Annotated in this window: 52 protein-coding genes and 1 pseudogene; 25 read left to right on the top strand and 28 right to left on the bottom strand. The window is 72.9% G+C overall.

From position 1 onward, the window contains the following. Positions 1-109 precede the first annotated feature (109 nt). The 6 genes from EBO15_RS27455 to EBO15_RS27480 all read right to left on the bottom strand — a co-directional run bounded on the left by EBO15_RS27455 (position 110) and on the right by EBO15_RS27480 (position 5,128). Positions 110-1,003, bottom strand: coding sequence for a serine/threonine-protein kinase (locus EBO15_RS27455; protein ID WP_122197348.1), 894 nt, complete (start codon positions 1,001-1,003; stop codon positions 110-112). Beyond that, positions 1,000-1,752, bottom strand: a complete 753-nt coding sequence (locus tag EBO15_RS27460; protein WP_122197349.1) for a hypothetical protein — start codon at positions 1,750-1,752, stop codon at positions 1,000-1,002. Before EBO15_RS27460 ends, EBO15_RS27455 begins: the two co-directional genes overlap by 4 nt. After that, positions 1,749-2,171, bottom strand: coding sequence for a hypothetical protein (locus EBO15_RS27465; protein WP_122197350.1), 423 nt, complete (start codon positions 2,169-2,171; stop codon positions 1,749-1,751). Before EBO15_RS27465 ends, EBO15_RS27460 begins: the two co-directional genes overlap by 4 nt. Before the next feature lie 419 nt (positions 2,172-2,590). Next, entirely contained in the window at positions 2,591-3,220 is a 630-nt protein-coding gene (locus EBO15_RS27470) for a hypothetical protein (protein WP_122197351.1), read from the bottom strand. A 184-nt stretch (positions 3,221-3,404) separates the two neighbouring features. Further along, entirely contained in the window at positions 3,405-4,349 is a 945-nt protein-coding gene (gene pip, locus EBO15_RS27475) for a prolyl aminopeptidase (protein ID WP_122197352.1), read from the bottom strand. A gap of 8 nt (positions 4,350-4,357) precedes the next feature. Then, the gene (locus tag EBO15_RS27480; RefSeq protein ID WP_199744846.1) at positions 4,358-5,128 is read right to left on the bottom strand and encodes a class I SAM-dependent methyltransferase; all 771 of its coding nucleotides are present in this window, start codon (positions 5,126-5,128) and stop codon (positions 4,358-4,360) included. A 320-nt stretch (positions 5,129-5,448) separates the two neighbouring features. Here EBO15_RS27480 and EBO15_RS27485 point away from each other — a divergent pair, with 320 nt between their 5' ends. Next, a complete protein-coding gene (locus EBO15_RS27485; RefSeq protein WP_147481670.1) occupies positions 5,449-6,006 on the top strand; it encodes a hypothetical protein in 558 nt (185 codons plus the stop codon). Positions 6,007-6,124: 118 nt separating this feature from the next. Here the strand turns inward: EBO15_RS27485 and EBO15_RS27490 are convergent, their stop codons facing one another. The 9 genes from EBO15_RS27490 to EBO15_RS27535 all read right to left on the bottom strand — a co-directional run bounded on the left by EBO15_RS27490 (position 6,125) and on the right by EBO15_RS27535 (position 14,505). Next, positions 6,125-6,457 (bottom strand): YnfA family protein, encoded by a 333-nt coding sequence (locus EBO15_RS27490; RefSeq protein WP_122197355.1) that lies wholly within the window; start codon positions 6,455-6,457, stop codon positions 6,125-6,127. A 97-nt stretch (positions 6,458-6,554) separates the two neighbouring features. Further along, on the bottom strand, positions 6,555-7,775 hold the full coding sequence (locus EBO15_RS27495; protein ID WP_147481671.1) for an alpha/beta hydrolase family protein: 1,221 nt from the start codon (positions 7,773-7,775) through the stop codon (positions 6,555-6,557). A gap of 67 nt (positions 7,776-7,842) precedes the next feature. Continuing rightward, the gene (locus tag EBO15_RS27500) at positions 7,843-8,370 is read right to left on the bottom strand and encodes an NADAR family protein (protein ID WP_122197392.1); all 528 of its coding nucleotides are present in this window, start codon (positions 8,368-8,370) and stop codon (positions 7,843-7,845) included. Positions 8,371-8,469: 99 nt separating this feature from the next. After that, positions 8,470-9,966: an alpha/beta hydrolase gene (locus tag EBO15_RS27505; RefSeq protein ID WP_122197357.1), complete on the bottom strand. Its 1,497-nt coding sequence runs from the start codon at positions 9,964-9,966 to the stop codon at positions 8,470-8,472. Between the two features lie 216 nt (positions 9,967-10,182). Continuing rightward, positions 10,183-11,235, bottom strand: a complete 1,053-nt coding sequence (locus EBO15_RS27510) for a trypsin-like serine peptidase (protein ID WP_122197358.1) — start codon at positions 11,233-11,235, stop codon at positions 10,183-10,185. Positions 11,236-11,697: 462 nt separating this feature from the next. Beyond that, positions 11,698-12,357 carry a hypothetical protein gene (locus EBO15_RS27520; RefSeq protein ID WP_122197360.1) on the bottom strand — a complete coding sequence of 220 codons (660 nt, stop codon included), beginning with the start codon at positions 12,355-12,357 and terminating at the stop codon, positions 11,698-11,700. Next, positions 12,351-12,926, bottom strand: coding sequence for a hypothetical protein (locus tag EBO15_RS27525; protein WP_122197361.1), 576 nt, complete (start codon positions 12,924-12,926; stop codon positions 12,351-12,353). Before EBO15_RS27525 ends, EBO15_RS27520 begins: the two co-directional genes overlap by 7 nt. Before the next feature lie 99 nt (positions 12,927-13,025). Continuing rightward, positions 13,026-13,667, bottom strand: coding sequence for a hypothetical protein (locus EBO15_RS27530; RefSeq protein ID WP_147481673.1), 642 nt, complete (start codon positions 13,665-13,667; stop codon positions 13,026-13,028). A gap of 61 nt (positions 13,668-13,728) precedes the next feature. Further along, on the bottom strand, positions 13,729-14,505 hold the full coding sequence (locus tag EBO15_RS27535; RefSeq protein WP_122197363.1) for a class I SAM-dependent methyltransferase: 777 nt from the start codon (positions 14,503-14,505) through the stop codon (positions 13,729-13,731). Between the two features lie 96 nt (positions 14,506-14,601). On the opposite strand from EBO15_RS27535, the gene EBO15_RS44460 reads away from it, so the two are divergent. From EBO15_RS44460 to EBO15_RS27545, 3 genes are all read left to right on the top strand, one after another. Beyond that, positions 14,602-14,961: a hypothetical protein gene (locus EBO15_RS44460; protein WP_158628364.1), complete on the top strand. Its 360-nt coding sequence runs from the start codon at positions 14,602-14,604 to the stop codon at positions 14,959-14,961. Positions 14,962-15,114: 153 nt separating this feature from the next. Continuing rightward, positions 15,115-15,987, top strand: a complete 873-nt coding sequence (locus EBO15_RS27540; protein WP_122197364.1) for an enoyl-CoA hydratase-related protein — start codon at positions 15,115-15,117, stop codon at positions 15,985-15,987. Between the two features lie 188 nt (positions 15,988-16,175). Continuing rightward, on the top strand, positions 16,176-16,955 hold the full coding sequence (locus tag EBO15_RS27545; protein WP_233616463.1) for a polysaccharide deacetylase family protein: 780 nt from the start codon (positions 16,176-16,178) through the stop codon (positions 16,953-16,955). Here the strand turns inward: EBO15_RS27545 and EBO15_RS27550 are convergent. The 3 genes from EBO15_RS27550 to EBO15_RS27560 form a co-directional block, all read right to left on the bottom strand. Beyond that, the gene (locus tag EBO15_RS27550) at positions 16,950-19,262 is read right to left on the bottom strand and encodes a YhgE/Pip domain-containing protein (RefSeq protein WP_122197365.1); all 2,313 of its coding nucleotides are present in this window, start codon (positions 19,260-19,262) and stop codon (positions 16,950-16,952) included. The two genes, EBO15_RS27545 and EBO15_RS27550, sit on opposite strands and share 6 nt — an antisense overlap. Further along, on the bottom strand, positions 19,262-20,035 hold the full coding sequence (locus tag EBO15_RS27555) for an ATP-binding cassette domain-containing protein (RefSeq protein WP_122197366.1): 774 nt from the start codon (positions 20,033-20,035) through the stop codon (positions 19,262-19,264). Before EBO15_RS27555 ends, EBO15_RS27550 begins: the two co-directional genes overlap by 1 nt. Positions 20,036-20,142: 107 nt before the next feature. Further along, the gene (locus EBO15_RS27560) at positions 20,143-20,397 is read right to left on the bottom strand and encodes a putative acetyltransferase (protein WP_122197367.1); all 255 of its coding nucleotides are present in this window, start codon (positions 20,395-20,397) and stop codon (positions 20,143-20,145) included. Between the two features lie 111 nt (positions 20,398-20,508). Between EBO15_RS27560 and fdxA the strand changes: the two genes are divergently transcribed. From fdxA to EBO15_RS27585, 5 genes are all read left to right on the top strand, one after another. Further along, positions 20,509-20,835: a ferredoxin gene (fdxA, locus tag EBO15_RS27565; RefSeq protein WP_122197368.1), complete on the top strand. Its 327-nt coding sequence runs from the start codon at positions 20,509-20,511 to the stop codon at positions 20,833-20,835. Between the two features lie 102 nt (positions 20,836-20,937). Continuing rightward, complete coding sequence (gene dapC / locus EBO15_RS27570; protein ID WP_122197369.1) at positions 20,938-22,023, top strand: succinyldiaminopimelate transaminase; 1,086 nt, start codon at positions 20,938-20,940, stop codon at positions 22,021-22,023. A 153-nt stretch (positions 22,024-22,176) separates the two neighbouring features. Next, complete coding sequence (locus tag EBO15_RS27575) at positions 22,177-23,319, top strand: acyl-CoA dehydrogenase family protein (protein ID WP_122197370.1); 1,143 nt, start codon at positions 22,177-22,179, stop codon at positions 23,317-23,319. A gap of 123 nt (positions 23,320-23,442) precedes the next feature. Beyond that, positions 23,443-24,546: an SPFH domain-containing protein gene (locus EBO15_RS27580; RefSeq protein ID WP_122197371.1), complete on the top strand. Its 1,104-nt coding sequence runs from the start codon at positions 23,443-23,445 to the stop codon at positions 24,544-24,546. After that, complete coding sequence (locus EBO15_RS27585) at positions 24,543-25,616, top strand: hypothetical protein (protein ID WP_122197372.1); 1,074 nt, start codon at positions 24,543-24,545, stop codon at positions 25,614-25,616. Before EBO15_RS27580 ends, EBO15_RS27585 begins: the two co-directional genes overlap by 4 nt. Here EBO15_RS27585 and EBO15_RS27590 read toward each other — a convergent pair. From EBO15_RS27590 to EBO15_RS27605, 4 genes are all read right to left on the bottom strand, one after another. Further along, positions 25,613-26,092 carry a hypothetical protein gene (locus EBO15_RS27590; protein WP_122197373.1) on the bottom strand — a complete coding sequence of 160 codons (480 nt, stop codon included), beginning with the start codon at positions 26,090-26,092 and terminating at the stop codon, positions 25,613-25,615. The genes EBO15_RS27585 and EBO15_RS27590 overlap by 4 nt on opposite strands. A 125-nt stretch (positions 26,093-26,217) precedes the next feature. Continuing rightward, positions 26,218-27,345 (bottom strand): sulfotransferase family protein, encoded by a 1,128-nt coding sequence (locus tag EBO15_RS27595; RefSeq protein WP_122197374.1) that lies wholly within the window; start codon positions 27,343-27,345, stop codon positions 26,218-26,220. A 61-nt stretch (positions 27,346-27,406) separates the two neighbouring features. Then, positions 27,407-28,183: an SDR family oxidoreductase gene (locus EBO15_RS27600; RefSeq protein ID WP_122197375.1), complete on the bottom strand. Its 777-nt coding sequence runs from the start codon at positions 28,181-28,183 to the stop codon at positions 27,407-27,409. Next, positions 28,183-29,418 (bottom strand): hypothetical protein, encoded by a 1,236-nt coding sequence (locus EBO15_RS27605; RefSeq protein WP_233616464.1) that lies wholly within the window; start codon positions 29,416-29,418, stop codon positions 28,183-28,185. Before EBO15_RS27605 ends, EBO15_RS27600 begins: the two co-directional genes overlap by 1 nt. A 152-nt stretch (positions 29,419-29,570) precedes the next feature. On the opposite strand from EBO15_RS27605, the gene EBO15_RS27610 reads away from it, so the two are divergent. Together EBO15_RS27610 and EBO15_RS27615 are read left to right on the top strand one after the other, a co-directional pair. Beyond that, positions 29,571-30,707 carry a sensor histidine kinase gene (locus EBO15_RS27610; protein ID WP_122197376.1) on the top strand — a complete coding sequence of 379 codons (1,137 nt, stop codon included), beginning with the start codon at positions 29,571-29,573 and terminating at the stop codon, positions 30,705-30,707. Further along, complete coding sequence (locus tag EBO15_RS27615) at positions 30,704-31,372, top strand: response regulator transcription factor (protein WP_122197377.1); 669 nt, start codon at positions 30,704-30,706, stop codon at positions 31,370-31,372. The genes EBO15_RS27610 and EBO15_RS27615 overlap by 4 nt, the downstream gene beginning before the upstream one ends. Before the next feature lie 15 nt (positions 31,373-31,387). Here the strand turns inward: EBO15_RS27615 and EBO15_RS27620 are convergent, their stop codons facing one another. Together EBO15_RS27620 and sigJ are read right to left on the bottom strand one after the other, a co-directional pair. Continuing rightward, positions 31,388-32,080 (bottom strand): TetR/AcrR family transcriptional regulator, encoded by a 693-nt coding sequence (locus EBO15_RS27620; RefSeq protein ID WP_122197378.1) that lies wholly within the window; start codon positions 32,078-32,080, stop codon positions 31,388-31,390. 74 nt (positions 32,081-32,154) lie between these two features. Continuing rightward, on the bottom strand, positions 32,155-33,144 hold the full coding sequence (gene sigJ, locus EBO15_RS27625; RefSeq protein ID WP_122197379.1) for an RNA polymerase sigma factor SigJ: 990 nt from the start codon (positions 33,142-33,144) through the stop codon (positions 32,155-32,157). Positions 33,145-33,323: 179 nt separating this feature from the next. Here sigJ and EBO15_RS27630 point away from each other — a divergent pair, with 179 nt between their 5' ends. Further along, on the top strand, positions 33,324-34,847 hold the full coding sequence (locus EBO15_RS27630; protein WP_122197380.1) for an MFS transporter: 1,524 nt from the start codon (positions 33,324-33,326) through the stop codon (positions 34,845-34,847). Positions 34,848-34,953: 106 nt separating this feature from the next. Beyond that, positions 34,954-35,769, top strand: a complete 816-nt coding sequence (locus tag EBO15_RS27635) for a polysaccharide deacetylase family protein (protein ID WP_122197381.1) — start codon at positions 34,954-34,956, stop codon at positions 35,767-35,769. Positions 35,770-35,778: 9 nt separating this feature from the next. Here EBO15_RS27635 and EBO15_RS27640 read toward each other — a convergent pair whose 3' ends face one another. After that, on the bottom strand, positions 35,779-36,618 hold the full coding sequence (locus EBO15_RS27640) for a hypothetical protein (protein WP_233616465.1): 840 nt from the start codon (positions 36,616-36,618) through the stop codon (positions 35,779-35,781). A gap of 95 nt (positions 36,619-36,713) precedes the next feature. Here EBO15_RS27640 and EBO15_RS27645 point away from each other — a divergent pair, with 95 nt between their 5' ends. The 6 genes from EBO15_RS27645 to EBO15_RS27670 all read left to right on the top strand — a co-directional run bounded on the left by EBO15_RS27645 (position 36,714) and on the right by EBO15_RS27670 (position 41,448). Continuing rightward, entirely contained in the window at positions 36,714-37,550 is an 837-nt protein-coding gene (locus tag EBO15_RS27645) for a 2,3,4,5-tetrahydropyridine-2,6-dicarboxylate N-succinyltransferase (RefSeq protein ID WP_122197382.1), read from the top strand. Positions 37,551-37,617: 67 nt separating this feature from the next. Further along, the gene (gene dapE / locus EBO15_RS27650; protein WP_122197383.1) at positions 37,618-38,676 is read left to right on the top strand and encodes a succinyl-diaminopimelate desuccinylase; all 1,059 of its coding nucleotides are present in this window, start codon (positions 37,618-37,620) and stop codon (positions 38,674-38,676) included. A gap of 4 nt (positions 38,677-38,680) precedes the next feature. Then, positions 38,681-39,481 carry an LOG family protein gene (locus tag EBO15_RS27655; RefSeq protein ID WP_122197384.1) on the top strand — a complete coding sequence of 267 codons (801 nt, stop codon included), beginning with the start codon at positions 38,681-38,683 and terminating at the stop codon, positions 39,479-39,481. Beyond that, positions 39,481-40,071 (top strand): LOG family protein, encoded by a 591-nt coding sequence (locus EBO15_RS27660; protein ID WP_122197385.1) that lies wholly within the window; start codon positions 39,481-39,483, stop codon positions 40,069-40,071. The genes EBO15_RS27655 and EBO15_RS27660 overlap by 1 nt, the downstream gene beginning before the upstream one ends. A gap of 193 nt (positions 40,072-40,264) precedes the next feature. After that, a complete protein-coding gene (locus tag EBO15_RS27665; RefSeq protein WP_147481674.1) occupies positions 40,265-40,804 on the top strand; it encodes a hypothetical protein in 540 nt (179 codons plus the stop codon). 68 nt (positions 40,805-40,872) lie between these two features. Beyond that, a complete protein-coding gene (locus EBO15_RS27670; RefSeq protein WP_122197387.1) occupies positions 40,873-41,448 on the top strand; it encodes a DNA-3-methyladenine glycosylase I in 576 nt (191 codons plus the stop codon). Positions 41,449-41,531: 83 nt separating this feature from the next. Here the strand turns inward: EBO15_RS27670 and EBO15_RS27675 are convergent, their stop codons facing one another. Further along, complete coding sequence (locus EBO15_RS27675) at positions 41,532-42,329, bottom strand: enoyl-CoA hydratase-related protein (protein WP_122197388.1); 798 nt, start codon at positions 42,327-42,329, stop codon at positions 41,532-41,534. 374 nt (positions 42,330-42,703) lie between these two features. Here EBO15_RS27675 and EBO15_RS27680 point away from each other — a divergent pair, with 374 nt between their 5' ends. Together EBO15_RS27680 and EBO15_RS27685 are read left to right on the top strand one after the other, a co-directional pair. Then, entirely contained in the window at positions 42,704-42,871 is a 168-nt protein-coding gene (locus EBO15_RS27680) for a DUF3117 domain-containing protein (protein ID WP_083952185.1), read from the top strand. A 280-nt stretch (positions 42,872-43,151) separates the two neighbouring features. Further along, positions 43,152-44,612, top strand: coding sequence for a leucyl aminopeptidase (locus EBO15_RS27685; RefSeq protein WP_122197389.1), 1,461 nt, complete (start codon positions 43,152-43,154; stop codon positions 44,610-44,612). Between the two features lie 71 nt (positions 44,613-44,683). Here the strand turns inward: EBO15_RS27685 and EBO15_RS27690 are convergent, their stop codons facing one another. Together EBO15_RS27690 and EBO15_RS27695 are read right to left on the bottom strand one after the other, a co-directional pair. Continuing rightward, a complete protein-coding gene (locus tag EBO15_RS27690; protein ID WP_233616466.1) occupies positions 44,684-45,481 on the bottom strand; it encodes a hypothetical protein in 798 nt (265 codons plus the stop codon). Between the two features lie 5 nt (positions 45,482-45,486). Further along, positions 45,487-46,089 (bottom strand): O-methyltransferase, encoded by a 603-nt coding sequence (locus tag EBO15_RS27695; protein ID WP_122197390.1) that lies wholly within the window; start codon positions 46,087-46,089, stop codon positions 45,487-45,489. Positions 46,090-46,323: 234 nt separating this feature from the next. Here EBO15_RS27695 and sigE point away from each other — a divergent pair, with 234 nt between their 5' ends. The 4 genes and pseudogenes from sigE to EBO15_RS44465 form a co-directional block, all read left to right on the top strand. Then, the gene (gene sigE / locus EBO15_RS27700; protein WP_199744847.1) at positions 46,324-47,034 is read left to right on the top strand and encodes an RNA polymerase sigma factor SigE; all 711 of its coding nucleotides are present in this window, start codon (positions 46,324-46,326) and stop codon (positions 47,032-47,034) included. 55 nt (positions 47,035-47,089) lie between these two features. Continuing rightward, positions 47,090-48,232, top strand: a complete 1,143-nt coding sequence (locus EBO15_RS47345; protein ID WP_378239231.1) for an anti-sigma factor family protein — start codon at positions 47,090-47,092, stop codon at positions 48,230-48,232. Continuing rightward, positions 48,229-49,326, top strand: a complete 1,098-nt coding sequence (locus EBO15_RS27710) for a sigma-E factor regulatory protein RseB domain-containing protein (protein WP_122197391.1) — start codon at positions 48,229-48,231, stop codon at positions 49,324-49,326. The genes EBO15_RS47345 and EBO15_RS27710 overlap by 4 nt, the downstream gene beginning before the upstream one ends. 236 nt (positions 49,327-49,562) lie before the next feature. Then, positions 49,563-50,430 (top strand): annotated as a pseudogene (locus EBO15_RS44465) (hypothetical protein); the annotation flags it as partial.

Genomic DNA, 50,430 nt, shown 5'->3' on the forward strand with positions numbered 1-50,430 from the left:
GACGACGGAACCGCCGAACCGACAACCCCGTGAACGTCGGCACCCACACCTGGTCATCCGCACAGAACACCCGCTCCACACCAAGATCATCGCGCACAGCACCCGACCGTTACGGGACAACCCTTAGGAGCGTGGCGGGAACGGCTGCGGCGATGAGACCGGCGACTGAGGCAAGCGCGATGAGCCCGCGCCGCTCCCAGTCGTGCCCGTACGCGCTCACGGCCCGCGTTTCGAGCTCCCCGACGAACGTGTTGGCGTCCCACAAGCGTTGCGCCGGGTCCTTGGTCAGTCCGTGCATGACCAGCGGATGAAGCGGCTCGGGAATCCCGTCCAAGGGGGGTGACTGACGAAGGTGCAGCGCTCGCAGGCCGTCCAGATCCCGGGCTTGGAACGGCTTGCGGCCGGATGTGCATTCGACGAAGACGCACGTGGCGGCATAGATGTCGGTGGCGGGGGATGCCGGCTGGCCGGTCCATTGCTCGGGGGCCATGTACGCCGGGGTTCCTGCGATTCCGCCTTGGCCTGTCAGGACGGCCACTCCGAAGTCGATGAGTTTGCTCGTCCCATCGTCCTGAACGAGGACGTTCCCAGGCTTGTAGTCCCGGTGGATGACGCCCACGGCATGCGCTGCTGCGAGCCCGAGTAACGATCCCTTGAGCATGAACAAGGCGGCTTCGGGAGCGAGTGGACCCTCATGGCTGTCGAGCACGGCGCGCAGGGATCGGCCAGGCACCACCTCCATGAGGATCGCCGAGCCTTGCGGCCCCTCGACGTAGCCGAGCAACCTTGCGACGTGTGGGTTCACTACCCGCTGCAGGAGCACCGCCTCTTGCCGGAACATCGCCTCTGAGCGTGGGTCGGCCTGCTGATCGAGTGTGAGGTACTTGATCGCTACCGGCCGGCGGTTGCCATCATGCTGAGCGAGGACGACGCGTCCCTGCGTCCCCGAGCCCAGCTCCTTGAGCTCGGTGTAGCCCGGAAGCCGCCATGGGCTCCGGTTCATCCGAACTTGCCGAGCTGCTTCTGGAGCACCGTAGAGGCTTGCTGGGCGATGGGCGCTGCCGAAACCTTCGGAGCGGTGCGCTGTGCGTACATGGTCGCTATGACGACGTTGCCGCGCGACGCGTAGTCATAGAAGACGTTGTAAACGTTGAACTTCGTGGCATCCGGTGGGTACACCTGCTGTTCGGTTCCCTGCAAGTGAGCCCAGGACTGGACGGCGGCGTCGGTGACCTTCCACGTGTCGTTGTGGGAGAAGATGGTGAAGTTGTCGGTCACCTTCTTCGGTGGGACGTGACGGCGCTTCACGCACTTGTTCGCCGCGTTGCTGAGGGCCGAGTACGCCGAGTTCGCGCTGGTGGCGTCGTCGTAGCGTGCGATCAACTGGGCGTACTGGAACTGATCAGCCCCGAGAGTGTCATTGACGAACTGGCGAGTCGTCAGTTGGGGTGACCCCGGCATCTTGAAGCCGGTCAATGAGCAGATAGGCACCTTGTCGAGCTTGAGTGGGTCCAGTACCACCTTGATCTCGTGGATGCCCTTCTTGATGTCGGTCGGCGCGAGGAGCGCGGCCTTGACCTGCTCTGTGGAAAAGGACGCGGGTGGACTTGTGGGCGGCGTGGTCGGAGCAGACGGAGTCGGGGCTGTCTTTTTGTGGGAGCCACCGCATCCGGTGAGGGAGAGTGCCGTGACCACCGTCATGCAGGCGGCCATCGTCGCGCCACGATGCCCAAAGCCCGTCGCCCCGATCATTGGCGGCTGCCAGTCTGGATCTCGGCGACGATCAGTGGGTTCTGGACCGATGTCATCGTCATGGCAGGGAGGTCGCCCCCAGGCTGGTCGCAGTCGGCGCCTGTACACGTCCAGTGGATGTTCCAGCTGATCGTTGCCGTGATCTGGTAGGCGCCGCTGCCGCTGTCGCCAGTGGAGGAACGCTGGTAGGTGTGACTGCACGTCGTGCCGTTGCTGCTGCCCGCGTCGTTGCAGATCATCTGTGGGTCGGCCGGGTCTCCGAGTTGCCACGTGACCTGGGCCGGAGTCGCCGTCGCCTGGACGGTCTGTCCTGGAACGGTCACCGGCGGGGTCTGGACGGTGACGAAGCCGCCCACCCAGAAGGCCGTCTTGACGCGAACGTAGGTCTTCCCCGACGGCGCCGTGTGGACGACCGGCACGGGGAGCTGCGCTCCGGCTGCGGCCTGCTGGGCGAGGGTCGCGGTGTTGATGTGGGCCGGTGGCGGGGCGCCGCCTCCGCCACCGTTGCCTGCGCCGGGTCCCAGATTGCCATTGGTGCCTGGGGCAACCGGGATGTCGCCCGTGCCGCCGCCTCCGCCCCCGCCCCCACCTCCGCCGGTTCCGCCCCCGCCACCGCCCCCGCCTCCGCCTCCGCCAGGGGAGTTGCGGTTGCAGCCGAAGCCGCCGTTGCTACCGGTGCCACAAGGGTCGGCCTTCGCTTGGGCGGGCATGAGGAGTGCGGCTGTGAGCGCGGCGACGCACAGGCTCGCTGTGCGGAGGGCCGGTCTGGCTGGTCCTGGCATGGGGGTTCCTTCCCTGCCCAACGCCCGGCGGGGGCGGCGCGGTGCGGCGTGCGGGGTCAGCATTGGTTGTCCTGGACGCTGTCGTAGACCTTCCAAACACTGTCGACGTACTTCAGGCCCGTTCGGTAGACGTATGCGCTGCCGGTTCGTCCGCCCAGGCGTTTGCCGGTCTTGGCTGAGTAGCGGTAGCCGACGAGGGTGCGCATGCAGTCGATGACGAAGACCTTGGCGCCGTCTTGGGAGCGGGCGTAGACGCGGGGGTTGGAGATGTTGACGAAGCGCCAGATCTCGCCCTTGGCCTTCGTCGCCTCGACGTCGTTGGTGACCTTGGTGAGGAGGGGGTCGGCGGCGACCTGGGCGAGGGGGGACGGGTCGTTGTTCGTGTAGACCTGCTGGTAGGTCTGCTGGAACTTGCGGTACGCCTGGATGACGGCGGCGTCGACTTGTTTCGGTGTCATCGTGCTCGGCAGGCCGGGGCCTGTGGGGGACGGCGGGAGACCCGAGGGCGGGGCGTTGTTCGCGTTGCCGAACTTGCCGTCCGGGTTGAAGCCGCCGTTGGCGTGGGATCCGCCGCATGCGGACGCGCACGTCAGGATCAGGAGGGCCGCGAGAGGGGCTCGGCCGGCGCGCTTACGGACGGCATGACCGATCCCCGCGGGGGACGAACGTACCGACCGGCTGTGCATCGCTATCCCTGGCCGCATTGCCGACAACGGGGCGGAGTACGCGCGAAAGCTTACAGAGGTGCATGTTGCGAGTGAAGAGTTCCGTTGCCGAAAGGTTCCGACGAGCCGCCCGGACGGGGGAGATCAACTCACGACGCGCGGGAGCGGGCGTGCCGTTCCGGGGTCGGACGGCACGCCCGTCGTCTCACTTGCGGAAGCGGTCGGTCGCTCGGACGAGCAGTTCGGCGGTGCCGGGCTCCGATCCGCCGTGGCCCGCGTTCTCGACGATGTGGTACTCGGCCTCCGGCCAGGCGCGGTGCAGCGCGAACGCGCCGGCCGGCGGGGTCTTCATGTCGTAGCGGCCGTTCACGATGACCGCGGGGATGTGCCGGATCTTGTCGATGCCGTCGAGTAGCTCGTCCTTCTCAAGGAAGCACTGCTGGCTGAAGTAGTGCTGGAGGATACGGCCGAACGCGATGAGCGTCGCGTCGTCCAGTTCGGGCGGCGGCACGGGCAGGAGGGTGTTCGCGGCGATCTCCCACGCGCCCCACGCGTGGGCGGCCGGGACGTGGACGGCCGGGTCCGGGTCGTTCAGGCGGCGGCCGTAGGCGGACGTGAGGTCGTCGCGCTCGGCGTCCGGGATGAAGTCGCGTAGGCGCGCGTAGTCTTCGGGGAAGAGGCGTCCGGCGCCATATGGTCCTGTGGCCCATGCGATGTCGGCTTCCTGGTCCGGCAGCCAGATGCCGCGCAGGACGATCTCGCTGACCGCGTCCGGGTACCGCTGGGCGTAGGCGAGCGCGAGCGTACTACCCCAGGATCCGCCGAACAGCAGCCACTTCTCGACACCGAGGTGCGCGCGGAGCGCCTCGATGTCGGCGATGAGGTGCGCGGTCGTGTTGACGGAGAGGTCGACGTTGACGTCCCCGGCGTGCGGACGGCTCTGCCCGCATCCCCGCTGGTCGAACAGGATGATCCGGTAGGCGTCCGGATCGAACCAGCGGCGCATGGACGGGAGCACCCCGCCGCCCGGGCCGCCGTGGATGAGGAGCGCCGGTTTACCTGCGGGGTTGCCGCACTCCTCCCAGTAGAGCTCCTGGCCGTCGCCGACCGGCAGCATGCCCTGGGTGTTCGGTTCGATGGGGGGATACATCGCACGTCCTAACGTCTGACGGCCATCTGAAGTTCGAAGAGATAACGCTTGGTGACACGTCCGGAGTGCCGATCTTCGATGAGGCGCTCGATACAGGTCAGGAGACCACGACGCGCGGACGGCGGGAGCGCGCGGTGGCCGGAGTAGGTGAGGAGGACGTCCAGGTACTCGGACGTCGTGTAAGCGATGTCGCGGGTCACGCGGCGGATGGACAGACGTTCGAAGTGCGTGTCCAGGTTGTAGTCGGTGGACGGGACATCCGAGGCGGCGGTGAGGCGCAGACCCGGCCGCGTTGCCGGATCGAAGCGCTCGTAACACTCCTGGACTTCAGCGAAGAAGGGCGACGTGCCGCCTTCGACGTGGTGCGTGGTGATGATCGCGAGGGAGCCGCCGTCATGACGCAGGGCTTCCGCGGCTTTTCGGGCGCGGACGGCCGGGTCGAGCCAGTGGAAGGACGACGCGGCGACGACGAGGTCGAAGGGGGCTGCCGGGAGCGTCCAGTCTTCGAAGGTCGTGTTGACGACCTCTACCTGCGGAAACGCGCTCAGGTTGCGGCGGGTCACGGCGGCGAGGTTCGCGCCCAGTTCGACGGCGGTGACCGAGCAGCCGCGTTCGGCGAGGGCGCGTGTCGCCTGACCCGTCCCGCATCCGATCTCCAGGACGCGGCATCCGGGACGCAGCGGAAGAGCGTCGACCAACGCGTCCGGATATGTCGGACGCGCCTTGTCGTAAAGCTCGGCGTCCTCGGTGAAGGTCGCGCGGAGGCGCTCACGGTCCATGCCCGCCATGATGGGGGAGCGGCGAACCGGCGCCTTGGACGAACTGCGCCGGCGATCGTGTCGGCCGGTTTCGGCCGTTGTCCTCCCGCGTGGCCCGGTGCCGTCCTCGCAGGGTGGGGTGTGGGCGTCACAGGGGTGCGGATGCCGTTGGCGGCCGTTCGGGCGCCAACGCGTGTGATCCTCGGCGCAAGGCGGTTAGACGCGTGGGGGGACGGGCGGGTTCGGCACTCTTCGTGTGGAAAACGACACGATCACGTGAGGCCAAAAGAACGTTATCGTCTGCGTGATTCGCTCATCCCCTTGTGTGAGGAGAGATGCAGATGCGAAGGTTCGCAACAGTGGTGATCACGTCCGGGGCGCTCGTGGCCGGGGTCGCCGGGACGGCCCTCCCGGCCGGCGCGACCACCTCGGCGGACGGTTTCGGCGTTGAGGCCACGACCGTCCAGCAGGGTTCGGTGACCGGGGCCGCCGCGCAGAAGATGGCGCGGGGCAAGGGACAGATGGTGCTGCCGCAGACGATGAAGGCGGCGGGCGGGGCGGTGCACGCGACGTCCTGCCGCTGGGTCGAGCGGACGCGGGGACGCAAGACGTCCAGGGGACGCTGGATCATCTACGTGAAGACCCGTCTGACCTGGTGCTACGACGGGCTGCATGTGAACTCGGCGCGGGTCAACCGATCCGCGTACACCTACAACAAGCGGACCTGGCGCCTGAAAGGCTGGCGGCAGCACTCGCTGACGCACGACAGCACCTGGGCGTCCGTCCTGGCGAAGAGCCAGTACACCTTCTACTACACGGGCAACGGCCGCTACTACCGTCCGTACGCCGACGTCATGGGTTCCTTCAACGGCGGCTACCACGTCTGGGCGGGCGGCTGATCCACCCCGGCGAACGCCCGCTGACGCCGAAGCATCAAGCGCCGAAGCGTCGGTGAGGCCGAGCGGCGAGCGCCCTGCCCGCGCACCCGGGCAGGGCGCTCGCGCATGCGCGCGCGGGTCAGGAGCGCGGCGCGTACATGATGACGGCGACGCCGGCGAGGCAGACCAGGGCGCCGATGACGTCGTAGCGGTCGGGACGGAAGCCGTCCATGACCATGCCCCAGGCCAGGGAGCCCGCGACGAAGACGCCGCCGTACGCGGCGAGGATCCGGCCGAAGTGGGCGTCCGGCTGGAGGGTGGCGACGAAGCCGTAGAGGCCGAGCGCGACGATGCCCGCGCCGATCCAGGCGGCGCCGCGGTGTTCGCGGACGCCCTGCCAGACCATCCACGCTCCGCCGATCTCGGCGACCGCGGCGAGGACGAACAGCAGCAGCGACCGCAGGACGTTCACGACGCGATCTTCCCACGCGCGCCGGTCACGGGCACGGGCACAAGCACGGGCACAAACACGGTCGCGGGCACAGGCACGGTCGCGGGCACGGGCACGGTCAGGAGGCGGTCTTGGAGAGGAAGCCGGAGAGAGCCTGCTCGTAGCCGGACGAGTCGACGTTCCACGCCTCGGTGTGGTCGGCGTTCGGCTCGGCGACCTGCGTGACCATCCCGGCCGGGGCCTTCCGCGCGAACTCCAGGGACGGGCCGTTGTCGACCGTGCCGTCCTGCCCGGCGGTGAACAGCAGGGTCGGGGTCTTCAGGCGGGGCGCGAACGGGCGCAGGTCCATGGCGCCGAGGTCGACGTCGTAACGCCAGGTCAGCATCCTCATCGCGACGTCGGTCTCGAGTGACGGCAGGCCGCGCGACGAGCCCTGCTTGTGGAGGGTGGACCGCCAGTCCAGGACGGGTGAGTCCAGGACGACGCCGCGGACGAACGACGGGTCCGGCGCGTGCTGCAGCGCGGACATCGCCATCCACCCGCCCATCGACCATCCGTACAGGACGACGCCCGTCGCGCCCTGCGAACGCGCGTAGGCGATCGCGGACGCGACGTCGTTCCACTCCTTCGAGCCGAGCAGGTTCCGGCCGTTCGCCCCGGGCGGCGCGCCCCGGTCGTTCCGGTAGGAGATCGACAGCATCGGCATGCCGCTGTCGTGGACGGTCTTCATCGCGCGGAACGTCTCGGCGCGGTCGGCGTTGTGGCCGTGGACGGCGATCACCCACGTGGAGTTCTTCGTCCGGCCGGGGACCAGCCACGCGGGCATCGCGCCGACCTGCGAGGGATAGGTGACATTCTGGAAGTCCAGGCCGAGCGCCTTCTTCGGGTCGCCGTGGTAGACCCAGTGGTCGAGGCCGACCGTCAGGCCCGGCTCCAGCTTTCCGGACGGCACGGAGAGCACCTTCCGGACGATCGTCCCGGTGTCCATCCCGGCGATCGACTCGCTCTTGCGGACGACCTCGCCGATGATCGCCCGGCCGCCGCCGTCCCGGAGGCCGATCGCCCATTCCAGGCCGAACACGCCGGGCCGGGTGGTGGCGTCCGTCCGGGGGAGGGTGACCGTGCCGTCCCCGACGGCGCGGACCCGCAGGTCATAGGTGCGTCCGTGGTCGACCTGGGTGGCGACGCCCGAAAAGTACCAGCCGATCGCGACCGACGCCGCGAACGCCAGGAGCAGGACGGCGGTCAGGCCGGACACCAGGAGTCGTCCCGGGCTGAGGGGCCTGCGGGCCGGTTTGGCGGGCTTCTTGGCGGCGGTCAGGACGCTTCGGAGGGGCACGCACCTGACGTTAACGGAGGTCACCGGATGCTGCGTCCTCCGTCCGCCACCCGGACGCGGCCGCCCGTCAGGGCCGGGTGTGGCGGAGTTCGTCGCGGGCGTCCATGAGGGCGAAGCCCAGGAGGTTCAGGCCGCGCCACTGGGACGGCCGCTTCGCCTGCGGCGCGTTCTCGTCGTAGCCGATGCCCCAGACGCGGTCCAGGGGGCTGGCCTCGACGAGGATCTTGCTACCCGTCGAGAGCAGGAAGTCGCGCAGGCCGGGGTCGGAGGCGAACTTGGCGACGCTGCCGCGCCGGACGATGTCGGACCGGTGCTCGACCCAGGCGGCCTCGTCGAAGCCGCGGACCTTCCGGCCGAGGGCCTTGGCGCGACCCGGCTGCGCGGTGGAGAGGATGTCGCGGACGGACGCCTCGTCCCCGAAGAGCCGCGCCTTCTCGCACATCATGAAGTGCTCGGCGGTCGGGTAGCGCACGCCGTCCACGGTGAACGGCGACGGGTACCACTGGCTCAGGCAGCCCTTCGGCTGCCTCCCTCCCCAGAACAGCACGAACTTCGGGAGTTTGCCGCGCTTCTCCAAATTGAGCAGTTCGTCCATGGTCACGCCCCGAGCTTGGCGGAGGCCGCGCCGCCGGCGCAATCGGAATAGACGAGCCCCCCGGCCGGAGATCCCGGCCGGGGGGGCTCGCCGACAGGACTAGAAGCGCAGCGGCTCCCGCGAGTCACGCGGGATGCGGCGCTGGCCCTGCGAGCTGTAGTCGGGCATGACCGCCGGGCAGCGCGCGCCCGCCGCCGGGCGCTTCCCGGACAGCACGAACGCGTCCACCGAGGTGCGGACGCAGCCGCTCAGCCCGTACAGGCCGTGGCCCGTGCCCTGGTAGGTCACCAGGGACGACGTCCTGACCTGCCGGTTCACGCCCTCCGCCCACGGGTAGACGGTCGCCGGGTCGGCGACGCCGCCGACGACCAGCACCGGCACGGACGGCGCGATCCGCACCGGACGCTGCCGGTCGGCCCCGCGCGGACGGCCCAGGCACGAGACGATCGCCTCGTAGCCGAGCGGGCTCGTCCCGAGGTGCGGGGCGGCCTTTCGGTTCGCCGCCCACACCGCGGCCAGGGCCTTGTGGTCGCGGACCGGGAACGTCCAGTCCGAGCACATGATCCCGGCGAACCGGCCGTCCGGGGACGCCTTGGCCCGCGGGCTCGACACCTTCCTGACCTTCTGCTTGGACAGGTAGGACAGCTCCTCGCTCAGCTCGTTCCACGCGATCGGGTCGTACATCGTCACGCGGACCATCTGGGCGATCCCGGCCGGGGTCAGCCGGATCTTGGACGAGTCGATGTCGTGCAGCGTCCCGGCGGAGGAGCGCTTCATCAGCCCGTCCAGCACCTTCCACGGGTCCTTCCCGCGGAGGGCGCAGAACTTCGACGTCGGGCACCACTTGGCGAACTGCGCGTACGCCGTCTCGAGGCCGCGCGACTCGTCCATGGAGAACCGCGTCGCGCCCGCGACGGTGTGGTCCATGGTGCCGTCGACGACCAGGGCCTTGAGACGGCCCGGGTACAGCTCGGCGTACCGCTGCCCGAGCCAGGTGCCGTACGAGACGCCGTAGTAGGTGATCTTCTTCTCGCCGAGCGCCGCGCGGACGGCGTCCATGTCGCGCGCGTGGTCGGTGGCGCCCATGTGGTCGTACACGGGGCCGGTGTACTTGCGGCACGCCTTGTACAGCGCGCGCTGGTAGGACTTGAGCTTCGCGAACTCGGCCTGGTTCTTCGGGTACAGCGCCGGGGCCTTGCCGAGCTTCCCGCACTTGACGGGATGGCTGGCGCCGACGCCGCGCGGGTCGAACCCGACGATGTCGTAGCGCTTGCGCACCTCACGGGACAGCCCGGCGCGGTCGAGCACGAAGTCGATGCTCGACCCGCCCGGACCGCCCGGGTTCACGAAGATCGTCCCGAGGCGGTGCTTCGGGTCGGTGGCCTTCGCCCGTGCCACGGCGAGCTTGACCTTGCCGAGCTTGGGGTGGGCCCTGTCGATGGGAACGGACAGTGTGCCGCACTGCGCGGAGTGGTCGTCCGCACAGCGCTTCCAGGTGATCTTGGCGGGGGACGCGGCCTGCGCCGGCGTGGACACCAGCGGAACCGCCGCCACCAGGGCGGCGGCCGTCGCGGCGAATCCCGCCGTGCGGCCCATAAGGGTCACGGAAAGGGACTCCTGTGGATGGGGGGTCTGCGGGGACGCGAAGATGATCTCGGCGGGAGATCACGATTGGGTCATGTTCCGAACGCGGAATACCGACTCACCCCCGCCACGAAACCACGGAGCCCCCGCCGGCCGAGCGCCCGGCGAGGGCTCCGTCACCTGGACGTCAGTCCCCATCGGGACGGACGCCAGGCCCACATCGGGACATCAGCCCTGGATCGCCTTGTAGAGCTTGATCGCGGCGGACCCGAGGTACGGCGAGTTCATCTGGAGCGTCTTGGTCATGTGCGTGCTGTTGACGCCCGAGACCCGCCCGATGCCGTTGCTCTTCATCCCGTACAGCCACGGCCCACCGCTCGCGCCCGGGCCCATGCTGCACCACATGCCGAGGGCGCCGGACGGGTACTTGGACGCGAAGCTCGTCCCGGAGCAGTACCAGAGCTGCTCGATGCCGAGGTGCTTGCCGGAGGGCATCGCGTGGTCCGGGTAGCCGAACGACGTGAACTTGTACGTGCGGTGCTTGTAACCGAAGCTCACGCCCTGCGCGCCCGTCACCGACTGGATCGCGGTCTTGCCGTGCTTCTTCACGGTGAACGCGGCGAAGTCGTAGCGCAGGTCGCGGTTGTTCGCCCACGGCGCCATGACCCGGATCTTGTCCAGGTACCAGGTGCCGAGGCTCTTGCCCTTGTTGTAGTCGGGCTGGAAGCCGTAGTAGCGGTAGAACCCGCTGTTGCCGCCCTGGCCCTTGTGGACGCAGTGCCCGGCCGTCCACACCGTCGACTTGTTGTGCGAGGTGATGATGGTGGCGGTGCAGTAGTAGCCGGTCCTGCCGTCGTCGGTGGCGACGAGGCGCCCGATCGTGCGGGCGGGGGCCTTGCCGTGCCGCGACCAGACCTTGGCGGTGGAGCTGGCGGCGGTGACGTTGCCCTGCGCCGCGAGCGCGTCGGGGGTGTTCTCGGGGAGCGAGCCGTCGAGGCTGAGCGCCTTGGCGTCCGCCGCGTCCGCCTGCATGCCGCCGGCCTGCGCCGCGGGCTCCGGCATCGGCTTCAGCTTCATCTTGGACGGGTCGAAGTTCGCCTGCGCCGACATGCCGGAGCCGAAGTCCTTGGAGACGATGGCCGGCCCGGCCGGGGACTGCGCCGAGACCTTCCCGGCGTCGTGAGTGGTGGAGCCGGCGGCGGCGTAGACCACCCCGCCGCCGAGGACGAGCGCGCCCGCGGCGCCGCCCGCGATGAGGAGTCGGGTCTGGGAGAGACGCACCAACTGGCCTTTCCGTTGAGGGATTCGGTAACAGCCGTGATGAAAGCCCCAAGCCAAGCGACTTGGGGCGCGTGCGTCAAATTACGCTAAGTGCGACAGACGTGATGAATAACCGTGAAGCTAATGTGACGCTTACCTTTCGCCCGATGAGGACAGGGGAATGCCGAACGCCGTGCGGTCGGTGGTGATGAGGGTGGTGAGCAGGGCGGCCAAGGTGGCTGCGACCTGGGCGGTCGTCGACTCGGGGACGTCGCGGGGGCTCTCGAAGGCTTGGTGGACGGTTCTCGCCAGGAGGGCCGCCTGCTGGGTGGGGGGATCGGCGGCGGGGGTGGGGCCGGGTGCGGAGGAAGCCCTCGGAGGTGGCCTGGTAGGCGTGGCCGGTCTCGGCCGCGGTGAGGTCGTCGCGGAGCATGCCGCGGTGTCCTGGGTGCGGGGCAGGTCGTCTCGGGCCGCGGCGGCGGTCTAGCCGCCGGTTCGGGTCTGGATCTCCTGGACGGTCAGGTGCGTCGAGCCGGACGCCGGGAACGTGCCGTAGGAGCCGCCTCGGGAGTCGCAGGATCCGGCGCACGACCAGGTCACCGCGTAGTAAACGGTGGCGGTCACCGTGAAGGACCCGGAGCGGCGGAAGGCGTGGGCGCAGCCGGACGGCGGGCCGCCCCGGCGGTACGGGGTGCCCGGCCCGTCGCACGTGATCGTCGCGTCGCCGAGCGACCACTCGACGCGCTGCGGCGTCCCGACCACGGTGACGGTCTGGCCGTCCAGGGCGGCCCGGGCCCGCTGCGGACGCCACGTGGACGCGTCGACCCACAGGTACGTCGGCAGCGACACCCACGAGCGCCCCGACGGGTTGGTGTGCGGGACGGGCGGCGGGAGCGCGAACGCGGCCCACGCCATCGCGGCGACGTCGGCGGTCGACGTCCGGTCGGGTTCGCCGGGGAGCGTGAAGCAGTGGTCGGCGCCGCCGGTCACCTGGCACATCGGCTTGATCTTGAGGGCGTGCGCGGTCGCGTTCGCGGGAGAGCCCGCCGGGACGGCCGTGACCGCGCCGATCGAGCAGCCCCAGTCCGCCGGAGTGGCGCAGCCGCTCACCAGCGCCCAGGCGAGAAGGGGCGCGGTCAGCATCGGGAGTCCTTCGGCGTGGCGATCGACGCGACCTTCCAGACGCCGCCGGCACGGCTGAGCGTGGCGTACAGCAGGTAGCGGCGGGGAGCGGGCACGCCGCCCACGCGCTTCCCGGTGTCGCGGCGGAACGTGTACGGGCCCGCCGCGGCCATGCAGTCGACGACCACCGCCGACCCCGCCCGGACGGAGGCCGCCCGGGGGTGCGGGGCGGCGTGTCCCCGGCGGACGATCCCGGCGCGGGCGTCGGCGGCGATCTCGTCCCGGAGACGCCCGGCCTCCACGCCGGTCGCGACGTCCGGCACCTGGGACGCGTCGCCTGTCGCCAGCGCCCGCTCGACGACTTGATGGAAGCGGCGGTACCGGAGCAGGACGGCCGTCCGGGCGGCGACGGCGGGCGGTGCGAGGGAGGCCGGGGCGGCGGCGGCCCGGTTCGGGAACACGCCGGACGGGTCCAGGGATCCCTGGGAGACCTCGGCCGTGTGCGTGCAGGCCGCGGCGGACAGGCACACGGCGGTCAGGCACACGGCGGACCGGCACAGCGTGAGCGCGGCGGCCGGCCTGCCTCGCATCGAGTCCTCCTCAGGTGTCGGACTCGCAGGCTAACGGCGTGATCGGGCGAGGCGCCGGAGCTCCGGAGAACGTCCCGGAGGGCCCCTGTCGCGGCGGAATCAGGCGGTTCGGCCGATGTCCGCGACGACGTTCAGGCCGAGGAGCAGGTCCAGGTGGACGAAGGTCTCCAGCTTCGAGCCCGGGGGGATCGCCTCGTCCGCCGCGACCCGGTCGAGGACGTCCAGCGCGGTGGGGGCGTCCAGGTCGTCGGCCAGCGCGGTCTCGGCCTCGGTGACCGACGGGCGGTGCAGCGGACGGCCCGGGGCGTTCGCCCAGCCCGCCACGTCCGCGCGCCATCCCGCCAGGCGGGACGCTGCGGCGTCGGCGTTCAAGACGAGCGGCTCGCGGTAAGGGACCGCCAGGAACGCCAGGCGCACGGCCAGGGGATCGGCGTCGGACGACCCGGATACGGGCGGCACCACGAGCGTCAGCGCGTTCGCCTCGTGTGCGCGCGGGGAGACGTAGACGTCGGCGTCGGACGGGACCTCGGGATACAGGGGAGCGACGCCGTAGTCGGAGGCGTTCTCGTGCGCGGCGCCCGACAGCAGGACGGTCCGCCTGCCGCGTTCGGCGACGCGGCGGAGGAGATCGGCGACGACCAGCGCGCGGAGGTCGGCGCCGTCCAGGAGATGGACGCGCAGCACCTCCCCGCGAGGCAGACCTTCGAGCCGTCCGGTGCGAGGGTCGTGCAGGCGCAGCATGCTTCGGAGCCTAAGCGATGCCCCCGGATCCGGAACGCACCGGAGGCCCCACGCGGCGGTACTACGGGAGCGGGGTCGAGCCGTCCGGCTTGCGGACGGCCGCGAAGCGCAGCCGGACGTAGTCGGCGACCCAGCCGGACTCGCGGCGCAGCGCCGGGGCGGCCAGCTCGTTCACCCGGGTCAGCAGCGGCTCGACCAGCTCGGGCGGGACGTCGATGAGCGCGCTCGGGGCGTAGATGCGGATCCAGTCGGCCGCGCCGTCCGGGCACTCGGTCATCCGGGACGGGCGGTCGGCGTGCTCGAGCAGCCGGATCGTGAACCCGCCGTCCTCCAGGCGCGCCGCGTACTCGGCGGGCGTCGGGAAGTACCAGGGCAGCTCGGGCTCGCCGAGGCCGAACACGCGCCACGCGGTCTGCATCGCGGCGATCAGCTCGGCGCAGTTCCCGGCGCCGCCGAGCTCGCCGACGAACCGTCCGCCGGGGCGCAGCGCGCCGTGGACGCGGGCGATCACCGCGTCCGGGTCGCGGGTCATCCAGTGCAGGGCCGCGTTGGAGGCGACCGCGTCGAACGGCTCGCTGGTGCTGAAGTCGTGCGCGTCGCCGATCGTGAACGACAGGCCCGGGTTGAGCGTGGAGGCCCGGGCGACCATCTCCGGCGCGCCGTCGATGCCCAGCACCTCGGCCCCGCGCTCGGCGATCTCCGCGCTGAACGTGCCGGTCCCGCAGCCCAGGTCGATGATCTTCTCGCCGGGTTGCGGGTCGAGCAGGTCGACCAGCGGGGCGCCGTGTGCGGAGACGTACCCGAAGGCTGAGTCGTACGTCGACACGGACCAGTTCACTTTCGCAATTTATCGGACTTACCACTCGGTCCGGGCGCTCGCCCCCGTCCGCGCGGCCATATCGTGACGAGAACGAGCGAGGAGGGTGACGGATCGGTGGAGCAGCAGCGGACACGGGGAGAGGTCCGGATCGTCGGGGCCGAGCGGCCGGGCGGACTGGAACTGCGGACGGCGGGCCTGGCGGCGCGCGGCATGACGGAACTGCGGGTCACGGGCCTCGCCTGGTATCTGGGGTCCGGCTGGTCGCAGGTGCTGGGGGAGCTGGTGCGGCGGATCGCGGCCGCCGGGCCGGGGCATCCGACGACGTTCGACCTCGGCGAGGAGGGGGACGTCACGATCAACCTGGTGCCGGACGGCGACTTCCTCGCCCCGCACCCGCCGCCCGGGGTGTCGCTGAGCGTGGCCGACTGGCGGCGGGACGTCGTCGACCGCCTGTTCCCCACGGCGTCGTCCTGACCCGCGTCCTCCTGACCCGCGTCCTCCTGGCGCGTGTCGTCCTGACCCGCGTCGTCCCGGGGCGCGTCCGCCGCCGGAGCCAGGCCCCGCCGCGTCCCCCGAAGCGAGTCGCGTTCTAGAATCTGCTTCCATTTCGCGTGAAGGGACGGCCGGGTGACGTACACCGAGATCGAGTACGAGGTGCGGGACGGGATCGCCACGATCACCCTGAACCGGCCGCACCGGATGAACGCCTACACGCCCACGATGCGCGCCGAGACGCTCGACGCGTTCGACCGGATCGACGCCGACGACGACGTCCGCGTGGTCGTCGTGACCGGCGCGGGCAGGGCGTTCTGCGCCGGGGCCGACCTCGGTGGTGGGGGCGACACGTTCAACAAGGACAAGTCCCACGACATGTTCGCGGGCGAGGACGACCTCCTGGAGGACGGCACTCCGCGCGACGGCGGCGGCACGGTCGCGCTGCGCATCGCACGCTGCCTCAAGCCCGTGATCGGCGCGTTCAACGGCGCGGCCGTCGGCGTCGGGGTGACGATGACGCTGCCCATGGACATCCGGCTGGCCAGCGAGAACGCCAAGTTCGGGTTCGTGTTCGCGCGGCGCGGGATCGTCACGGAGGCGGCCTCGTCCTGGTTCCTGCCGCGGCTCGTCGGGATCGCGCAGGCCATGGAGTGGGCCGCGACCGGGCGCGTGTTCGACGCTCAGGAGGCCCTCGCGGGCGGCCTGGTCTCCCGCCTGTACGCGCCGGACGAGCTGCTGCCCGCCGCCTACGACCTCGCCCGCGAGATCGCGGGCAACACCTCGGCGGTCTCGGTCGCGGCGATCCGGCGGCTGATGTGGTCGGGGCTGTCGGCGCCGTCCCCGTGGGACGCGCACGTCAACGACTCGCGGCTCATGGCCGCGCTCGGCGCCGCCCCGGACGCTGCCGAGGGCGTCACGTCCTTCCTGGAGAAGCGGCCCGCCGCGTTCCCGATGCGGGTCAGCGCGGACCTGCCCGCCGAGGTCCCCGACTGGCCGCTGCGCTGACCGTCCCGCCGCGCTGACCTGTCCCCTGCGCTGACCTGCCCGCCGTGCTGACCTGCCCGCCGTGCTGACCTGGCCGTCCCGGGCGACCTGGGGGTTTTGCCGATTCTGGACGGGATCCTCGGCGACACGTGGGCCGTTCGGGGGCACGCCAGCAGGGTAGGCGGGTCCAGAGGGCGGAGGTGCGCACGATGCGGGTCACACCGATGGCGGGCATCGCCATGGCCGGGGTGCTGTCCGGGACGCTCGCGGCCTGCGGGTCCGTCCACTCCGGCGAACTCAGGCAGCAGGCCGCGGCCGTGAAGGGACGCGCGGCCACGCCCACGCCGAGTCCCACGCCCACCGCGCCGCCCCCGCGGACCGTCGACTGCGTCCACCTGAAGTGCGTGGCGCTGACCTTCGACGACGGGCCCGGACCGTACACGGACCACCTGCTGGACGTCCTGAAGGGCGCCGGGGCTCGGGCGACGTTCTTCCTGCTCGGGGAGAACGTCGGCGGGCATCAGGCGGAGGTCCGGCGGATGGTCCTCGAAGGGCACCAGATCGGCAACCACAGCTGGTCGCACCCGCAGCTCACGGGGCTGTCGAGCGCGGCCGTCCGGTCGCAGGTCCAGCGGACGCAGAAGGCGATCACCGAGGCGTCCGGCGGGGTGGCGCCGACGCTGTTCCGCCCGCCCTACGGCGCGACGAACGCCCGGGTAGGCAAGGCCGTCGGGATGCCGGAGATCGTCTGGGACGTCGACAGCCTCGACTGGCGGTACCGCAACGTGGCCCGGAACGTCCGGGTCGGGACGCGGGAGCCGAAGAAGGGCAGCGTCGTGCTGTTCCACGACATCCACAAGACGACCGTGCAGGCGATCCCGCGCGTCCTCGCGGGGTTGCAGAAGCGCGGGTTCACCTTCGTCACGGTCGGCGAGCTGACCGCGGGACGGACGCTCGCCGCGGGCCACACGTTCCCCGCCTGGTCATAGGTCGAGTTCCGGTTTGAGCTGGGACATCCGCCAGCGGCGGCGCAGCGCGACCACCCCGGCGAGCAGGGCGAGCGCGGCGGCCAGGTAGAGCGCCAGGACGCCCGCGTCGCGCAGCGCGCGGCTCGCGAGGCCGCCGGAGATCGTCGTCCGCAGCGGCTCGACCAGGTACGTCATCGGGATGACCTCGTGGAGCGCCCGGAACGGCTGCGGGAGCGTCTCCACCGGATACAGGCCGCCGCACGACACCAGCTGCGTGATCAGCAGGACGAGCGCCACCGCGTCCGCCACGGCGCCGAGCGCCACCCGCAGGACCTGCACGATCGCGCCGAACGTGGCGACGCCGAGGGCCATCAGGCCGAGCGTCCCGGCCGTGGAGACGGGATCCAGGCCGAGGCCGACGTCCAGGATGAGGAACAGCACGAGCGCCGCGACCAGCCCGACCGCCAGGACCGGCAGGAACGCGGCGAACGCGACCGTCCCGGCGCCGAGGCGGGAGACCAGCAGCCGTCCCGACACCGGCCTGAGCAGCAGGAACGCGACGATGCCGAACACCCAGAGCCCGATCGCGATGAAGAACGGCGCGAGCCCGCGCCCGTAGACCCGGGCCGGATGGGCGTTGGACGTGCCGACGTCGACCGGGTTCGCGAAGTTCTCGGCCGCGCGGTGCAGGTCGCCGTTCTGGATCACCGGGATCTGGTCCCGCGCGGACGCCAGCCCGGACGCCAGCTTCGCCGCACCCTCCTTGAGCTGCGCGTTCCCCGCGTCCAGCTGCTGCGCCCCGGACAGCAGGCGGCCGTTGCCGTCGTCCAGTCGCCGGGCGCCGGACAGCAGCGCGCCGGAGCCGGACCGGAGCTGCCGTGCGCCCGCGAGCAGGGGCGTCACGCCGTTGTCGAGCTGCCGCGCGCCGGTCGCGACGGCCGCCGCGCCCTGGTCGAGCGTCCGGAGCCCGGACGCGCCCTCCAGCAGCTTCGACCGCAGCGCCGGGACGACCTGCTGGAGGCCGCGCGCGTCCGAGGCGAGGCCCACGGCGACGGCGTTGACGTGGGCCGTCGACCGGGCGAGGTCGGCGGTCCGTTCCGAGAGGAGGTCGGCCTCGCCGAGCAGCTTCCGCAGGACGGGGTCGTTCGCGGAGATCCGGTAGCGGGCGGCGAGCCGGTGCAGCCTGCCCGGAAGCGTCGCGTCGAGCCCTCGGGCGATGTCCAGGGCGGTCCAGTAGCCGTAGGAGCGGGCGAGGGCCGGGAAGCGGGACGCCAGGCGGCGCAGACGCTGCTCGGCCGTGCCGTCCACGGCCTTGAACGACGCCAGGAGCCCGCGGAACTGCCGGCTCCGCGCGATCCGGCGGTCGCGGGAGGCCAGCGAGCGCAGCCACTCGGAGATTGCTCTGGTGTCCTTGGCGAGCCGCTGCCCGAGGACGGACGCCGTCGACGTCAGCCGCGCCGCCTCCGCGGTCACCGCCGTCGCCCTGTCCGCCAGGGGCGCCAGCCCGGCGGCGGCGAGCTCGGCCAGCGGGACGGCCGTGGCCGCCAGGTCGTGGACGCCCCCGGCGACCTGCTCCGCTCCCGGCGCGAGCTTCGAGGACCCGGCCTTGAGCTGCGCCAGGCCGTTCGCGAGCTGCGCGGTCCCCGTGCTCGCCTGGCCGAGCCCGGAGGCGAGCGCGGCGCTGCCCTGCTTGGCCGCGCCCAGGCCGCTCACGAGCTGCGCCGACCCGTCCTTGGCGCTGGTCAGGCCCGAACCGAGCTGGGCCGCGCCGTCCGCCGCGTCCGAGATCCCGCTGTGCAGCTGCGACAGCCGCCCGAACGCCGCCTCGAAGTACGCGCTGATCGCCGCCGCCGAGATCTTCCGCTCCAGCTCGGACTGGACGGTCTTGGCCATGACCCCCACGAGGTAGTTGTTCGCGTCGTCGAGCCGGATCGACATCGCGGCCTTCTCCGGCATTCCCGTCGCGCCGCTGGTCAGCCGGGAGCTGAAGTCCGGCGGGACGGTGATCACGGCGTAGTAGCGGCCGTGCGCCAGGCCGTGCGCGGCGTTCCGGGCGCCCACGAAGTGCCAGCCGAGCAGCCGGTCCCGCCGGAGCTCCGACACGAAGTCCGCGCCCGCGTCGATCGTCCGCCCCTCGGCCTGGACGGCCCGGTCCTCGTTCACCACCGCCACCGGCACCCGGGACAGCCGGTTGTAGGGGTTCCAGTTGGACCACAGGTAGATCCCGCCGTAGATCGTCGGGACGATCACCACGAACGCCAGGGCGAGCCGCTGGAGCGCCGTCCGGAAGCGCAGCAGCTCGAAGGGCGCGAGGCGGAGCGCGCGCATCAGGCGCCGCCCCCGAGGTGGGCGAACACGTCCGCGAGGCCGTGCGCCGGGGACGCGTCGACGACCGTCGCGACCACGGCCGGCCCGGTCCCGGCGGCGCGGCGGACGGCCGCCCACAGCGCGACCTGCTCGGCGGCGTCCGCGCCCCGGTCCAGGTCGTCCAGGACGATCACCGGGGCGTTCTCGAGCAGCGCGAGGGCGAGCGCGAGCCGCGTCACCTGGGCGTCCGGCAGGTCCCGGACGAGCTCGTGGTCGTCCGCGCGGAGGCCGGTGAGCTCACGGGCGTCCCCGAAGTCCCGGACCCCACCCGCGCCGCGCTCACCGTCCGCACCGTCCGGGCCGTGCTCGCCGTCCGGGCTCTCCGCGCCGTCAGCGCCGTCAATGCCGTCAGCGCCGTCAGCGCCGTCAGCGCCGTCAGCGCCGTCTGTGCCGTCTGTGCCGCCCGGGGCGTGTGCGCCGCGCAGGGTCAGCAGGCGTTCGGCGACGTGCTGGCCGACGCGCAGTTCGGGTTCGGGCCCGGCCGCGCCCGCCGCCCGCGCGACGGCGACCAGGGCCCGGATCCGCGCCGCGTCCGAGGTGCCCGCGACCACCAGCCCGCCCGCCGACGGGCGCATCCGCCCGGCCAGCGTGAGCAGCAGCGACGTCCGCCCGCTGCCGCCGGGACCGGCGACCGCGACGACCTGTCCGGGCCCGGCCTCCAGCGTCACCCCGGAGAACACCGGGCCCCGGCGCGTCCGCGCGCCGAGCCCCTCGGCCGCGACCACAGCTTTCATATCGACCCCCCGGAGACACCTTCCGGAGGGCGTGCCGCGCCCGGTCCGCCGAACCGGCGGGACGGCCGCGATCTTCACCGAACCTTTGCCCGGGGCGGCCCGGGAGGCTAGTCGGAGCGGGGACGGCGCTTGGGCGGAGGAGCGGGCGGGACGACCTTGCCCGCGACGACGATGCCCTCGGGGACGTCCACCAGTTCGCCGTTCCGGCGGCGCACCTCGAGCACGCCGCCGGACCAGGATTCGAGCACCCCGACCACGTCGCTGTACTCTCCCGTTGGCAGACGGCGGCGCAGCGAGACTCGCTCGCCGACGTCGGCCGGTGTGACGGAGACCACCAGCCGCGCGCCGATACGCCCTGACATGTGCGACCCCCATGTCGAATCGACCGTGCGGTGATGGCAATACTATTCACAGCGAGCTTGCGGTGAGCCGTGACGTGCGGCGGGGCCGGTAACCCGAGAGGAGTCACTCACGTGACCTACGTCATTGCGCAGCCCTGCGTGGACCTGCTCGACAAGGCATGCATCGAAGAGTGCCCGGTCGACTGCATCTACGAGGGCAAGCGGATGCTCTACATCCACCCCGACGAGTGCGTTGACTGCGGCGCCTGTGAGCCGGTCTGCCCGGTGGAGGCCATCTACTACGAGGATGACACCCCCGAGCAGTGGAAGGACTTCTACAAGGTCAACGTGGAGTTCTTCGACGACCTCGGCTCCCCGGGCGGCGCCTCGAAGGTCGGCAAGATCGAGAAGGACCACCCGATCGTCGCCGCGCTGCCCCCGCAGTCGACGGAGGAGTGACGGCCGCCGGGGCCGTCCCCGGTTCGGTTTGAGTCGTCGGGCCGTGACCTCCCAGGAGGTCACGGCCCTTTTTTCGCCACCGAGTGACAGGAGGGGCGGGAGTTGCTGCCGCTGCCGGATTTTCCGTGGGATCGCCTGGCCCCCTACAAGAAGCGCGCGGCCGCGCATCCGGACGGGATCGTGGACCTCTCGGTCGGCACGCCGGTCGACCCCACCCCCGAACCGGTCCGTGAGGCGCTGCGCGCCGCGGCCGACGCCCCGGGCTATCCGCAGACCTACGGGACGCCGGAGCTGCGCGAGTCCGTCGCGGGCTGGATGCGCCGCCGCCTCGGCGTGGCCGACGCCAACCCCGACGCCGTGCTCCCGGTCGTCGGCACCAAGGAACTGGTCGCCTGGCTGCCGACGCTGCTCGGCCTCGGCCCGGGCGACAAGGTCGCCTTCCCGGAGCTCGCGTACCCGACCTACGACGTCGGCGCGCGGCTGGCGGGCGCCGGCTCCGTCGCGACCGACTCGCTGCTGGCCCTCGGCCCGGAGACGCCGAAGCTGGTCTGGGTGAACTCGCCGTCCAACCCGACCGGCAAGGTGCTGCCCGTCGACCACCTGCGCAAGGTCGTCGCGTGGGCGCGCGAGCGGGGCGCGGTCGTCGCCAGCGACGAGTGCTACGTCGAGTTCGGCTGGGACGAGGCGAAGCAGCCGGTCTCGATCCTGCACCCGGACGTCTGCGAGGGCTCCCACAAGGGGCTGCTCGTGGTGAACTCGCTGTCCAAGCGGTCCAACCTCGCCGGGTACCGCGCCGGGTTCGTCAGCGGCGACCTCGACCTGGTCCGGCGGCTGCTGGAGGTCCGCAAGCACGCGGGGATGATCGTCCCGGCGCCGGTGCAGGCCGCGATGCGCGCCGCGTTCGACGACGACGAGCACGTCCGCGAGCAGTACGCCCGCTACGCCCGCCGCCGGACGGCGCTGCGCGCGGCGTTCGAGGGGCACGGCTTCCGCATCGACCACTCCGAGGCGTCCCTGTACCTGTGGGCGACGCGGGACGAGTCGTGCTGGGACACCGTCGACCACCTCGCGGGTCTCGGCGTCCTCGTCGGCCCGGGCGACTTCTACGGCCCGGCCGGGGGGAAGCACATCCGGGTGGCGTTCACCGCCACCGACGAGCGCGTCGAGGCCGCCACCGCCCGCCTCTGACCCTTCCCGGGGCCCGCCACCGCAGGGTGGCGGGCCTTTCGCGTTCCAGGTGCATTGGCGTAGGTCACAGGCGTCCTGCCTGGGGCGACGGACGGGCCCTGCGCTACATTGAGGGCAGGTCAGTACGCACTTACACGCGAGGAGTCCCCGCGCATGGCACGCGACGTCTTCACCGAGGAGCACGAGTCCTTCCGGGACATGGTGAGGTCCTTCATCGCGAAGGAGATCGAGCCGCACCACGCGCAGTGGGAGAAGGACGAGATCGTCTCCCGGGAGGTGTGGCTCGCCGCCGGACGGCAGGGCCTGCTCGGCATCGAGATGCCCGAGGAGTACGGCGGCGGGGGCGAGTCCGACTACCGCTACTACGCCGTCCTCAACGAGGAGCTGGCGCGGGCGGGCGCGTCCGGGCCGGGCTTCTCGGTGCACAACGACGTCGTCGGCGGCTACCTGGTGCAGCTGCTGAACGACGAGCAGAAGGCGCGCTGGCTGCCCGGCTACTGCTCCGGCGAGCTGATCACCGCGATCGCGATGACCGAGCCCGCCGCCGGGTCCGACCTCCAGGGCATGAGGACCACCGCCGTCCTCGACGGCGACGACTACGTCCTCAACGGGCAGAAGACCTTCATCACCAACGGCATCCTGTCCGACCTGGTGATCGTCGCGGCGAAGACCGACCCGTCCGCCGGGGCGCACGGCGTCTCGCTGCTCATGGTCGAGCGCGGCATGGACGGCTTCGAGCGCGGCCGCAACCTCGACAAGATCGGCATGCACGCCCAGGACACCGCCGAGCTGTTCTTCGACAACGTCCGCGTGCCGAAGGCGAACCTCCTCGGCGAGGAGGGCCTGGGCTTCATCTACCTCATGCAGAACCTCGCCCGCGAGCGCCTCTGCATCGCCGTGTCCGCCGTCGCGGGCGCGCAGGCCGCGTTCGACATGACGCTCGAGTACTGCAGGAACCGCGAGGCGTTCGGGCGTCCGATCGGCAGGTTCCAGCACAACCGGTTCACGCTCGCCGAGATGAAGACCGAGATCACCGTGAGCCGCGCGTTCCTCGACCAGTGCCTCACCAAGGAGGTCCGCGGCGAGCTGGACGCCGAGGAGGCGTCCATGGCCAAGTACTGGACGACCGAGATGCTCAAGACCGTCGTCGACCGCTGCCTCCAGCTGCACGGCGGCTACGGCTACATGAACGAGTACCCGATCGCCAAGGCCTACCAGGACGTCCGCATCCAGACCATCTTCGGCGGCACCACCGAGATCATGAAGGAGATCATCGGCCGCGGCCTCGGCATCTGACCCTCGTCCGGGTGCGCCTGCGCGCGGTGGCCGGTCTCCGCCAGGTCGGGCGGTGACGCAACCGCCCGGCGGTCCGGTACGTCCTACCTCCTGAGTGGGCGGTTTGTCGGCCGAGGGGTGTGCATGGCGTTGTTCGAGCGGATCCGAGGCGAACTGGTCGATGTCGTGGAGTGGCTCGACGACAGCCGCGACACGCTCGTGTGGCGGTTCCCGCGCCGCAACAACGAGATCAAGATGGGCGCCCGGCTGGTCGTCCGGGAGTCGCAGACCGCCGTGTTCGTCAACGAGGGCGTGATCGCGGACCACTTCGGGCCGGGCACGTACACGCTGGAGACCAGGAACCTGCCCGTGCTGTCCACGCTGAAGGGGTGGAAGCACGGGTTCCAGTCGCCGTTCAAGGCCGAGGTGTACTTCGTCAGCTCGCGGCAGTTCACCGAACTGAAGTGGGGGACGCAGAACCCGGTCCTGGTGCGGGACGCCGAGTTCGGCGCCGTCCGCGTGCGGGCGTTCGGCGGGTTCGCGGTGCGCGTCGTGGACGCGCCGCTCCTGCTGCGCGAGCTCGCCGGGACCGACCCGAAGTTCCGCACCGACGAGGTCGCCGGGTACCTGCGGCAGCAGGTGGTCGGACGGCTCGCCGGGGCGCTCGCGGGGGCCGCGTCCGAGACGCCGGTGCTCGACCTCGCGACGCACCAGCAGGCGATCGGGGACCGGCTCGCCGCCGTCCTGACCACCGACCTCTCCGGGGTCGGGATCGCCGTGCCCCGGTTCGTCATCGAGAACATCTCGCTGCCGCCCGAGGTGGAGGAGGCGCTCGACAAGCGCACGTCCATGGGCGTCGTCGGCGACCTCGGGAACTACGCGCGGTTCCAGGCGGCGAACGCGCTGGAGGACGCCGCGAACAACCCGGGCGGCGGGGGCGAGGGCATCGGGCTCGGCCTGGGGATCGCGGCCGGGCAGCAGATGGCCAACGCCCTCAACCCCCAACCGCAGCCCACGCAACAGCCGCAGGCGGCGGGGCCGCCGCCGCTGCCGCCTCGGGATCAGTGGTACCTGGGCGTGGACGGCGAGCGGCGGGGGCCGTTCGACCTCGCGGACCTCGGGGGACAGGGCGTCACGGCGTCCACGCTGGTGTGGAAGGCCGGGATGGAGCAGTGGACGCCCGCGCGGGACGTGCCCGAGCTGGCGCGCCTGCTGGGCGGCACCCCGCCGCCGCTTCCCCCGGCATGACGGCGGCCTGCGAGGGCTGCGGGGCCGCGACCGAGTACGCGCCGGGGACGAACGTCCTGCGGTGCCCGTACTGCGGGACGGAGCGCCCGCTGCCCGCACCGGACCGTCCGGTGATGGAGCACTCCTTCGACGCGCTGGTCGGCGGGCCGCGCGCGCCCGCCCGGGACTTCGCGCGGCAGCGGTACGTGTGCCAGGGCTGCGGCGCCCGGCTCCAGGGGGACGCCGTGTCGCAGCGCTGCCAGTTCTGCACCGCGCCGCTCGTGGTGGACACCGGGACCGACCACCAGGTCGCGCCCGAGGCCGTCCTGCCGTTCGCGCTCGACCGGGGCGCCGCGCGCGAGGCGCTGCGCGGGTGGACGAGGTCCCGCTGGTTCGCGCCGACCCGCCTCAAGCAGGTCACCGAGGCGGAGACGATGGCGAGCACGTACCTGCCGCACTGGACGTTCGACGCGCGCACCGTCTCGCGGTACCGGGGCGAGCAGGGCACGCACTACTGGGAGACCGAGTACTACACCGAGACGGTGGACGGGAAGAGCGTGCGGCGCTCGCGGCAGGTCCAGAAGACGCGGTGGCGGCACGTCACCGGCACCGTCGCGCGCGACTTCGACGACGTCCTCGTCACCGGGACGCGTCGCGTGGACGACAGGACCCTCGGCAAGCTCGGCACGTGGCCGCTCGCGCAGGTGCGTCCCTACCAGGCCGGATACGTCGCCGGGCACGAGTCGCTCCGCTACGACGTCGAGCCCGAGGTCGGCCTCGAGCTGGCCAAGCAGCGGATGGCGGTGGTCATCGGCCACGACTGCCGCAACGACATCGGCGGGGACGAGCAGCGCGTCCACGCGGTCGAGACCAGGTACGGCGACGTGACGTACAAGCTGGTGCTGCTGCCCGTGTGGATGGGCTCGTACCTGTACGGCGGGAAACCCTGGAGCATCGTGGTCAACGGGGTCACGGGCGTGGTGTACGGGAGCCGTCCGTACAGCGCCGCCAAGATCTCCTCGCTGGTCCTGGCGGTGCTGCTGGTCGTCCTGGCCGTCTTCGCCGCCTACCGGCTCGGGTTCATCGCCTAGGCACGGTCGCGGGCGCGGCCGCGGGCGCGGTCGTGGGCATGGTCGCGGGCGTGGCGGCGGGTGAGGCGGACGGCGAAGGCGGTCAGGACGGCGGCCAGCGGCAGCTCCAGGAAGGCGGCCATGGACACCGCCGCCGGGAGGTAGCCGGAGCGGGCCGTCATGATGTCGAACCAGGCGTCCGCGACCATCAGCGTGGCCAGCGCCGACAGCGCCATGGGGGCGAGCGCGTCGCGGCGCCGGACGAGCCACGCGGCGGCGGCCATCACGACGATCTCGATGGCGTCGAAGCCGCACCACAGCACCGCCCAGTTCACGGTGCGGGGCTCGGACGGCGGGATCGAGAAGGCCATGCCGACCGTCCACACCAGCAGGACGGCGGTCCCGATCGCGAGCGCCCCGGCGATCAGCCGCTCGGGGGACCGGCGGGGCATCCGGAAGCGCGGGCATCGCGGCCGAGGGATGTTGGTCGTCGTCATGGTCTCCACCCTCGTGCGCGCGCGGAGGGGAGCGCCTCCCACGGGTGGACCGTCCGCCCGGCCAGTCGTACGAGCGCGAATCCTCCTCGCGGAGGATTCAAGCGGATGCCGAGCCGGACGCGGGGTCAGCCGAAGCGGGCGTCGACCTGCGACGGGGTGAGGCCGAAGTCGGCGAGCGTGTACCGGTGCGACGGACGGCCGCGTCCCTCGCTCGACTCGGCGTGCAGGCGCTTCATCGCGTCGCGCGCGCCGCCGGTGAGCGGCAGGCCGAAGTGCGTGTAGATCGCCTCGGCGGTCCCGAGCGGGTCGCGGACGAAGTCCTCGTACCGGACGTCGAAGAAGCGGCCCGGGTCGTGCCGCGCGCGTTCGGCCTGGAAGGCGTCCAGGCCGCGTCCCCACAGGTCGAGCTGGTCGCGTCCGATCACCTCGCCGCGGAACAGCTCGGACCAGCCGTCCGTGGCGTGCGCGGCGAGGCTGCACATGGACGCCATGGCCGTGCGCGGGTCGCGGTGCGTCTGGACGACCAGCGCGTCCGGGTACACGGCGAACAGGGCGTCCAGCGCGAACAGGTGGCTCGGGTTCTTCAGCACCCAGCGGCGTCCGGGGTCGTTGAGGCCGATCAGCTGGAGCAGGCGGCGGTGGCGGCGGTACGCGGGCGTCCAGTCCTGTCCGGCGAGCCACGCGGAGTAGGACGGCAGGTGCGCGAGGCACTCGAACGAGATCGACCGCATCGACTGGCGCAGGAGCTGCCAGCATTCCTCGACCATGTCCGCCGACATGTAGTGGACGCCCATGAACTCCGGATGCTCGACGTGGTGCCGCTCGTACGCGCCCTGGACGGCCTGGAAGACCGGATCGTCCGCCCAGGAGGCGCGCGGCGGACGCGGCCGCGGAACCTCGGTCAGCCACAGTTCGAGGCCCTGGTGGGCGGGGTCGGCGGTGAGCAGCCGGTGCAGCGCGGTCGTCCCGGTGCGGGGGAGCCCGGTCACGAAGATCGGACGCTCGACCGCGACTTCCGCGTGCCCGGGGTGCCGCTTCCACGCCTCCTCCGCGAACAGGCGGGCGGTGAGCGCGCCGCGCAGGAACGCCCGCTGCGTCTTGCTGCCGAGGGGCGTCAGCCGCTCGTCCTCCCGGTAGGACGCGAGGAGCGCTTCGAGACCGTCGGTGTAGTCGTCCTCACCGAAATCGGTCAGGCCGGTCGCGCGGGTGGCGGACGCGTGCAGATCCTCGACCGTGCCGACGGTCGTCCTCATGGCGATCTCCTCAGCATGGCGTTCTCTTCAGCGTGGCGTTCTCTTCAGAGCGGCGATCTCCTCAGTGGTGGAACTCGCCGCCGTTGACGTCCAGGCACTGTCCCGTGATCGCGCGCGCGTACGAGGACAGCAGGAACACGGCCGCGTCGGCGATCTCGTCGGGTTCGGGGAGCTTCCGCAGGTCGATGGTCGCGGCGGTCTCGTCGTAGACCTGCCGGGACGTCGTCCCGCGCTCGGTCGCGAGCAGGTCGAAGTACCACTTCAGGTTGTCGGCCCAGATCCAGCCGGGCGCGATCGTGTTCACCCGGACGCCGCGCGGCCCGAGCTCGGTCGACAGGCCCTGGGCGAGCGCGAGCAGCGCGGACTTGGCCATCTTGTACGGCCCGAAGGTCGCCTTCGAGTGCCGCAGGACGGCCGAGTTCACCATCACGACCGACCCCTTCGACGCGACGAGCGCCGGGACGAAACGCCTGGTCAGGGACAGTGCGGCGAGCACGTTCGTCTCGAACCCGCGCCGGACGGACGCGACGTCGACGTCCAGCAGGTCCTGGAGCGGCGGGATCGCGAACGCGTTGTTGACCAGGCCGTCGACGTGGCCGTGCGCCGCGAGCGTCTCGCGGACCAGGCGCTCGCACGACGCCTCGTCGCGGATGTCGGTGCGGACCACGGTCGCGCGCCGGCCGAGCGCCCGGACCTCCTTGGCGACCTCGTTCAGCCGCGGCTCGGTGCGGGCGGCGAGGACGACGTCCGCGCCCGCCTTCGCGCACTGGAGCGCCAGCCCGCGCCCGAGGCCGGGGCCGACCCCGGAGATGACGATCACACGTCCGTCCAGCATCATCAGCCCAGCATCCTTCGCGCGGTCGAGGTCTGGCGGGCGGCGACGCGCTCCGCCCACTGGGAACGGGTGACGCGCTGCCGGTCGTGGAACGGCAGGCGCGCCGGGAGGTCGGCGAACCGGACGACCTCGGCGCGCGGCCCGTCGGCGGCGGTGAGCGCGCGCGTGAGCCGCTGCCAGCGGATCTGGAGGAAGCCGCGGTCGTGCCCGGTGAGCTCGATCCAGTTCGCGAGGCCGGGGTCGCGTTGGGCGACGACCATGCGGATCATGCCGTCCGGGTCCGGGACGGCCTGGTCGGCGGTGAGGCTCGTCTGGTGGTTGACGTAGTCGAGCGAGACGTACCAGAGGCTGCCGAGCTGGAAGCCCTGGTAGGGCGCGTCCGAGCGCGGGACGGTCACGACGAGCGCCTCGTCCGGTCCGAGGTCGAAGTGCCCGGCGGACGAGTACTGCGTGGTGAGGCCGCCGGGTGTGAGGCGCGGCTCGGTCATCGTGTTCACCGGCAGCCTCAGGTAGTGCCACTCGGGGAACGCGAGGAACGTCCGGATCCGCGAGACCAGCATCTTCCCGGCGACGTCGAAGCGTTTGGCCTCGCGGCGCGCGGTCGGCGGGTCCGGGGCGGCGCCGAGGCGGTCGGCGCGGTGGATCCGGATCTCGCCGGGACGCTCGTCCGCCCAGTCGGAGAACACCTCGCGGACGAGCAGCATCGCCGCGCCCTCGCCGAGCGTGACGTAGTTCGGGTCGCCTTTGCGGCGCGGGTCCTCCGGGCCGAAACGCAGCTCGTAGGTGCCGTCCGGGGCGATGTCGAACGCGCGGTCGTCGAACGCGTTGAGGCTGTCGGGGGACGAGGACGGCGTGTAGTCGCCGTTCAGGACCTGGAAGCTCAGGTCGGCGGTGGTGCCGCGGCGTCCGGTGACGACGTACTCGGCGTCGTCGCGCAGGTAGGCGTTGAAGTAGAGCGTGTCGGGGTTGTCGAGGCCGAGCTTGGAGTGCGGGCCGGTCGAGCGCGCGAAGAACGGGAAGTCGCGGTCGTACGCCCAGGCCATGTGCAGCGACGCCCGGACGCTCCCGGCGAGGTACTCCAGCCCCTCGGCGAGGTCGAGCTCCGACCGGACGTGCGCCGCCGACCGGATGATCCGCTCCGCCTCCGCGACCGCCCGCGCGAACCCCTCGGTCGCCGCCCCCGGACCTTCATCGGCGTCCGTGCCGGGGTCCGTGCCCGAGCCGGGTGCTGGCGCCATCAGGGACCTCCGGAGCGCTCGGTCAAGCGTTAGCTTGGTTCCGCGCCGAGAGTAGAACCGGTTCGCGTGCCGGGTCAACGCCCGACCCGTTCGTCCCCTTCGCGGCGAACGCCGGTTTCCACCCGGTACGTGGGCGACTCTAGGGTGGGTCCATGGTGGTCAGGTGGCCTCGCGGCCGGACGGCGGACGTCGCGATCGCCGTCGCCGTCCTGGCCGCCGTCACGGCGGGCAGCGCCCAGTCCCTCTACGCGCCCCGCACCGAACCCTGGTCGGTCACCGCCGTCGGCTGGGCGCTCATCCTCGCCGTGTGCGGCGCGCTCGCGCTCCGGCGCGTCCATCCGGTCGCCGTCGCCCTGTTCACGCTGGTCACCACGGTCGTCTACTACGTGATGAGCACCTACGACGGCCCGCTGCTCATCGCGTTCATCCTCGCGCTGTACACGGTCGCCGAGGCCGGACGCCCGCGCGTCGCGGCCGCGATCGGCGTGCTCGCCATCGCCCTCGTCGGCGCCGGGACGGCCGCGGGCAACGGCTCGATCAACGGCATCGGGCTGTTCATGCTCGCGGGCTGGCTGGCCGCCGTCGTCCTGCTCGGAGGGCTGCGCTTCACCGCCGCCGCGCACGCGCGCGAGGCCGAGCAGCGCGCCGCGACCGAGGAACGCCTGCGCATCGCCCGCGAACTCCACGACGTCGTCGGCCACCACCTCTCGCTCATCAGCGTCCAGTCGGCGGCCGCGCTGCGCCGCTACACCAAGGACCGGCGGCGCGGCGAGGAGACGGCCGAGGAGTCGCTGGCCGCCATCCGCGCGACCGGCACCGAGGCCATGCGCGAACTGCGCGCGATGCTCGGCGTCCTCCGGCAGGACGGCGAGGACGCGCCCACCGCCCCCGCCCGGGTCCTCGACCGCGTCGGCGAGCTCGCCGACCGCGCCCGCTCCGCCGGGCTCGACGTGCGCGCGGACGTGTCCGGCCCGGGACGCCCGCCGGCCGAGGTCGAGCTGGCCGCGTTCCGGATCGTCCAGGAGGCGCTCACCAACGTCGTCAAGCACGCCCGCGCCTCCACGGCCGACGTTCGCGTCGACCGCGCCCCGGGCGCCGTCACGATCGAGGTCACCGACGACGGCCACGGCCACGCGACCGCGGGGACGCCGGACGGCGCGTCCGGCAGCGGGATCGGCGGCATGCGCGAACGCGCCCGCGCGCTCGGCGGCGAGCTCGAGGCGGGCCCCGGCCCGGACGGCGGGTTCCGCGTGCGCGCCCGCCTGCCCCACGAGAAGAGGACGGCATGATCAAGGTTCTGCTGGCCGACGACCAGCGGCTGGTCCGCGCGGGGTTCCGCTCGATCCTGTCCGACGAGGACGACATCGAGGTCGTCGGCGAGGCGGGGGACGGCGCGCAGGCGGTCGAGCGGGTCCGCGAGCTGCGCCCCGACGTCGTCCTGATGGACATCCGCATGCCCGGCACCGACGGCCTGGAGGCGGCCCGGACGATCACCGGCGACCCGCGCCTGCCCGGCGTCCGCGTGGTCATCCTGACCACCTTCGACCTGGACGAGTACGTCTACGGCGCGCTGCGCGCCGGGGCGAGCGGCTTCCTGCTGAAGGACACCGAGCCGGAGGAGCTGATCCAGGCCGTCCGGGTCGTGCACCGCGGCGACGCGCTCATCACCCCGCGGATCACGCGGCGCCTGATCGGCGAGTTCGCCGGACGCGTCCGCGCGCCCGACCCGGGACCGCGGATGGGCGCGCTCACCGACCGCGAGCGCGAGGTGCTGCGGCTGGCCGCCGCGGGGCTGAGCAACGACGAGATCGCCGCCCACCTCGTCCTGAGCCCGACCACGGCCAAGACGCACATCAGCCGCATCATGACGAAGCTCGCCGCGCGCGACCGCGCCCAGCTGGTCGTCCTGGCCTACGAGTCCGGCCTGGTCAGCCCCGGCTGGCTCAACGACTGAACCGCGCGCGCCGGGTCACTCGCCGGAGAACATGCCCCGGTCCCACAGGCGGCGGATGTGCTCGGTCAGCGGCGGGCCGAGGGCGCGCAGCGCGTCCGCGTCGCCCGCCGCGACGTGCGGCGTGACCATCGCGCTGGTCGCGGCGACGATCATCTGGCAGGTGTAGCGGCCCGCGTCGTCGTCCGCGCCGATGAGGCCGGCGAACACCCCGGCCAGGTCGCCCTGGAGGGCCGTCCGCCGCTGGACGGCCTCGGCCCCCGCCGCGTACACCTCGACGAGGAACAGCCGCGCGTACGGCATCTCCTGGGCGAGGACGTCCAGGTACGCGGTGAGCGCGTGCTCGACCGCGGCCAGCGGATCCGAGGGGACACCGCCGCCCCCCTCGGCCACTTCCGCGTCCCGGCCCGGTTCGAGGGCCTTCAGGACGTGCGCCACCAGGATCTCGCCCGCGCGCTCGAACGCCCCCATGAAGCAGTCGAGCTTGGAGTCGAACAGCCGGTAGAAGCTCTGCCGGGACACGACCGCGCGCCTGAGCACGTCCTCCACGGACGTCCGGACGTAGCCGCGCTCGGCCATCGCCTCGGCCATCGCCGCGTACAGCCGGTCGCGGTGGATGCGCTCGACCACCTCCGGCGCGAGCGCGTGCCGTCCCCGGGGCAGGCGGCGCGGCGCGGGGCGGGCCGCGCGTTCCTCGGCTGACTGGGGCATCTCCTCACGATAAGGCACCACTGACCCAGGTCCGAGCACCCCCGCGGCCCCGCACCGGGCCGTGGGGAGCGCGCTCAGCGGGCCTCGCCGGGACGCGCTCGGCCCTCCCGGCCGTCCTCCTCGTCCGTGACCTCGCCGACGAGGTGGGCGAGCTTGTCGGGGTTGCTGACGGCGTAGATGCCCTCGACGTGCTCGCCGTCCTCGGCCATGTCGAGCACCATGACGGCGTAGGGCGCGCCGTCCTCGAACAGCACCGCGGACGGGTCGCCGTTGACGGTGCGGTAGCGGACGTCCAGGTCCCCCGCACTCCGGTGGACCTGCCCCGCGATGAGCCGCGCGACCTTGTCGCGGCCCTCGACCGGACGCAGCGCCGCCCGCCGGACGCCGCCGCCGTCCGTCCACAGCGTCACGTCCGGCGCGAGGATCCGCATCAGCGCGGCCAGGTCGCCGCCCAGCGCCGCCGCCAGGAACCGCTCCGTCGCCTCGCGCTGGGTGCGGCGGTCGACGGTCCGGCGCGTCCGCCGGGACCGGACGTGCGCCTTCGCGCGGTGCGCCACCTGCCGGACGGACGCGGGGCTGCGGCCCAGGATCTCGGCGATCTCGGTGTGCGGGTAGCCGAACACCTCGTGCAGGATGAACACCGCCCGGCTCAGCGGCGTCAGCGTCTCCAGGACGACCAGCATCGCCAGGGACACGGCCTCGCCGCGCGCCGCGTCCTCGGCCGCGTCGTCCTCGGCCGCGAACCGGGCGACCAGCGGCTCGGGCAGCCACGGCCCCGGATACGACTCGCGCCGCCGCGCGACCGCCGCCTGCCGCGCCAGCGCCGTGTTCACCGCGATCCGCACCAGGTACGCGCGCGGCCTCTCCACGCCGTCCATGCCCCGGGCGGCCCACGCCATCCAGGTGTCCTGGAGGACGTCCTCGGTGTCGGCGACGCTGCCCAGCAGGTTGTAGACGATCGAGAACAGCAGCTCGCGATGCTCGGCGTAGACCGCCGTGGCCTCGTCCGACGCGGTGAGCACGTCCGGGTGCCGGCCGTCACGGGGCCGGGTGTCGTGCGACATGGATCCTCCTGTTCGCCGCCACCCTGAGGTGCGACGACCCCCGAAGTGTGACATCCAGGCCGAAACTGAGATTCGTCTCTCAGGCCCGTCACATCCGCCGGACGCCCGGCCTCCTGGATCGCGAAACCAACCGGAAACCCCACCGGAAGCCCGACCGGAAGGCGGAGGCGAACTCCCCGATGTCCGACAGTCCGTTCCTGGCCACGCGCCAGGGCAAGCTCACGCTCGCGCTGCTCTGCGGCGTCGCGTTCCTCGACTTCATCGACGCGTCCATCGTCAACATCGCGCTGCCCGCGATGCAGCGAGCCCTCGGCTTCTCCGTCGAGGGCCTCCAGTGGGTGCCGAGCGGCTACCTGCTCACCTACGGCGGGTTCATGCTGCTCGGCGGGCGCGTCGCCGACCAGCTCGGCCGCCGCCGCGTCCTGCTGTCCGGGACGGTCCTGTTCGGCGCGGCGTCCGCGGCGGGCGGGCTCGCGCAGACCGCGTCGGTCATGGTCGCCGCCCGGATGGTGCAGGGCCTCGGCGCCGCGACCATGCTCCCGGCCGCGCTGTCGCTGCTCACCACGTCCTTCCGGGAAGGCCCCGAGCGCAACCGCGCGCTCGCGGTCTGGGGCGGCATGGCGGGGGCCGCGTCCGGCGCGGGCGTGCTGCTCGGCGGCGTCCTCACCGAGAGCCTCGGCTGGCGCTGGGTGATGCTGGTCAACGTGCCGGTCGTCGTCGCGATCCTGGTCGTCGTCCCGATGCTGCTCCCCGACGACCGCCGGACGGCGCGGATCCGCGAGTTCGACGTCCCCGGCGCGTTCCTCGTCACCGGCGCGATGCTGCTCCTGGTGTTCACGCTGGTCAAGGCCCCGGACGTCGGCTGGAACACGACCCGGACGATCGGCGGCCTCGCCGGTTCGGCCGTGCTGCTGGCGCTGTTCGTCCTCAACGAGACGCGGTCGGCGCACCCGCTGCTGCCGCTCGACACCTTCCGCATCCGCGGCCTGGCGGCGGCGAACGTCGCCCAGCTCCTGGTCCTGGCGGGCGGCGCGGCCATGTTCTTCTTCCTCAGCCTCTACATGGAGACCATCCTCGGATACTCGCCGCTCCAGACCGGCTCGGCCTACCTGCCGCTGTGCGCGGCCGTCGGCGTCGCGGCGGGCATCGCGTCCAAGCTGCTGCCCCGGTTCGGGACGCGCCCGCTCATCATGGCGGGCGGGCTGATCGGCTCCGCCGGGCTGTACCTGCTGTCCCGCGTCCCGGTCGGCGGCACCTACGTGGCGGACCTGCTGCCCGGCCTCGTCGTCTTCTCGCTCGGCCTCGGCGTCGTGTTCGTGTCGGTCACCACCGCCGCGAACGCGGGCGTCCCGGCGAACCGCGCGGGGATCGCCGCGGCGCTGCTCCAGTCGTCCCAGCAACTCGGCACCGCGCTCGGCCTCGCCATCATGGCCGTGATCGCCGCCGACCGCACCGGCCACCTCCTCAGGATCGGGACGGATCCGAGGCACGCCGGCACCTCGGGTTTCCAGCACGCGCTGTTCGCGGGCGCCATGTTCACGCTCGCGGCGACGTTCGTCGGCCTCGGCGTCCGCAACACGCGCGGTGACGCGACCACCCCCGCCCCCGAGGCGGCGACCGACGACGAACCGGCGTCCCCGCAGGACGACGTGGCCCCCGCGCCTTCGAACGAGGAGGTGGACGCGCACCGAACCAGGGCATGACGGGCGAGCGTGAGGTCCGTCACCCTGTCCGGCGATCGAACACATGCGCCGTCGGCGGCGTCCAACGTTGTGATCAGCCGACCCCCGGACAGACATCGGAGTACTCATGCCGAACGTGGACCGCCGCCGTGCCCTCGGGCTGCTGGCCGCAGGAGCGGCGGGCGTCGCCGCCGCCGCGGCCCCGGAGCTGTGGCACGCGGGCCCGGCGCGATCGGCCAGCGCGGACGGACGGCACGGCGGCGGCGGAGGCGGGGGCCACGGGAAGGCCCCCGCCGCGCCGCCGGACCCCGGCTACGCCCACGGGAAGCCCATGCAGGCGCTGCACAAGCCCGTCCGCAGCCTCTACGACCTCGCCCCGGCCGCCCCGCCGAACGCCGTCGCGCTCACCATCGACGACGGCCCGCACCCCAAGTACACCCCGATGATGCTCGACCTGCTCGCCGCCCACGGTGTGAAGGCCACCTTCAACATGATCGGCGAGCAGGTCGTGGAGCAGCCCCGGATCGTCCAGCGGATCGTCGCGGACGGCCACCAGATCGCCGACCACACCGTCACCCACCCGCTCAACCTGCCCGCGCTCTCCACCGCGCGGATCAGCAAGGAGATCGGCGAGGCGCACGACCAGATCGCGCAGACCGGCGGGGTCGCCCCCCGGTTCTTCCGCTCACCCGGCGGCAACTGGTCGCAGGCCGTCTTCGACGTCGCCGACCAGCACCGGCTCATCTGCGTGGACTGGAAGATCGACCCGCGCGACTGGTCCCGCCCCGGCATCAGCAAGATCACCAGCGCGATGCTGCGCGCCCAGCCCGGCGACATCCTGCTCTGCCACGACGGCGGCGGCGACCGGACCCAGACGATCGACGCCCTCAAGACCGTCCTGCCCCAGCTCAAGAAGCGCGGCCTCCAGTTCGTCGCGCTGTAGCCGGGGGGTCTAGCGGACGATGACGGTCGTGGCGGGGGCCTTGGCGTCGTGCGTCCAGCCGTCGTGCCCCTCGGATGCGCGCCAGTGGCGTCCGGCGAAACGGACCTCGCTCAGGCCGAACGTCTGGGCGTGCGTGACGGCCCAGGCCGCCACGGCCCAGCCCGTCCGCTCGTTGGGCGCCCGCACCGCGTCGTAGTCGGGCGCGGCGGGCGCGACGACCTGGAGGCGGCTGCCGAACGCCCGGCGCATCTCCCGGACGGCGTCCGCCCGGCGCGGATCGGTCCGCTTGTTCGGCGGGTACCAGCAGCGGACGGACGCGGCGGACCGCCCCCCGAACGCCTGCGCCAGCACCTTCGCGTCCGGCTCGTGCTGCGCGTAGGCGTTCCCGTCGGCGCTGCGCTGGACGCGCTGCGCGGCGTCGTGCAGGTCGAGGTCGAGGTAGTCCTTGACCTTGACCAGCGCGTCGAAGAACTTGCTGGTCGACTGGACGGGGTCGCGCAGCTTGTCCGGCGAGCCCCAGCCCTGCGACGGGCGCTGCTGGAACATCCCGACCGAGTCGCGGTCACCGCCCGCCAGGTTCCGCATGTGCGACTCCTGGATCGCCGTCGCGAACGCGATCACCGAGGCCCGCTCCGGCAGCGCCTTGCGGACGGCCACGGCCGCGATGGTCGAGCCGTTCGCGGCCTGGTCCAGGTCGAGCGGCATCTTGCCCAGCGCCGTCCGCACCTCGCACCCGGAGCCGTGCAGGTACGGGCGCGCGCGTGTGTACAGCGCCCACCCGCCCGCGGACAGCGCGACGACCGCGACGAGCGCCACGATCCACCAGCGCCGCCGCCGTCCACTCCGCACGCCGCCGGATCCCTCCCGGGGACCGGATCCCAGCTTCGCCCACACAGCCACGCCCCGACCGTACCGGGCTCCGGCCGTCGGTAAGCTCAATGTCCATGACCGAGACGTTCACCAGCCCGATCTCCACCGCCGTCGACGAGCTCTGGGAGCGGCGCGCCGACCTCGGGCCGGACGACACCGAGGCCCGCGCGGCGATCGTCGCCGCCGTGGACCAGATCGACTCCGGCGAGGCCCGGGTCGCCTTCGTCGACCCGGCGACCGACGAGGTCGTCGTGGACGAGCGCGCCAAGCGCGCGATCCTGCTGAGCTTCAAGGTGCTCGGGATGGTGCGGTCCCAGGTCGGCGACTTCCAGTACCACGACCGCATCCCGCTGAAGAGCCGCCTGGACGGTGTCCGCGTCGTGCCGGGCGCGATCGCCCGCTGGGGCTCCTACCTGGCCCCCGGCGTCGTCCTCATGCCGTCCTTCACCAACATCGGCGCCTACGTCGACTCCGGCACGATGGTCGACACCTGGGCGACCGTGGGCTCCTGCGCCCAGGTCGGCAAGAACGTGCACCTGTCCGGCGGCGTCGGCATCGGCGGCGTGCTCGAGCCCCCGAACGCCAAGCCCGTCGTCATCGGCGACGAGGCCATGATCGGCTCCCGCTCGATGATCGTCGAGGGCGCGCGGGTCGGGACGGGCGCCGTCGTCGGCTCCGGCACGAACCTGTCGGCGTCCATGCCGGTCATCGACGTCGAGACCGGTGAGGAGATCGGCCGCGGCCGCATCCCCGACTGGTGCGTCGCCGTCGGCGGCACCCGCATCAAGGAGTTCAAGGGCGGAAGCTTCGGCCTGCCCGCCGTCCTGATCCTCAAGCGCCTCGAGCCCGGCCGGCGCCACGACAAGGCCGAGCTGAACGACATCCTGCGCGACCACGGCATCAACACCTGACGGACGCCGCGCGCACACCCCGGGGGGACGGCCCATGCGGCCGTCCCCTTTGCATAGGGTTTCCGGCATGACCACTCTCGATCTCCAGATGGACGTGACGGACCTGACGGCGGCGATCGTCGATGTCGAGTCGGTGAGCGGGAACGAGAAGGCCCTCGCCGACGCCGTCGAGGCGGCGCTGCGGGCCCTGCCGCACCTGGAGGTCGTCCGGGACGGCGACTCGGTCATCGCCCGGACCGACCTCGGCCGGGCCGAGCGCGTCCTGCTCGCCGGGCACCTCGACACCGTCCCGCTGAACGGGAACCTGCCGTCCCGCCGCGAGGGCGACCGCCTCTACGGCTGCGGCACGACCGACATGAAGGCCGGGGTCGCCGTCCAGCTCCGGCTGGCCGCCCTGCTGACCGAGCCGTCCCGGGACGTCACCTACGTCTTCTACGAGTGCGAGGAGATCGAGGCGGCCCGCAACGGCCTGAAGCGCCTCGCCGAGACCCGTCCCGAGCTGCTCGCCGCCGACTTCGCCGTCCTGATGGAGCCGACCGGCGGCCTCATCGAGGGCGGCTGCCAGGGCACCCTCCGCGTCGAGGTCACCGCGTGCGGAGAGCGGGCCCACAGCGCGCGCGCCTGGATGGGCTCCAACGCCATCCACGCCGCCGCCGAGATCCTCGACCGCCTGCGCGCGTACGAGCCCGCCCAGCCCGTCGTGGACGGCCTGGAGTACCACGAGGGCCTGAACGCCGTGTTCATCAGCGGCGGCGTCGCGGGCAACGTCATCCCGGACGAGTGCGTCGTCACCGTGAACTACCGCTTCGCCCCCGACAAGTCCGTGGACGAAGCGGAAGAGTACGTCCGGGCATTTTTCGATGGCTTCGAGGTGAAGCCCGTGGACGCCGCCCCCGGCGCCCGCCCCGGCCTGCACCGCCCGGCCGCCCGCGCCTTCGTCGCCGAGACCGGCGCCGACGTCCGCGCCAAGCTCGGCTGGACCGACGTCGCGCGCTTCGACTCCCTCGGCGTCCCGGCCGTGAACTACGGCCCCGGCCACCCCACCCTGGCCCACACCAGGGACGAATACGTCGACCTCCCCCTGATCACCGACGCCGAATCCCGCCTCCTGGCGTGGCTAAGGTGATTTCATGAAGCGCGAGATCCGTACCAGGAGGCAGGGGCCGGCGACCCTGCGAGGCAAGGCGATCCCCCCGACCACGACCGACCAGCGGCTGCTGGACCGGCGCGGCCCGACCGACTGGGTGCACGCGGACCCGTGGCGGGTGCTGCGCATCCAGGCCGAGTTCGTCGAGGGGTTCGGGCTGCTGGCCGAGCTGCCGAAGGCCGCCTGCGTGTTCGGCAGCGCCCGGACGCGGCCGGACACGCCGGAGTACAAGCTCGGCGAGGAGATCGGCGCGAAGCTGCACGAGGCCGGGTACGCGGTGATCACCGGCGGCGGCCCTGGCATCATGGAGGCCGCCAACAAGGGCTGCCACGAGGCGGGCGGGCTCTCGGTCGGGCTCGGCATCGAGCTGCCGTTCGAGCAGTCGCTGAACGACTACATCGACATCGGCGTGCAGTTCCGGTACTTCTTCGTCCGCAAGACGATCTTCGTGAAGTACTCGCAGGCGTTCGTGGTGCTGCCCGGCGGGTTCGGCACCCTGGACGAGCTGTTCGAGGCGATCACGCTCGTCCAGACGGGCAAGATCACCCGGTTCCCGATCGTGCTGGTCGGCACCGAGTACTGGGGCGGGCTGATCGACTGGATGAAGACCTCGGTGCTGCGCGCGGGCAACATCTCCGCCGACGACCTCGACCTCATCCACCTGACCGACGACCCGGACGAGGTCGTCCGGGTGATCGTCGGGGCGCACGAGGAGGAGGCGCGCAAGCACGAGGAGAAGGAGGCCGTCGCCGAGACGGCCCGCCGCGCGGGGGACCCGGCCTGATGGGCATCGCGGTCTGCGTGTTCTGCGCCTCGTCCACCCGCATCGACCCGGTGCACGTGGAGTTCGCCGAGCGGGTCGGCCTGGAGCTGGCCCGCCGCGGCCACACCCTGGTCAGCGGCGGCGGCCGGATCTCCTCGATGGGGGCCGTCGCGCGCGGCGCCCGCGCCGGGGGAGCCCGCACGATCGGCGTGATCCCCGAGGCGCTGCGCCACGTGGAGGTCTCGGACGAGGACAGCGACGAGCTGGTCATCACCCCCGACATGCGGTCCCGCAAGGGCGAGATGGACCGGCGCAGCGACGCGTTCCTGGTGCTCCCCGGCGGCATCGGCACGCTGGAGGAGCTGTTCGAGATCTGGACGTCCCGGACGCTCGGCATGCACGACAAGCCCCTGGTCGTCCTCGACCCGCTCGGCGTCTACGCGCCGCTGCGGGAGCTGGCCGAGAACCTGACCGAGCTGGGCTTCGCCCGGCCGAAGGTCTTCGACGCGATCGGCTGGACGGCCGATCTCGGCGAGGCCCTCGACCTGCTGGAACGCTCGCGTCCCCGGATCGAGGCGACCCCGGAGGACTTCACCGAGGCGCAGCCGTAAGGCGAGCGGCCGCTCGGCGGGCCGGGCGCGCCGGCGGGGCCCCAGAAGTGCCATGGCCCGGAAGCGTCGCCGGGGCCCGGAAGCGCCGTGGGGAAGGCGGTCGCGGGCCCCGGGGGCGGGGAGCGGCCCGCACACGGGCGTCCGGCATGGCACGATCGTCATGCGGGACAGGGAGACAGACGGGAGCAAGACCGTGGTGATGGTGGTCCTCGTGCTGGCGGGCGTCGCCGTGCTGGCCGCGGTCGTCGTGCTCGCGATGGGGCGCGGCGGCGAGCTGGGCCGCACGCATCCCGACGTCCCGCCGATGCCCCTGCTGGACGGGGCGCGCGTGACCGGGCCGGAGGTCGCGATGCTGCGGCTGCCGCGCGCGCTCTGGGGCTACCAGATGAACGTCACCGACGAGGCGCTGCACCGGCTCGCCTACGCGCTCACCGAGCGCGACACGCGGGTGGCGGCGATGGAGCAGCAGATCGACGCCCTGCACCGCCGCCTCGCGGACGTGGAGGGACGCGGTCCGGTGGCGGGGTGGACGGCGCCGGGGGAGGCACCCGCGACGATCACGGACGTCCCGTCCGCCGCCGAGCCGTACGAGAGTGACGACGACGACGCCTCCGGGCGGAACGGGGACGCCCCCGGCCGGAACGCCGACGGCGGCGGCCCGGAGGCGTTCGGCGGCGGGCTGTTCGACGGCCGCCGCGAGCTCCTCGAGAACGAGAAGCCCCACAAGTTCTGATCTTTACGGACGTGTCAGGCGCCCGCGGCCCGGGCGGTTCTGTCGGTGGCGTGAGGTAGAACGGGCGGGTGAATACCGCGGTCATCGGCGAGGACGGTCTGGCTCGCTGCCCCTGGGGCCTGTCGGCGCCCGAGTACGTCGCCTACCACGACGAGGAGTGGGGGCGTCCCGTCCGGGACGATCAGGGCCTCTACGAGCGCCTCTGCCTGGAGGCGTTCCAGTCCGGCCTGAGCTGGCTCACCATCCTGCGCAAGCGGGAGGGGTTCCGGGCCGCGTTCGCGGGCTTCGACATGGAGAAGGTCGCCGCGTTCGACGAGCGCGACGTCGAGCGGCTCTTGGGGGACGCCGCGATCGTCCGCAACCGGGCGAAGATCGACGCCGCGATCGGCAACGCCCGGGCGGCCCTGGACCTCTCGGACGGCCTGGCGGAGATCATCTGGCGCTTCGCCGACCCGGAGGCGCCCGTCCCGGAGACGATGGACGACGTCCCGCCGTCCACGGCCGGGTCGAAGGCCCTGTCGAAGGAGCTGAAGCGGAACGGGTTCCGCTTCGTCGGCCCCACCACGGCCTACGCCCTCATGGAGGCCTGCGGCCTGGTCGACGACCACCTGGCCGCCTGCCACCGCCGCGGCGCCTACAGCTGACCCTCAGCGCCCCTGAGACCCCGCGAGGCGGGCGTCCAGCCCCTCGGCCGCACCCGGAGACCCCGGGTGCGGCCTCCTCCGGCTCAGCGGCCCTCGAAGGTGGGCTGCTCCTTCTTCAGGAACGCCTCGGTGGCGTTCCTGTGGTCGGCGGTCTCGGCGAGGGCGTCCTGGAGTTCGGCCTCGCGTTCGAGGGCGGACGGCAGGTCGTGCGTGGCGGCGTGGGCGATCGCGGTCTTGATCGCCGCGAGCGCGACCGTCGGGCCGGACGCGAGGGTCCGGGCCAGTTCGGTCGCCGTGGACAGCACGTCCTCCGGCGGGACGACCCGGTTGACCAGGCCGAGGGCGAGCGCGTCGGGCGCGCGCAGGGGCTCGGCGAGCATGAGCAGCTCGGTGGCGCGGGCGCGGCCCACGAGGCGCTGGAGCGTCCAGGAGAGCCCGCTGTCCGGGCCCAGGCCGATCTTGGCGAACGCCGTGGCGAAGGACGCCTTCTCCGAGGCCACCACCAGGTCGCAGGCCAGGACGAGGGACATCCCGGCGCCGACGGCCATGCCGTTCACGGCCGCGACGACCGGCTTCGGCATGCCCGTGATCGCCTCGACCGTGGGGTTGTAGTGCCGCCGGAGGGTGTCGTCGAGGCCCCGTCCGGCGGCGAGGTTGTCGGCGTGTTCGCGCAGGTCCTGCCCGGCGCTGAAGGCCCGTCCGGAGCCGGTGAGCACGACGGCGCGCACCGCGGTGTCGGCGGCGGCGCGTTCGGCGGCGGCCCGCAGCACCTCCTTGGTGGCCTCCGTCAGGGCGTTCATTCCTCCGGGACGGTCGAGTGTGATCGTCGCCACACCGGCGTCCACCTCGTACCGCACCGGGTCCGTCGTCGCTTCGGACATCCTCGTCCTCACAATCTGCTCACGGTCTCGCTCCCGCCACCCTCGACGACCGGTGCCCCGGAGGGCAAGCCCCCGGCCGGTTCCCGTGGGGTCGGTGTTACTCGTGGCGAGGGGCCGTTCCGGGGGTTTCGGGAGGCCCTTCGGGCCCTCTTCGGGCGAGGCCCCGATTCCCGGACGAATGGGTTGGTAGGTAGCGCCCCAAAAGGGGATTTTTTGGGGTGAGTCCCGCGATCTGGAGGCTGATCGTTACCACTTCGCGCTCGGAAGGCGAGATAATGGACCACTACCACTGATGACGCGGATGCACAGGCGGCCAGGCGGCCAACGGTGCCCGAGAGGCCCCACGCGGTCCTGGGCAGGAAGGGGATGCACGCATGGCGGCGATGAAGCCGCGGACGGGAGACGGTCCGCTCGAAGTGACCAAGGAGGGACGCGGCATCGTCATGCGGGTCCCGCTCGAAGGCGGCGGCCGCCTCGTGGTCGAGCTCTCCGCCGACGAGGCGAAGGAACTCGGCGAAGCCCTGAAGCAGGTCGTGGGCTGACCTCCCGCTCGCTTCGGCGTTGACGGCGGGTCCCGGTGGCGACGCCGGGGCCTTCGCCGTCCCCAGGCCCGCACGGCCGGGACGGCACGTCCCCGGGGCCGCGCCACGGCGGCCACGGCACGGCGCCTCCTGGCCGGCGACTCAGGCCCGGCGGCTCCAGGCCGGCGGGCTCCGGCACGGCAGGCTCCACACAGCAGGACCAGCACGGCAGGACCAGCACGGCAGGCTCCAACACAGCAGCTCCGGCACAGCAGGATCAGCACAGGGGGAAGCGTTCAGCATGCCCATCCAGACCACGGTCGCGCCCGCGGGCGGGACCGTCACGCAGGCCGTGACCGACCTCGACGCCGAGCTGGCCGCGATCCCCGTCCGGCAGGGCCCGGTCGCGCCCGCCGCCGAGATCGCCGCCGCACTCCCGTTCTCCCTGGACGAGGTGCTCTCGCTGCACGGCGCCAAGGGCGAGCCCGGTGAGATCGTCGCGACGCCCGTCCGCGTCGGCGACAAGGTCCGCGAGCTGCTGCTCTACGGCGTCGGCGACGCCACCCCCGCCGACCTGCGCAAGGCCGGCGCGGCCCTCGCCCGCCGGGCCCGCGGGCGCGCGAACCTCGTCGTCGGCGTCCCCGAGGGCGACCTGTCGGCGTTCGTGGTCGGCGCGCTGCTGGCGTCCTACGACTTCCGTATCGGCGAGGCACCGAAGAAGGGCCCGCTGGGCGCCCTGACCGTCCTCACCGAGTCCGGCCCCGAGGCCGCCGCGCCGAAGATCGAGCGCGGCGTCGCGCTCGCCCGCGCCACCGGCCTCGCGCGCGACCTCGCCAACACGCCGGCCTCGGAGAAGACCCCGGCGTGGCTGGCCGACCGGGCCCGCGACCTCGCCGCCGAGAACGGCCTGACCGTCCGCGTCCGGGACGAGGGCGACCTCGCCGAGGGCGGCTTCGGCGGCCTGCTCGCCGTCGGCGCCGGGTCCCCGCTGCACCCGCCGCGCCTGATCGAGCTCACCTACGAGCCGGACGGCGCCGACCGGCACATCGTCCTGGTCGGCAAGGGCATCACGTTCGACTCCGGCGGCCTGTCGCTGAAGCCGAACGACAGCATGAAGCTCATGAAGACCGACATGCAGGGCGGCGGCATCGTCATGGCCGTCATGGCCGCCCTGCGCGACCTCGGCGTCCGCGCCAAGGTCACCGGGCTGGTCGCGGCGGCCGAGAACATGCCGTCCGGGTCCTCCATGCGCCCGAGCGACGTGATCACCCACTTCGGCGGCAAGACGTCGGAGGTGCTCAACACCGACGCCGAGGGACGGCTCGTCCTCGCCGACGCGCTCGCCTACGCCGACGCCCGGCTCGACCCGGACCTCGTCGTGGACGTGGCGACCCTCACCGGCGCCGCCAAGGTCGCCCTCGGCCTCCGGCACGGCGCCCTGTTCACCGGTGACGACGCCCTCGCCGACGCCCTCACCGCGGCGGGCGAGGCCGCCGGGGAGCCGCTCTGGCGCCTCCCGCTGGTCGAGGACTACCGCAAGGCCATCGAGTCCGACGTCGCGGACGTCGCCAACATCGAGCGCGGCGGCTTCGGCGGCGGCTCGATCATGGCCGCCCTCTTCCTGCGCGAGTTCGCCGGCGACCGCCGCTGGGCCCACCTCGACATCGCCGGCCCGGCCCGCGCCACCTCCGACGACCTCGAGATCAGCAAGGGCGCCACGGGCTTCTCCACCCGCCTCCTCCTGGAGTGGCTGACGGCCTGACCCGCATCCCGGGCGCACCGCCGCCGCACGCCGCGTCCGTCAGCGCGTGCGGCGGTCAGCGCGTGCGGGGGTCAGCGTGTGCGGCGATCCACGACCGGGACCGTCCTGCGGCGCCGGATCTCCTTGACCAGGACGGGCAGGGTCGTGTCCCAGCCCGGCTCGACGCCGAAGCACCAGCGGGTGGCCTCGGGCATGCCGGGCGTCGTCGCGGGGACGTCCGCGAGGGTGAACGCGATCAGGGCGGGACGCTCGGCGGTGCGGGCCAGCTCGACCAGCGCGTCCGTGCCGAGGAAGACCAGGTAGTCCTGCTCGCCGCGCTTGGTGCCCGTCACGCCGCGGCGCAGCGCGGCCAGGGCCGTGACGTCCGTCCAGGGCAGGACGCGGTCGCGGGAGCGGGGCAGCGGCCAGCGCGCCGGACGCCGCGCGCCCTCGTTCGTCAGCTCCAGCACGGGGCGCCTCGCCAGCGGCCCTCCGACCGCGGCCACGAAGCCGCCGCCGAACGCCGCCAGGCCGACCGCGCCGAGCACGATGAAGGCGAGGCTCCCCACGCCGAACCCGCCGCGCATCAGGCCGCCGGCCACGAACCCGGCCGAGGCCAGCATCAGGATCCCGAAGGCGAGGCCGCGCCAGGCCGTCCGCCACGTCATCCCCATCCGCACGGCGAACACGGCCGAGGCGGCGGACGCGGACGAGGGGGCCGCAGCCGAGGGGGAGGGGGCGTCGTCGTCCGGGACGAGCGGCTCGGGGGCGGGCGGGGGCTCCGGCGCGGGCGGCTCGACGTCGTGGGCGGTGTCCACCCAGCGGGCCCGGCGGACCGGGCCGTCCTCGCTCGCGGGCGGGCCGGCGTGCGGGTCCCGGGGGGCGGGCATGGCGGCTAGTCGCGCTTGACGGCGCAGAGCAGGCCGTCGCCGACCGGGAGCAGCAGGGGGACGAGGCGCTCGTCCTCGCGGATCAGGTGGTGCACCTCGCGGATCGCCTCGGAGGACGGGTCGCGGTAGGCGGGCTCGGCGGCGCGCCGGTGCCCGAGGGCGTCGTCGAACGCCACGACGCCGCCGGGGCGGAGCAGCCGCAGGGCGGCGCTGAAGTACTCGGGGTACTCGGTCTTGTCCGCGTCGCAGAAGACCATGTCGTAGGCGCCGTCGGTGAGGCGGGGGAGCACCTCGAGCGCGCGGCCGACGATCATGCGGGTGCGGAACGATCCGAGGCCCGCCTCGCGGTAGGCGAGCTTGGCGAGGCGCTGGTTCTCGTGGTCGACGTCGACGCTGGTCAGGACGCCGTCCTTCGGCATCCCGCGCATCAGGGAGATGCCGGACACGCCGCAGCCGGTGCCGATCTCGACGACGGTGCGCGCGCCGATCAGGGTGGCGAGGAAGCGCAGCGCGGCGCCGCCGGCGGGGCCGATCGGCGTGGCGCCGACCTCCTGCCCCCGCTGGCGGGCGTCGACGGTCGCCTCGTCCTCGGGAAGGAATTCCTCCACGTAGGTCAGGGTGGCCTCAATGGCGTCGATGGCTGCCTCCTCGCGGGACCCCCGCCTGGCTCATGCTGGAAAGACAATATCGCTGACGGGGAACCAACTGGCGTTTCAGCACGTTCTAACTCGCGATGGCGCCCGCCCCGGAGGGGGTGGGTGTGGATCGCACGTACGGCAACCGCCCCAGCCCAGGCGCGACCGTGTCGTTCCACCGTATGGAGAAAGGAACAACCCGGCACCATGGGAGTGGCAGCACTGACGTTCAAGAGTGCCGTCGGGGTCGGCTCCGGGAAAAGCCGGGCCGACGCGGCGGCGCGTACGCGCGAGAACGCACCCGACGCGGCGTGGGCACCGCCGTCCTGGGACGAGGTCGTCCGGGAGCACTCGGGCCGGGTCTACCGGCTCGCCTACCGCCTGACCGGCAACCAGCACGACGCCGAAGACCTCACGCAGGAGGTCTTCGTCCGGGTGTTCCGTTCGCTCTCGAACTACACGCCCGGCACGTTCGAGGGCTGGTTGCACCGCATCACCACGAACCTGTTCCTCGACCAGGCGCGGCGCAAGCAGCGCATCCGGTTCGAGGGGCTGGCGGACGACGCCGCCGAGCGCCTCCAGGGCCGCGAGCCCACCCCGGCGCAGGTGTACGACGACCGCAACTTCGACTCCGACGTCCAGGCCGCGCTCGACGCCCTGGCCCCCGAGTACCGGGCGGCCGTGGTGCTGTGCGACATCGAGGGGCTCTCCTACGAGGAGATCTCCGCGACGCTGGATGTCAAACTGGGAACCGTGCGCAGCCGCATCCACCGGGGAAGGGCGCAGCTGCGAGCCGCGTTGGAACACCGGGCGCCCCACCGCAGGGGGGTCGTGTCCACCGTTGCCGAGCCCGTCGCCGGGCCCGCCGCCGAGACCACGGCGGAGACCGCGGCGGTGGCGGTCGCGGAGGGCCGCTGACGGGTGGTCCGGCGCGCCGGGGCGCCACACCTGAAATGAACGACGAGGGAGCCGCGTGAGTTGTCTGGGGGAGCGTCTGACCGCTCTGGTCGACGGCGAGCTGGGGCATGAGGAGCGCGAACGCGCCCTGCGCCATCTCGCGGGCTGCGCGCCGTGCCGTGTCGAGGCCGACGCGCTGCGACGCCTGAAGGCCCGGCTCCGCGGCCTGGCCACACCGCCCGGTACGTCCGCCCCGGAGCGCGGACTGCCCGGCCTCCCCGACCTGACCGTGCCCGACCTGACCGTGCCCGGCCTGCACGCGCCGGGTCTGAACATGCCCGGCCTGAACATGCCTGGCCTGAACGCGTCCGGCGGATCGAACGCGCCCGACTCGATCGGGCCCGACCTCGGCGCGCCCGACCTCATCAATCCCGGTCTGTCCGATCCGGCGTCTCCCGGACTTCCCGGCGCCGGGCTGCCGGGCCTGGGAGCGCCCGGACTGCCCATCGTGCCCGCGCAGGGGTACGGGCAGGGGCCGCGCGAGGCGGGCGCCGACCGCGCCGCCTCGTCCGCCGACGTCCCGGACGACATGCCGACCCCCGACTTCCTCGCCCGGCTGCGCGGTCTCGGCGAGACGCTCGCCGCGGCCGACGGCCCGGCGGACACCGCCCCCGGCGCGTCCTCTCCGGCGAGCAGGAACGGCGGCCCCCGCGCGTCGGGTGAACCCGCCGCCTCGGCGGCCGACACGACGCGTCCGGACGAGCTCTCCGACCTGGGAGAACTCGGCGGCCCGTGGGGTCCGTCCGGGGCGCGGAACCGCACGCCGTGGGTCTCGCCGTCCGGGGGCACGACGCGTCCCGGGCGGCCGCGTGACAACCGTCCTCCGGTCTCGGCAGGCGGGGGCCGTGGACGGCGTTCCGGCGTCCCCTCGGGGCCCATGGCCGGTGCCACGGCGCTGATGTCGGTGCCCGCCGGGTCCGTGCGGGCCGGGCGGACGCACCGGCGGCGCTACCTGGCCGTCGGCGCGGCGTCGCTGTTCCTCGGCCTCGGCGTCGCGTCCTACGTGGCGGGCGGCGAGCAGGACGCGCCCACCGTCACGCCCGCGTTCGACCGCTTCGCCGTCCAGCACGCGCTGACCTCGGGCGACTCGCCCATCACCGACCCGCTGACCGATCCGGGCACGCTCCGGACCGCCGTCCCGTCCGCTCCGGAGCCGTGATCGGAACCGTCCGCCCGCGTCCGCGCCGTCCGCAAGGCGACGGCGGGAACCGGGGGCGCCGTGTCCTCGCGGCGCTCGGTGTCGCCGGCGCGGTGTGCGCCGGCGCGGTGCTGACCGGCGACGCGCACGCGGGTCGTCCCGCGCCCAGCGACCCGGACGCGGTACGCCTCCTGCGCGCCGCCGCCGACGCCGCGGGCAGCGTGTCCTACGAGGGCGAGCGGGTCCTCACCACCTGGGGACGGCACGGCACGCACACCTCGACCGCGCAGGTCGAGCACCCGGCGGGCGCGGACGCCCCGGTCGGGGTTCCGGAGGCCACGCTCGCGCTGCTCGTCCGCAACTACTCGCTGGTGCGCCGCGGGGACGGCACGATGTGCGGCCGCCGCGCCGCCGTCGTCGAGGCCCGCCGCTCCGACGGCTCGACCGCGGGCCGGTTCTGGCTCGACACCGAGACCGGCCTCATGCTGCACCGCGAGCTGCTCGACGCCGCGGGCCGCGCGGTCGTCGTGGTCGGGTTCAACCGGTTCCAGGTGGTCAGGCCGGTGTCGCTCCAGCACGTCCCGGTGCGCGGCTCGTCCGTCCGCGCGGACGAGCCGGGCGACGCCGCGGCCGAGCCGTACCAGACCACCTCCGGCCGGGTGACGCCCGTCCCGACCGAGTACCCGCTGACGACCGCGCAGGTCGCGGAGCTGCGCCAGGACGGCTGGCCGGTGCCGCGCAGGCTGCCGGGACGGCTGGCGCTGTACGACGTGCGCCGCTCGACCGTGCCGTCCGGCGGGGAGGCGCTGCACCTCAGCTACTCGGACGGGCTGGCCGTCGTGTCGGTGTTCGTCCAGCACGGCGGGCTGGACGGCCGGGGCATGAGCGGCTGGACCCGCGCCGAGCTCGACGGACGCCCCGCCTACCGCCGCGACTCCGTCCGTAACTGGGTGGTCGAGCAGCGCGGCGACTACGTCTACACGGTCCTCACGGACGCGCCGGAGAGCACGGCGTCCGCCGTCGCCGAGGCCTTCCCCCTCGCCCACGTCTCCCCCTGGACGCGCGTCCGCCGCGGCTTCGGCCGCCTCACCTCCTGGGCCAACCCTTTCGACTGACTCGCCTGACCCGCCCGAAACCCGCCCGACGCCCGCCTGACTCGCCCGACCCGGCTGACACGCAGGCACCGGTCGAGCCCGGCGGCGCGGGAGGTGGCGCCCATCCCCGACAATGGGTCGGTGGGGCGGCCGGAGGCCCGAAAGGGGCGGTTGCCCGGAGCTTTACGCTCATCACATGCCGGGTCGGCGACGATGAGCCCGGATCAGTGAGAATCATGCCCGGTAGGAGAGTGGGGATGACCGAAGACAGCCGCGGACCGGTCGAAGCGGCGGAGCGCGACGAGCTCGCCTCCGGCCAGGGCGACGGGCGGCCGGACGCCTCCGGATCCGGGAACGCCGCGAGTGCCGCGGCCGAGCGGGGGGACGGCCGCGGGGCCGCCCAGAGGGACGACTCCCCGTCGCCCGGCGACCGTCCGGTGGCCGGGCGGGCGGCGCGCCCCGCGAGCACCGCGCCGGAGACCCTGACCGACCACGACCCGGAGCCGCCCGAGGACGACGTCCCGGGAACCGGCGCCCCCGCGGGCGCCGAGCCTCCCACCGCCGGATCCGAGCCGGGACGCGCCGACGCCCCGGCCGCGACGTCCGGCCCGCTCCCGACGATGACCGACGGAGGCCAGGGCGGGTTCGCCCCTCCGGACTCCGCCGGTGGCGCGTCCGGCGAGCCGTCCTACGGCGGCCCGGCACGGCCCGCGCCCGGTGGCGGTGTCCTCAACGACGCCTACGCCGCCTCGAACCAGGAGCCCTACGACACGCCGCCCGGCGGTGCGCCCGGCGCGCCGAGCGCGGGTGGCCAGGAGCCTTACGGCATGGCCGGGGCGCCGGGGGCGGGCGGCCAGGACCCGTACGCCGCGCCGCAGGGAGCGCCGCAGGAGAACGCCGGGGGCCGCCCGGCGTTCGCACCGCACGACCAGGACCCGCGTTCCGGAGGGGTCGCGGGTCAGTACGGCTGGGGCGGGCAGGCGTCGCCCCAGCCGCCTCCGCCGGGGGCGCGTCCGCCGATGGGCGGCCCGCCGCCGGCTCCCGGGGTGCCGCCCCGGCCGATGCCGGGCGCCCCTGGTGGTCCAGGGGTTCCAGGCGCTCCGGGCGCCCCGGGCGGTCCGGCTC

The organism is Actinomadura harenae (assembly GCF_003696215.1).
GTDB lineage: Bacteria > Actinomycetota > Actinomycetes > Streptosporangiales > Streptosporangiaceae > Spirillospora > Spirillospora harenae.

Coding starts and splice junctions, on each gene's coding strand:
- EBO15_RS27455 (WP_122197348.1), bottom strand. CDS start 1,003: ATGAACCGGAGCCCATGGCGGCTTCCGGGCTACACCGAGCTCAAGGAG.
- EBO15_RS27460 (WP_122197349.1), bottom strand. CDS start 1,752: ATGATCGGGGCGACGGGCTTTGGGCATCGTGGCGCGACGATGGCCGCC.
- EBO15_RS27470 (WP_122197351.1), bottom strand. CDS start 3,220: ATGCACAGCCGGTCGGTACGTTCGTCCCCCGCGGGGATCGGTCATGCC.
- pip (WP_122197352.1), bottom strand. CDS start 4,349: ATGTATCCCCCCATCGAACCGAACACCCAGGGCATGCTGCCGGTCGGC.
- EBO15_RS27480 (WP_199744846.1), bottom strand. CDS start 5,128: ATGGACCGTGAGCGCCTCCGCGCGACCTTCACCGAGGACGCCGAGCTT.
- EBO15_RS27485 (WP_147481670.1), top strand. CDS start 5,449: ATGCGAAGGTTCGCAACAGTGGTGATCACGTCCGGGGCGCTCGTGGCC.
- EBO15_RS27500 (WP_122197392.1), bottom strand. CDS start 8,370: ATGGACGAACTGCTCAATTTGGAGAAGCGCGGCAAACTCCCGAAGTTC.
- EBO15_RS27505 (WP_122197357.1), bottom strand. CDS start 9,966: ATGGGCCGCACGGCGGGATTCGCCGCGACGGCCGCCGCCCTGGTGGCG.
- EBO15_RS27520 (WP_122197360.1), bottom strand. CDS start 12,357: ATGCTGACCGCGCCCCTTCTCGCCTGGGCGCTGGTGAGCGGCTGCGCC.
- EBO15_RS27525 (WP_122197361.1), bottom strand. CDS start 12,926: ATGCGAGGCAGGCCGGCCGCCGCGCTCACGCTGTGCCGGTCCGCCGTG.
- EBO15_RS27530 (WP_147481673.1), bottom strand. CDS start 13,667: ATGCTGCGCCTGCACGACCCTCGCACCGGACGGCTCGAAGGTCTGCCT.
- EBO15_RS27545 (WP_233616463.1), top strand. CDS start 16,176: ATGCGGGTCACACCGATGGCGGGCATCGCCATGGCCGGGGTGCTGTCC.
- EBO15_RS27550 (WP_122197365.1), bottom strand. CDS start 19,262: ATGCGCGCGCTCCGCCTCGCGCCCTTCGAGCTGCTGCGCTTCCGGACG.
- EBO15_RS27555 (WP_122197366.1), bottom strand. CDS start 20,035: ATGAAAGCTGTGGTCGCGGCCGAGGGGCTCGGCGCGCGGACGCGCCGG.
- EBO15_RS27560 (WP_122197367.1), bottom strand. CDS start 20,397: ATGTCAGGGCGTATCGGCGCGCGGCTGGTGGTCTCCGTCACACCGGCC.
- EBO15_RS27575 (WP_122197370.1), top strand. CDS start 22,177: ATGGCACGCGACGTCTTCACCGAGGAGCACGAGTCCTTCCGGGACATG.
- EBO15_RS27580 (WP_122197371.1), top strand. CDS start 23,443: ATGGCGTTGTTCGAGCGGATCCGAGGCGAACTGGTCGATGTCGTGGAG.
- EBO15_RS27585 (WP_122197372.1), top strand. CDS start 24,543: ATGACGGCGGCCTGCGAGGGCTGCGGGGCCGCGACCGAGTACGCGCCG.
- EBO15_RS27590 (WP_122197373.1), bottom strand. CDS start 26,092: ATGACGACGACCAACATCCCTCGGCCGCGATGCCCGCGCTTCCGGATG.
- EBO15_RS27595 (WP_122197374.1), bottom strand. CDS start 27,345: ATGAGGACGACCGTCGGCACGGTCGAGGATCTGCACGCGTCCGCCACC.
- EBO15_RS27600 (WP_122197375.1), bottom strand. CDS start 28,183: ATGATGCTGGACGGACGTGTGATCGTCATCTCCGGGGTCGGCCCCGGC.
- EBO15_RS27605 (WP_233616464.1), bottom strand. CDS start 29,418: ATGGCGCCAGCACCCGGCTCGGGCACGGACCCCGGCACGGACGCCGAT.
- EBO15_RS27610 (WP_122197376.1), top strand. CDS start 29,571: ATGGTGGTCAGGTGGCCTCGCGGCCGGACGGCGGACGTCGCGATCGCC.
- EBO15_RS27615 (WP_122197377.1), top strand. CDS start 30,704: ATGATCAAGGTTCTGCTGGCCGACGACCAGCGGCTGGTCCGCGCGGGG.
- EBO15_RS27620 (WP_122197378.1), bottom strand. CDS start 32,080: ATGCCCCAGTCAGCCGAGGAACGCGCGGCCCGCCCCGCGCCGCGCCGC.
- sigJ (WP_122197379.1), bottom strand. CDS start 33,144: ATGTCGCACGACACCCGGCCCCGTGACGGCCGGCACCCGGACGTGCTC.
- EBO15_RS27630 (WP_122197380.1), top strand. CDS start 33,324: ATGTCCGACAGTCCGTTCCTGGCCACGCGCCAGGGCAAGCTCACGCTC.
- EBO15_RS27635 (WP_122197381.1), top strand. CDS start 34,954: ATGCCGAACGTGGACCGCCGCCGTGCCCTCGGGCTGCTGGCCGCAGGA.
- EBO15_RS27645 (WP_122197382.1), top strand. CDS start 36,714: ATGACCGAGACGTTCACCAGCCCGATCTCCACCGCCGTCGACGAGCTC.
- dapE (WP_122197383.1), top strand. CDS start 37,618: ATGACCACTCTCGATCTCCAGATGGACGTGACGGACCTGACGGCGGCG.
- EBO15_RS27655 (WP_122197384.1), top strand. CDS start 38,681: ATGAAGCGCGAGATCCGTACCAGGAGGCAGGGGCCGGCGACCCTGCGA.
- EBO15_RS27660 (WP_122197385.1), top strand. CDS start 39,481: ATGGGCATCGCGGTCTGCGTGTTCTGCGCCTCGTCCACCCGCATCGAC.
- EBO15_RS27675 (WP_122197388.1), bottom strand. CDS start 42,329: ATGTCCGAAGCGACGACGGACCCGGTGCGGTACGAGGTGGACGCCGGT.
- EBO15_RS27680 (WP_083952185.1), top strand. CDS start 42,704: ATGGCGGCGATGAAGCCGCGGACGGGAGACGGTCCGCTCGAAGTGACC.
- EBO15_RS27685 (WP_122197389.1), top strand. CDS start 43,152: ATGCCCATCCAGACCACGGTCGCGCCCGCGGGCGGGACCGTCACGCAG.
- EBO15_RS27690 (WP_233616466.1), bottom strand. CDS start 45,481: ATGCCCGCCCCCCGGGACCCGCACGCCGGCCCGCCCGCGAGCGAGGAC.
- sigE (WP_199744847.1), top strand. CDS start 46,324: ATGGGAGTGGCAGCACTGACGTTCAAGAGTGCCGTCGGGGTCGGCTCC.